The following is a 44,480-nucleotide window of genomic DNA, read 5'->3' on the forward strand; positions in this document are numbered from 1 at the left end:
TTCGCGTACACCCCCGCCGGCACCGCCGCCGGCTCCGCCAGCACCACCCGCTTGAGCCCCTTCAGGTCCGCGGGCCCCGCGACCTTCACCTTCGAATCCGCCGGCACCACCACCACCAGCCGGTTCGACAGCAGGTCCACCCGCGAGCCTGGCTGCACGAGCCCCACCCGGTCCACCAGGTCCAGCTTCGCCTCGTCAGCGGAGAGGAAGGCATCCGCTGGGGCACCCGCGACCACCTGACGTGCCAGGTCACTCGACGCCCCGAAGGCGAACCGCACCCGGTGCCCCGACGCCTGCTGGAACGCGGGCGCGAGCGCCTGGAGCGCATCCGTGGTGCTCGCCGCCGCGAACACCAGCACCTCCTCCGCCCGCGCCGACGACACCGTCACCCACGCCAGCAGCAGCCCCCACCATGCACTTCGCATCGCGCGCTCCTCCCGCCCCCGGCCCCGCCGGAGGTCCTCGCGAGCCTACAAGTTGACCCGCACGCACCCCGCCGCTAATGAATACTCTGTGTCACGGAATATCCATAAAGAGGATGAAGCGCTCGCGAAGGACGTCGACCGCATGCAGGAGCTGATGTTCTCGCTCGGCCGGCGGCGTTCGCTCCGTGACCCCATCGCCAGCACGTGCGAGCAGCTCCAGTTCACGCCGCCCCAGGTGCATGCCCTGCTGTGGCTGGGCCTGGACGGCTCGCTCACCATGGGCGAGCTGGCCAAGCGGCTGGGCGTCACGGAGAAGACCGTCACCGGCGTCGTGGACCGACTGGAGCGCGAGGGCCACATCCAGCGCGAACGCGGAGAGACCGACCGGCGCGTCGTGCGCTGCCGCCTCACCGACAAGGGCAAGCAGACCTTCGCCAAGCTCGACCGCTCCATGCACCGCGCGATGGGCGTGGTGATGGGCATGCTCGACCCCGAGGACCGCCAGGCCCTCTTCCGCGTCCTGGAGAAGGTGCTCAGCAAGCTGGACACTCCCGCCGCGCCGGACGCCCCCGCGTCAGGAACCTGAAGCCTTCAGCGCCCGTCCGGTGCCCGCGCCCACAACAGGCGCGGGTGCAGGAGCAGCGCGAACGCCTCGCGCACCGTCCAGTACGCCCGGTCCCGCGCGCGCATCCGCCCCGCGATGGGCGCCGGACTCGTGGCCACCTCCAGCCCCTCGCGCCGGAAGCACTGCCGCGCGCGCAGCAGGTGATACGGGTCGGAGACCACCACCACCCGGCGCGCCCCGCGCTCCCGCAGCACGCGCGCGCTGAACCGCGCGTTGCCTTCCGTGGAGTGGCTGTCCTCCTCCAGCACGCACGCGGACGCGGGCACGCCCGCCGCCACCGCCAGCTCGCGCATCACGCGCGCCTCGGATGGCGGATGGGTGCCCACGCCGCCGGACAACAGCAGCCAGGGCGCCACGCCCCGGTGGTACAGCGCCGCCGCCTGCTCCACGCGCGCCATCAACGCACCGGACGGCACACCGCCCGGCAGCACCCGCGCGCCCAGCACCACCAGCGCGTCCGCTTCACCCACGTGCTCGCGGCGGCCGAAGCGGTCCACCCACCAGGCCAGCCCGAACACACCGCCCGTGAGCACGCCCGCGCAGAGGAGCACCGCCCGGCGCGCACGTCCGGGTCGGGGAAGGAGGGCAAGGGGCCGCACCGGCGAGAACCTAGTCCTGCACCGGACATCGCGCTGCCCCGGATACATCTTCACCCAGGCACTGTGTCGGCGATAACAGGTTTCGCAGTGTTCGGGCCGGCGGACGACCCGGTGAATTGTCGCGATGCGTATCGCCCGGAGTGGGGTCTCACGACACAATGCGAAATATGACCCGGCCGGGGTCCGCGTCGAACCCGGAGCGGCCGGTGGGAGGCATACGGATGGATGTCAAAGGCGTCGCATTCCTGGCACGGCAGACCATGGCGGTGCAGGCCTTCGGCGAACCGGCATGGAAGACCTTCCTCGCGGAGCAGGCGAAGCGGGACCCCATCTTCGGACAGCTCATCATGCCCGTGTCGCGCATCCCGGCGGAGGCCTTCCTCCGCCTCAACGAGGCGTTCACCCAGCGCTTCTACGGCGGCGACACCAAGGCCTACTGGCAATACGGCATCAAGTCCGCCGAGTACGCGCTGGGCCAGGGCCAGCTCAAGACGATGTTCGGCAAGGACGACTTCCGCCGCTTCGCCCTGTTCACGCCCGGCATCTGGAAGGGCTACTTCACCGAAGGCGAGCTGACCGCGCAGCTGCAGGGCAACACCGTGGAGCTGCGCATCACCGGCGTGCCCCGGCCGCACGTCTACTTCGAGCTCGCCGTGATGGGCTTCGCCGCCGGCGGCCTCGCGTACCTGAGCGGCCGCAAGGAAATCCACCACGAGGTCATCAAGGGCTTCAGCAAGGGGGACCTGGAGGTCCTCTACCGCTTCACCCTGCCCACCGCCGCCCCGTAGGGACTCAGGGCGCCGCGGCGGCCGTCACGGCCGGAGCCGCGCCGGCGGGAGCCACGACAGGCGTGGGCGCGGGCTCAAGCCGCAGGTCCGCCACCACCGGGTAGTGGTCGGACACGCCCACGCGCAGCACGCGCGTGGACACCGGGGTGAAGGCACCGCACGCCATCACGTAGTCGATGCGCAGCGACGGCAGGAACAGCGGCATCGGGTAGGTGCCCGTCCCGTCGGCGCGGGTGACGCGCGCCACGTCCTGGAGCTGGCGGCGCAACAGGCGCACCGGGCGCGAGTCCGGGTCGTCGTTCAGGTCCCCCATCAAGAGCCGGGGCCTGGGGTCCTTCGCCAGCAGCTGGGAGATGAAGGCGCTCTGGCGCACGCGCGCCGCGCCGTTGAAGGGCCGGCGGATGAGGTGCGTGGCGTAGACGCTCACCTCGCGCCCGTCCACGTCCAGCACGGCGTGCGCCAGCGTGCGCGGCTCCGCGCCCTTCGGCGTGGGCAGCGGGTACTGCGCCAGGGACTCCAGCGGGTAGCGCGACAGCAGCGCGATGCCGTACGCGCCGCCGTACAGCCGCGTGGTGCCGAAGTGCGCGCGGTACTTCAGGCCGGTGAGCGCCGACAGCCGCTCCACCTGGTCCTCGCCGTGCGCGCGCGTGGAGCCCACGTCCACCTCCTGCAGCGCGACGACGTCCGGCCCTTCCTTGCGGATGACCTCCGCCACCTGCTCCAGCCCCTTCAGGCCGGACTGGATGTTGAAGGTCATCACCCGCAGGGCGCCCGGGTCGCGCTTGGGGGCCGCGGCGACGGGCGTGGTGCCCGAGGACAGGGTGGGACGCACCGCGGAACCGGAGGCACAGGCCAGCGATCCCGCGACGAACAATGCGGTCAGGAGGGGGCTTGGTCGCATCAAGGGGGGCGATGGTAGGCCGCCCGCCCTCGCGCTGTCGTCCCGCCTCCCGGGGCACGGCTGGAGAGCAGCCGGGCGCCCAGTCCGGTTCAGCCCTGGCGGGACTGACGGCGGCGGCGCGCGGCCAGCGCCACGAACACGGCGATGAGCGCCGCGGGAGCGCCGGTGGTGGCCACGGAGCAGCCGCCGCCGTCGTCATTGCCCTCATTGGGGCTGGGGTCCTTGCCGCCGGTGATGACGACATCCAGCGTGGCGTTGCCGTGCGCGTCCCCCGTGGCGGCGGTGTCGCCGTTCACGGAGTTGCCCGCGGCGTACACCTTGAGCGTGCCGTTGGTGGCCGGGGCCACCAGCGAGAAGTCGAAGCGCGCCGAACCGCTGGCGAAGGCCTTGGGCAAGGAGTGCGTGAGCTCGCCGTTCAACAGCTTCGTGCCCGAGCCCGCGGTCAGCGACGCGCCGTCCACGCCGCCCGTGGCCACGTTCATGCCCGCCTTCACGCCCGGGCCGCCGGTGATGACCAGCGAGTACTGGCCCGTCTGGCCCGCGGTCAGCGCCGTGGGACCTTCCAGCGTCACGGTGGGGGTGCTCGCCCCGCCGCCGTGGCAGCCGGACGCGGTGCAGGACACGCTCTGCTTGCCGCTGCGCCCGCTCATGCCGGTGGAGTTGGCGAACGCGGAGCCCGCGACAAGGCACACCGCGACCGCGCCGATGGACGGAAGAAAGGACCGCATGGGACGAACCTCCTGGGGGGAAATCAGGAAAGACGAGAAGAGGTCCCCTTGTAGCGCAGCGCGGCGAGGAGTGCAGCAGGCGACACTCCCCTGTGACGCGGGGGCCAGGCGTACCGCGCCCTACAGCCAGGCGAAGGCGTCGTGGAGCGCCTTCTGGCCGCCGTGCTCCAGCACCTGGCCGTGGCAGACGACGACGCGCTCCACGTCCCACTTCAGCGCACGCTGAATGGAGGCGCGCGTGGCCTCCTTGTCCTTCATGAGCAGGCGCTCGAGGACCGTGGGCGCCAGCCGTTTCCAGGCGCGGTTGGCCTTGAGGTACAGGCGCAGGGCCCAGGAGTCCGCGTGGTGGAAGTGGAAGGCCAGGTCGGTGACGAGCAGCGTGCGGCTGGGCCGGTGGAAGAAGAGGAACTCGTTCACCCGGGGCATGCCGCGGATGTGCATCTGGTCCAGCACGGGAGCCCAGGCGGGGTCGGGCGTGTCGTCCAGCTCCTGGTCGATCCTGAGCGCCGGCCGCTTCGCGCGCAGCCCCGCGGGCGCCACCACCCGGGCGTCAGGGAAGGCCGCGGACCAGTCCGGCAGGTTCAGGTGGTGGAAGAGGTTGGGGGCCACGAGGAAGCGCACCGGCCCCAGCGCCTCCACGGCGGCCCGCCGCTCCGGGGTGAAGGCGACGGGCGAGTGCACCCACAGCCCGCCGTCCGGCAGGCGGAGGACCGTCATGCGCCCTCCCAGGTCCAGCCCTCCCACGGAGAAGGCGGCGTCGAACACGTGGACATCGTCGGCGAGCTGGCGGGGCGCGGCGTCAGGGGGCGTGGGCATGGCGGGTCCTCTTCCAAGCATGGCCGACGTCCTGGGGACGCGTCAGGCCTCGGTCCGGCGTTGATTTCCTGAACATCCCATCGTAGGCAACCCCCCTCTTTCCATCCCCAAGCAAGGTGCCCAGCACATGGCCGAGAAGCTCACGCCCCGCGAGAAGGGCTTTTCCGAGTGGTACGTCGACCTGGTCCAGAAGGCGAAGCTCGCCGACTACTCGGACGTGAAGGGCTGCATGGTCATCCGTCCCAACGGCTACGCGCTGTGGGAGAACATCCAGCGGGTGATGGACAAGATGTTCAAGGACACGGGCGTGAAGAACGCCTACTTCCCGCTGCTCATCCCGGAGAGCTACCTCAAGAAGGAAGCCGAGCACGTGGAGGGCTTCAACCCGCAGCTGGCGGTCGTCACGCACGCGGGCGGCCAGAAGCTGGAGGAGCCGCTGGTCATCCGGCCCACGTCGGAGACCATCATCAACCGCAGCTTCTCCAAGTGGATCCAGAGCTACCGCGACCTGCCCCTGCTGGTGAACCAGTGGGCCAACGTGATGCGCTGGGAGATGCGCACGCGCCTGTTCCTGCGCACCACGGAGTTCCTCTGGCAGGAGGGCCACACCTGCCATGAGACGGAGGCGGACGCGGAGGAGCGCACGCTGCAGATGCTGGAGGTCTACCGCACGTTCGCGGAGGACTACATGGCCATGCCCGTGCTGCCGGGGCGCAAGTCGGAGTCGGAGAAGTTCGCCGGCGCGCTGCGCACGTACAGCATCGAGGCCATGATGCAGGACAAGAAGGCGCTCCAGGCGGGCACCAGCCACAACCTGGGCCAGAACTTCGCCAAGGCCTTCGACACCACGTTCCAGGGCCGCGACGGCCGCGTGCACCACGTGTGGCAGACGTCGTGGGGTTCGTCCACGCGCCTCATCGGCGGGCTCATCCTCACGCACTCGGATGACTCGGGCCTCATCGTGCCGCCGAAGATCGCCGCCACGCACGTGGTCATCATCCCCATCGTGGGCAAGGCGACGGACGTGGAGAAGACGCAGGTGCTGGAGAAGTCGCACGCGCTGGCCGCGGACCTGCGCAAGGCGGGCCTGGGCGTGGTGGTGGACGACGACGAGAGCAAGGGCCCGGGCTTCAAGTACAACGAGCACGAGCTCATCGGCACGTGTCTGCGCATCGAGCTGGGGCCCAAGGACCTGGCCAAGGGTTCGTGCGTGATGGTGCGCCGCGACCTGCGCCAGAAGGAGTTCGTGCCGCTGGACGAGGCCGCCGCCAAGGCCCAGACGATGCTGGACCAGATGCAGAAGGACCTGTTCCAGAAGGCGAAGGACTTCCGCGACTCGCACACCTTCGAGGTCAACTCCTACGAGGAGATGAAGGCGCGCGCGGAGGACGGCTTCCTGCTGGCGCACTGGGACGGCGACCCGAAGACGGAGGCGCGCATCAAGGAGGAGACGGGCCTCACCACCCGCTGCCGCCCGTTCAGCCTCAAGCAGGAGCCGGGCAAGTGCGTGATGACCGGCAACCCGTCGCAGGGCCGCATCGTGTTCTCCAAGGCGTACTGAGGAAGTCCCGGCGCGCGTTCATCGCGCCGCGCCCGCGGGGCTGGGAGGCGACTCCCGGCCCCGCTGTCTTTTCAGCCTGTCAGCTCGCCGCGAGCAGGCCGCGCTTCCTGGGCAGGAAGGTGGCCACCGGCTCCGGCTTGCCCGCGACGGGCAGCGGGGCGGCGGCCTCGAAGTCGAAGCTGTCCAGACAGCGCTCACGCGTGGCTTGGGAGACGAGCACCGCGGCGCCGACCTTCTTCGTCAGGCCCTCGATGCGGCTGGCCAGGTTCACCGCGTCGCCGATGACGGTGTATTCGCGGCGCTGTTCGCTGCCCACGGCGCCCACCACCACGCGGCCGGTGTGCACGCCCACGCCGATGTTGAGGGGAAATTCGCCCCGGGCGGCGCGCTCCTGGTTGAGCGTGTCCAGCGCCTCCAGCATGGCCAGCGCGCACGACACGGCGGCGGCCGGGTGGCCGGGCTGATCCAGGGGCGCGCCGAAGTACGCGAGGATGCCGTCGCCCATGAACTTGTCGAGCGTGCCGCCGTGGCGGAACACCACCTCCACCATGCGCGACAGGTACTCGTTGAGCAGCGCCACCACCTGGGGGCTGTCCATCCGGTCCGACAGCGAGGTGAAGCCGCGGATGTCGGAGACGAGCAGCGTCACCTCGCGGTGCTCGCCGGCCTCGCCATCCGTGCCCTTCTCCGAGATGCGCCGCGCGACCTCCGGGGAGAAGAAGCGGCCCAGCCGCTCGCGCTGCATCTCCTCGCGCACCACGTCCGTCACCAGCCCCAGCACCGTGCGGCTGATGAAGAAGGCCACCGACGACGCGAGCACCATCACCAGCACCAGGCCGGGCAGGAACTCGGAGGCGGGCAGCCCCGCGCCCAGCGTCAGCATGGCCACCGCGGCGATGCCCAGCGCCGTGGCCGCCGCGACGATGAGCCGCGACAGCGTCACCATGGACACGATGACCACCAGCACCAGGTACACACCCATGGTGAGCAGCGCGATGGCCACGCCGTTGGCGGAGCCCCGGATGGACCACTCCTGCAGGAAGTAGATGAGCGGCATGTCCAGCAGCGCCACGCCCAGCGCCGGCCGCCGCAGCAGGTCCGGCACCCGGCGCGCGCCCGCCCACAGCAGCAACGCCAGCACGATGTAGCCGCCCAGCACGCCGCGCGACACGTTCCAGTCATCCAGCACGGCCAGCGCCAGCCACGCCGCGGTCGCGCCCATGCGCGTCACATTGAGCCAGGAGCCGACGTCCGCGCGCCATTCGTCCAGGCGCCTTTGCAGGGTGGACTCGACACGAAAGCGAGAAAGCAGGGACCGCATGTATCAGGGAGGCTACCCCACGCGCGGAGCCCTCTCCAGGCAGGGTCCCCCTGCGTTAGGGTCCTGGCGCATGGCGAGCATCGGGCACGTGGCGGTGGGCATGGCGCTGGGGCGTTTCGAGGCGGGGGCGGGTGCACCCTGGCGGCGGCGGGTGGCGGAGATGGCGTTCCTGTCGCTGCTCGCCCTGCTGCCGGACGCGGACGTGGTGGCGTTCGCGCTGCGCATCCCCTACGCGGCGACGTGGGGACACCGCGGTGCGTCGCACTCGTTCGTCTTCGCGGCGGGGGTCGCGCTCGCGGTGGCGGCGCTGGCCCGGTGGAAGGGGGAGCCCGCCACGCGCTGGGGCCTGCTGGCGCTCGTGGCGGTGGGCAGCCACGGCATCCTGGACACGCTCACGGACGGCGGGCTGGGCGCGGCCCTCTTCTGGCCCTTCTCCAACGCGCGCATCTTCGCCCCGGTGCGGCCGCTGCCGGTGGCGCCCATTGGCGCGGGCATGCTGTCCGCGCGCGGGCTGTACGTGAGCGGCGTGGAGTTCCTCGTGTTCCTGCCCGCGTGGCTCTACGCCCTGTGGCCCCGGAAGGCGCGCGCGGCACGGAGCGTCCAGGTTCCCTGAAGCGGGTCTTCCAGGAGGTCTTCTCACGATGCGCCTGTTCACCGCCGTCACGCTGGGAGACGCCCTCACCGCCGAAGCCGAGCGGGGCATCGAGCGCCTGCGCGCCCTCGCCCCGGACGCGAAGTGGGTGCGGGTGGAGGGCGTGCACCTGACGCTGCTGTTCCTGGGGGACGTGGACGAAGGCCGCCTGCCGGAGCTGCGCGACGCACTGGAGCCGGTGGGGCTGTACCACGCGCCGTTCGTGCTGTCGGTGGCGGGAGGCGGGACGTTCGGTCCGCCGTCCCACCCGCGCGTGCTCTGGGCGGACGTGCGCGGGGACATCGCGGCGCTGAAGGCGCTCCAGGCGGACGTGGCCCGCGCACTGGAGCCCCTGGGCTTCACGTCCGAACATCCCGAGTACACCGCGCACCTGACGCTGGCCCGCGCGAGGCCTCCACGCGGGGACGCGGCGCTGGCGGCGTGTGCTCGCGAGCTGCAGGGCGCGTCGTGGGGCGAGGGGCGCGTGGACCGGTTGGTGCTGTTCGAGAGCACGCGCGGCCACTACGTGCCGCGGCTGGAGGTGCTGTTGGAGCGCGACGCGTGAAACGCCTCAGCAGGCGCGCAGCGACTCCGCGACGGGCACGGCCGCCGGCAGCGTGACGGTGAGCAGCGTGCCCCGGCCCTCGCGGCTCTCCGCGCGCAGCGTGCCGCCCAGGCCGGTGACGATGGTGTGGCTGACGGACAGGCCCAGGCCGGTGCTGTTGGGGCGCGCGGTGGCGAAGGGCTCGAAGATGTGCGCGAGCACGTCCTGGGACAGGCCCTTGCCGGAGTCCTGCACCTCCACCACCACCTCGCCGTCCTCGCTGGTGTAGGCCGCCACGCGCAGCACGTTGTGCGCGGCGTCCTGGGTGTCCATCTGCTGCAGGCCATTGAGCAGCAGGTTGAGGAAGAGCTGGGTGAGGCGCGCCTCGTCCGCGTCCACCGTGGGCATGTCGTGGAAGTCCCGCTCCAGCCGCGCGCGGTGCTGCAGTTCGCCGCGCAGCAGCTTGAGCGCGTTCTCCAGCACCGGCTGCACGGCCACGCGGGCGCGGTGCTCCGGCGGCTTGCGCGACAGCGTGCGCAGGTCCTGCACGATGTGCTTGAGCCGGGTGGCGCCTTCCACCGTCTCGCTGAGCGCCTCCAGCATGTCCTCCAGGTCCGCGCGCTTCACCGGCGTGCCCTGGAGCAGCGGCTGCTTCAGGCGGTCCATCTCCTCGCGGATGTACGAGAGGTTCGCCAGCACGAAGGCCAGCGGGTTGTTCATCTCATGGCCCACCGCCGCCGCGAGCGAGCCCAGCGCGGACAGCCGGTCCGCCTGGAACAGCCGCGCCTCCATCTGCTTGCGCAGCGTCACGTCGCGCACGAACACGCGCAGGCCCGGCGGGTCCCACAGCTGCGCGACGGTGAGCTCCCAGTAGCGGCCGTCCAGGTGCACCGTGGGCGCGGGCTCTCCCGGGGGCGAGCCCCGCCACGCCCAGGTGAGCGCCGCGTGCACCAGCGGGTGTCCGGCGCCCTTCTCCACCAGGTCCTGGAACGCCACGTGGGTGGCGGGGTTCGCGTACCGCAGCTCCCCGTCCATGCCCAGCTCCAGCAGCGGCTCCGGGTGCAGCAGCGGGAACGACGCCAGCCGGTACAGGGGGTCTTCCAGCGCGCGCAGGCCGCTGACGTCGCGCACCAGCAGGCCCATCCGCACGCCCGTGTCCCCGGGCGAGGGCGCGCAGGGCGTGATTTCGGCCGCGTAGACGCGCTCGTCGCCGTTCACGGTGAGCCGGTACTCCAGCCGTCCGTCGGAGCCGCCACGGAGCACGGCCTGGAGCAGGGACATGAGCGGCTTGCTCTCCGCGGTGCCCAATATCTCCTCGAGCTTGCGCCCCTCCGCGCCGCGCATGTCGCGGCCGAAGGCGCGGCCGGACGGGGACCACAGCCGCAGGCAGCGCCCTTCCGCGTCCAGCTCACCGGCCAGGTACTCCGCGGCCGCCGACGGGCGCGGGGTGGTCACGGGCGCGTTGGGGCCGGGCGAGCGCACGAAGCCCTCCACCCGGAAGGGCCCCATGAGCATCTCCAGGCCCGCGCCGTCGGTGTTCATCCGGGTGAGGACGGAGATGAGCGCCTGCGCGTCCGCCTCCGGCATCTGCTTCGTGAGGATGAGGCCGTCGGCGAGCGTGGGGATGGTGAAGAGGAACGGCATGAGCTGCGGCGCGTCCGTGCCCACGTACGTCGTCAGCGTGGCGCGCATGGCGTGCGCATCCATGTGGTTGCAGAACAGCGCGCACAGGTCCGACTCGCCACGCAGCACCGCGTCCAGCGCCTTGCGGTAGGTGCCCAGGAAGCGCTGCTCGGAGAAGAGCGTGTCGGGGCGCAGGCCCAGCGACTCCAGGTGGCGCACCGGCAGCAGGTGCCCGCCGGTGGAGCGCGGCGCCACCCACGCCACGCGCTTGCCCTGCAGCGTCTCCAGCGTCAGCGGCGCGTCCGAGCGGCAGATGAAGGCGGCGTGGTAGTGGTAGCTCCCCGAACGCACCGCGCGAAGCACCGCGCGCGCCTGCGGCTCGAAGGCGTCGCACTGCTCGGCGGTGCCCCACGCCATCTCCACGCGGCCCGACGCCAGCTCCGCCTCGAGCATCTCGTAGGTGGGCGCCATGGACATCACCACCGTGCGGCCCATCCGCTCCGACAGCGCCCGCGCGAACAGCTCCACGCGCACGTGCTCCCGTACCTCGCCCAGGGTCGGGTAGAGCAGGCAACGGATGGGAGCGTTCGATGCGGTCACGACGAATTCCTCCGATGGGCCCCCTCTCCCGCACGCACGGACTGCCGGCTCGCGGGTGCTCCATCCCTACCTGAAAATTTCCTACATTGCCACATTATTCTGGAATCGCTGTAATAAGTAGATTCCCCAGGTTTACCACGCTCTGACCCAGGGTCGAGAGAGACCGGGCGCACGGTGTGTGAAATCCAGCTCTGTCGGGCCTGGCACCGGGGCTGCACTGGGGGTGGGTGGACGGCTGCAACCCCTGGAAGGAGCGAGCGAATGACCCGGATCGTGAGGGGGCTGTGGCTGCTGGCCCTCGTGCTGGTGGGGGCGGCGTGGCTGGTGGGCCGCGAGACACAGGCGGCGCCGCGCGTGACGGAGGGCGTGGCGGCGAAGGTGCGGACGGGGGACGTGGTGTTCCAGACGTCGGGATCACGCCAGTCGAAGGCCATCCAGGTGGCGACGCACAGCCCGCTGTCGCACGTGGGGCTGGTGGAGGTGACACCGGAGGGGGCGTTCGTGGTGGAGGCCGTGCAGCCGGTGAAGCGCACACCGTTCGCGCAGTGGAAGGCGCGCGGGGTGAAGGGGCGGCTGTTGGTGATGCGGCCGCAAGGGGTGGATGACGCGGCGAAGGCGCGGGCGGTGGTGGAGGCGAAGCGGCACCTGGGCAAGCCGTACGACGCGCTCTTCGGGTGGGGGGACGAGGCGATGTATTGCTCGGAGCTGGTGCGCAAGGCGTACGCGGCGGGAGCCGGCGTGGAGTACGGCAGGATGGAGCGGCTGGGCGACCTGGACGTGGCGGGCCTGAAGCGGGAGATCGCGGAGCGCTACCGGGGTCCGGTGCCGGTGGACCTGGAGCTGGTGACGCCAGCGAGCCTGGCGGCGGATGCCCGGCTGGCGGTGGTGTATTCGGATTTCTCCGAGGCGCGCTGAGGCCGGGTCATCCCTTGAGGAATCAAGAGGGCGGCCGAGGACTCACACGCGGGGAGAAGGGCCGGTAGGATGGGGGCATGAAACGCCTTCTTCTGCTGCTGCCGTTGGTCGCCCTCGCGGGCTGCAAGGATCCCCAGGACGGGGTGAAGGTCACGGTCACCTACGCGAACTTCGTTCCGGCGTGCGTCCGCGTGACGGCTCAAAATGGGGACAGTGGGGACACGCTCTCCACCGAAGTGGCGGTCAAGGAATACGGGACGGACAAGCCGGCCAAGACCCCGGTGGTGGTGGGCATCCGGGTACCTGATGGCTGGGGGACCCAGCTCAAGGTGACGGCGGAGGGCCTGGAGCGGGCATCCGACAACAGCGCGTGCGGCGGGAAGACGGTCGACACCCGCACGCAGGGCCTGGTCATTGAAAAGGGGAGCGCGGACAAGGGGACTCCCCAGGAACTGGCCCTGGCCCTGACGGCGACGGACGCGGACGGCGACGGCTATGTCGCCACGACGAATGGCTCGGACTGCATCGACACGGCAGGCGTTGGAGCGGGGATCAACCCCAGCGCCGCGGAGCTGTGCAACGACGTGGACGACAACTGCGACGGCAACAAGGATGAGGACTTCGCCATTGGCTCCGCGTGCACCAGCCCGGAGGGTTGCGCAAGCGTTCGCAGCTGCAACGTCAATGACCGCACGACGTTCGCATGCATCGCACCGGCAGTGACCAACGCATGGGTGGATGCGGATCGGGACCAGCACGGAGACGCGAAGCAGGGTCAGGTGGTGGTTTGCAGCGCGACCCTTCCGCCGGACCGTCTGGCGCTCTCCTCTCCCCATGACGACTGCGACGACAACGACACCAACGTGCATCCCGGCGCTAACGAGCGCTGCAACACGGTCGACGACAACTGCAATAACATCACGGATGAAGGCTTTGCCGTGGGCGTGACCTGCTTCGAGTCAGGCGTCCAGTGTGATGGCACCCAGCAATGCAATGACGCGCAAAACGGCGTCGTCTGCAAGCCGACGGGGCAGGTACCGACCTGGTACCCCGACCAGGACGAGGACATGCATGGACAAGCGGATGCAGGCATCGTCCGCTGCCCGTCGCCTGGCGCGGGCTACATCATCGATGCGGGCAGGGACTGCGACGATGGCAACCCCTTCATCCATGGGGATGCCCCGGAGCTGTGTGACAGCCAGGACAACAACTGCAATGGGGTCACGGACGAGAATAGTGTCTGCCCCTCGGGCGGTCCCAGCTGGGCCATGCAAGTCGTGGGAGATGACACCGACCGCACCTGGTTCGGTGTCTCCACCTATGGAGACGGGGGCGTCTGGATTGTCGGCAGCGACGGAGGCCGTGCGGTCAAGGAGCCCTCGCTGGCCGGGTTCAACCAGCTCCAGGGGACGTGTACTGACGGAAGCACGCCCCAGGTGCTCCCCAGTGTCTGGGCGGATCCCACGAGCGGAACCGCCTATATTGGCAGGGACGAGGGACAGCTCATCGTCCAGCGGCCCGACAGTGCCGACTGTATTCCGAGGACGCCTGTCAACGTCGCCAATGCTGTCACCCGGGGGGTGATGGGCTTCGCCACAGCGGATGGAGGGGTCAACGTTCTTGGCGTAGGCCGGAAGGGCACCTCGAATGATGGCTTCACGCTGCAATGGGATGGTGGCACCGACACCGTGAGCGCCCAGAACCGCAAAGACACCATTCTGTCAGGCGTGCATGGCCGTTCAGAGGGGCTCCTCTTCTCCGTGGGTGTCGACAACTCCGGAAAGGGCGTCATTTATCGATACGCCCCTGGCGTCAATCCGCCCAATGACTGGGGCAAGGAAACGGGCATTCCCAACGTCGGTGAATTGACCGCTGTCCATGTCGTCAACAGCAAGCTGGCCTACGCGGTGAGCGCCAGTGGCGAGTTGTTGCGATGGAACGGGAGCACGTGGACGGTCGTCTCCGGTACGCCCGGAGGTAGCTACACGGGCGTGCTGGCCTTCGGAACAAACTCCATCTACATCACCACCGCCGCAGGCACCGTCCTTCGCTACAACGGATCTTCCTGGTCCACCGAGTCAGGTGGGGGCAGCAAGTACGGCATCACGGGCCCGAGCCCTGACAACATCTGGATCGTCGGCCGGTTCGGACAGGTGACCCACTATCCATCCTGGCCCGCCGCGCCCCCGCCTCCGTGACGAACCGGCTCACGGTGGGGCTTCGCGCCCCACCGTGACGCCGTGCCTCAGCGCTTCACCCGCAGGACCTGGAACCCCTTCCCTCCGGTTCCGAAGCCCTTCAGGTTCTCCGCCCGCACCACCAGGTCTCCGTTGGGCAACACGCCCCAGACCTCCGCTCGGGCCAGGGACGTGCTCGTGGCCCGCTCGAATCTCCGGGCCTCCAGCCACGCCACGCCGTCCGTGCTCGTGAACAGCCGCGCGTACACGTCCGACGCGGGCTGCACGTCCCCCACGTCCGCCCTCGCCGTTCCCAGCACGAAGCCGCCTCCCGTCAGCGCGTTCAGCGAGTACGCCGGACCCGGCAATGTCATCAGCGCGTCCACCCTGCTGCTCGCGTACACGCGCAAGAGCTTCGGGTGCTCCGGCTCGTAGAGCGTGGACTGGCCCAGCAGTAGCTCCCCTCCCGCCAGCACCTCGCCCGTCACCGCGTTGGCCGCGTAGCCGTCCATCACCTTCGTCCAGGTGCGGCCTCCGTCCGTGGAGCGCTTCACCGCCGCCTGCGCGCTGCTGCTCCCGAACGTGGCCCACAACACGCTCCGCGTCGCATCCGCGTACAGCGCCGTGCCGTGCCGGTGGTCCTGGAACGTGGCCCGCACCGCCCATGTCGCCCCGCCGTCCGTGCTCGCCCACAGGCGCAGCGGCGTGTTCGCGGAGGTGAACGTCTGGTACTCCAGGAAGAACACCGTGTTGCCCAGCTCCGCGAAGCTCGCTGCCGACATCGCGCGGTAGCTCCCCAGCGCGGCCACGTCCGCCCACGTCGCCCCTCCGTCCGTCGAGCGCTCCAGGTGGTAGCTGCCGCTGCGGCTCATCTGCGCCAGCAGCGTCCCGTCCTTCAGCATCGCCATCACCCAGAACGACGCCCCGCCCAGCCCCTGCCCTCTCGCGCTGAAGGTGCGCCCACCATCCGTGCTCGCCCACAGCTTCGAACGGCTCCCGTCCAGCGCCAGCGCGTACACCGTGCCCGCGCCGTCCACCGCCAGCACCTCGTGCGTCGTGTTCGTGAACACCGGCTCCAGCGTCACCGGGCCCTGCACCCCGCCATCGACCGGCGGTGTCCCCGCGTCCACGCCGCCATCCGAGCCCGCATCCGGCATCCCCGCGTCCACGCCGCCATCCGTGCCCGCATCCGGCGTCCCCGCATCCGGCGCGCTCCCGCCATCCGGAGTCCCGGCGCCACCGTCAATCCCGCCACCGCCGCCATCCGAAGTCCCGCCGTCCTGACCGGAGCCACCGCCTCCTTCCGGCTGGCGCGGCAGGGCCACGCGCATCACCCGGCCGCTGGAGTTCGCGTCCACCGCGTCGCCGTAGAAACACGGCACCTCCGTGACGCTGTCCGGCAGCACGTCCAGCGTGCTCAGGTAGCCCTTGAAGCTCGTGCGCGAATCCAGCGTCACCGGGTCGCTGAACGCTCCGTTGCGCAGCACCCGCACCTGGATTTCGTAATCCGTCGCCGTCTGGAAGTGATTGTAGAAGACATACAGCGCATCCCCGATGCGCGTGACCGCGGGCTGCAACGCCCAGTCCGGCGTCCCCTCCACCAGGATGCGCGAGCCGAAGGACGTCCCGTCGAAGCGCCGGTAATACAGCCGCTCCGTCTCATCCTTGTAGACCAGGTGGATGCCGCCCTTCCCGTCCTCCACCGCGCTCAGCGCCGCGCCATGGTAGATGCCGTCGGAGAACGCGTCACGCTGCGGCCCCCACGTGTCCAGCGGATCCGCGGCGTCACGCACCCGCAACCGCGTGGGCTCGAAGCCGTCATGCATGGCCCAGAAGAAGACGAGCTTCGACCCCACGCTGAGCAGCCGCCCTCCCCCCCGCTTCCGCGTGCGCCCCAGGTCCGGCTGCCGCTGGAAGCTGGCGCCACCGTCCGTGGACACCGCCACCACCGCCGTGGCGCCGCCGTCCGACTCCAGCCGGAACGCCTGCACCCACAGCCGCCCTTTCGAGTCCCTCGCCAACAGCGCCCGCGAGTACGCCGTGGTGCTGTCCGCGTTGAACACCCGCACCGCCGGCTCCGGCGTCCAGGTGTCTTGCGCCTCGTCGTAGCGCCACCACTGGAAGTACACGTCGTGCCGCGACGACGCCGCCAGCGATGGCGCCTCGTACGCGTAGACGACCGCCACGTCCCGCCCCACCGCGACCAGCTCCGCGCGGTCATGGTGCGACGCATCCGGTTGGATCTCCGCCAGCTTCGTGAAGCCCTGGAACCCGTCCTCGGAGCGGAAGAGGTTCAGCCCCTCTCCTTCCGCCCCCTGCTGCTGGATGGCCAGGAGCCACGTGGGCGCATGCCCATTGCCCGTCTCGATCCGCACCGCATGCCGATGCGCCGGCAGCGTCAGGGCATTGCCCCCGCCCGCCGGCACCATGGGCACCCCACCCGCCGCCACGACCGTGGTCAGCAGGGCTCCCACCCAGGACATCATGTGATTTGCGCCCCCTGTCGTATCCCCGCCCGAAAGGTAGGGACGGGTGACATGGGAGCAATCGGGTGGGCGGAATCCGGCGGAGGCGGACCCGGAGGGCCCGACACTCTCCACGCGAAAGGTGAACACACCCACACCGCGCGACGCCCCCCAAGGCTCTTGAGAGTCGTGGGAGCGTCGCGTCAGTGCATTGCGACTACTTCGCCTTGCGACGGCGCGGGGCGGGGGTGCCCGCGTCGGTGCCCGTGCCCGTGCCCGCGTCCGCGCTCTCGAGCGTGCCCGCGTCCGCGGCCGTGCCGGCGTCCGGCGTGGCCGTGGTGACGGCCGGGGGCGGGTTCACCAGCTTCAGCGAGGTGAGGAACGCGTCCGCCGTGGTGTTGGGGTGGTTGGGGTTGTAGATGACGAGCAGCGTGTACAGGCGCGGGCCCACCAGGAAGTTGCGCGCCTTGATCTCACCGACGACCGGCGAGCTGACCGTGTAGGACTTGCCGGGGTAGCCATCCAGGGTGACGTCGGCCTCTTCCTTGATGGTGCCCTGGACCTGCTTCACCAAGCCGTCCTTGCCCTCGTTCAGCAGGGCTTCCGGAGGACGGCTCGCCACCAGCTTCTCCGGGTAGTCCGCGGTGCTGATGGAGTAGATGGTGCCGTCCTCGGTGCGCGAGGAGAAGGCCGCGGTGTTCACCGTGTTGGCGCCCAGCGGGACCGCCTTGCGCTCCACCTGGGGCTCCGTCGGCATGCCGATGGTGAAGCCTTCCGTCGCCTCGTAGGGCTTGAAGGCCGGACCGGCGGCCGCGGCGGTGCCGTCCGCACCCGGGACGGGCTCGTTGGGCACGTCCTCGATGGTGGAGGTCGCCTGGCCGCCACCGGAGCTGCCCGAGGAGGAGCCGTCGGTCTTCTGCTGGTTGGCGCACGCGCCGGCGATGAGCGCGAGGGTGGTGAGCGAGGCAAGAAGGAGGCGGGACAACGGGCGCATGGGCACGCTTCCTGAAAGGGAAGTGGAAGAAAACGGGGTGTCCTGTCGGACGCTAGACGAAGTGCTCCGCCGCTGACTACCCGAGTTTCGACGCAGCGCGAGCAACTTGCCCGCGCCCCGCCCCCGGAAGCGTCCGGGGGCGGACAACGCACCGGGGGCCGGAAAGTCGGCGCGGGAGGGCTATTCGCCCAGGTACGCGCGCCGAATCTCGGCGCTCTCCAGCAGCGCCTTGCCCGGGCCGGCCATCACCACCTCGCCCGTCTCCAGCACGTAGCCGTAGTGGGCGGCGTTGAGGGCCAGGTGCGCGTTCTGCTCCACCAGGAGCACGCTGACGCCGGTGGCGTTCACCTCGCGCAGCGTGCGGAAGATGGTCTCCGTCACCTGCGGCGCCAGGCCCAGGGACGGCTCGTCCAGGAGCAGCAGCTGCGGCTTGCTCAGGAGCGCCCGGGCAATGGCCAGCATCTGCTGCTCGCCGCCGGACAGCGTGCCCGCCAGTTGCCGCTGGCGCTCCCGCAGCACCGGAAAGAGGCTGAACCCCTTGTCCATGTCCAGGCGCACCTGGGCGGTGTCCTTGCGCAGATACGCACCCAGCTCCAGGTTCTCGTACACGGTGAGGTTGGGGAAGATGCCCCGCCCCTCCGGCGCGTGCGCCATGCCGCGCGGCACCAGCTGGTGCGCCTTCAGGCCCGTGATGTCCTGCCCCGCGAGCGTGATGCGGCCCGCGGACGGCTTGAGCATGCCGCTCACCGCGCGCAGGGTGCTCGTCTTGCCCGCGCCGTTCGCGCCGATGAGGGCCACCATCTCGCCCTTGCCCACCGTCAGCGACACGCCCCGGAGCGCCTGGATGGCGCCGTAGCGGACCTGGATGCCCTCCACCGACAACAGCGGCTCGAACGCGCGCCGCTCGCCCAGCACCTTCACCGGCTCGCTCACGCCGCGCCTCCGTGGGACTCCAGGTAGCTGTCGCCCAGGTACGCCTCGATGACCTTGCGGTCGCTGCGCACCTCCGCCGGAGCGCCGCGGGCAATCGTCTCGCCGTGGTCCAGCACGGTGATGCGCTCGCAGATGCCCATCACCAGCTTCATGTCGTGCTCGATGACCAGCACCCCCAGCGAGAACTCGTCGCGCAGCCGGCGGATGAGCACCATCAGGTCCGCCTTCTCACGCGTGTTCATGCCCGCCGCGGGCTCGTCCAGCAGCAGCACCTTGGGGCGCGTGCCCAGCGCGCGGGCGATCTCCAGCCGGCGCTGCTCGCCGTAGGGGAGGTTCCTGGCCTCCTCGTCGCGGCGGTGCGACAGGCCCATCACCTCCAGCAGGTGCTCCGCCTGGCGCGTCAGCTCGCGCTCCTCGGCCTGGAAGCCGGGGGTGAGCAGCAGCGCGCGCCACCAGTCGCGGTAGTTGCGCATCGCCGTGCCCGCCTTCGCGGCGAGGCCCAGGCGCACCGGGTGCAGCCCCCCCTGCGCGCGGCAGGCCACCTTCACGTTGTCCAGCGCGGTCAGGGCGCGGAACAGGCGGATGTTCTGGAACGTGCGCGCGAGGCCCAGGTGGTTGATCTGATGCGGCACCCAGCCGTTCACCCGCTGCCCGGCCACGCGCACCTCGCCCTCGGTGGGCTGGTACACGCCGGTGAGCACGTTGAACGCGGTGGACTTGCCCGCGCCGTTGGGACCAATCAGGCCCAGCAGGTCGCCCTGGCGCACGGTGAGGTTGAAGTCCGTGAGGGCCTTGAGGCCCCCGAAGCGGATGCTCACGCCGGACGCCTGGAGCAGCGCGTCGCCAGAACCCGGGGCCGAAGCAATGGCGGCGCTCATGACAGCCCCTTCTTCTTCCGGGGAAACCACCGGGGCAGCACGTCCCAGAGCTCCTTCGTGCCGAACAGGCCCTGCGGCCGGGCCAGCATCAGCACCACCAGCAACAGGCCGTACACGGGCATGCGGATCTGATCCACCTTCTGCGCCAGGCTGCCCTCCGCGCCCAGCACGCCGAACAGCGAGCGCAGGCCTTCCGGCAGCAGCGTGAGGAAGATGGCCGCGACGATGGCGCCCGTGCTGGAGCCCAGGCCGCCCAGCACCACCATGACGACGACCTCCATGGACTTCACGAAGGTGAACGAGCCCGGGTTGATGATGGGCACGAAGTGGGCGAACAGGCCGCCCGCGATGCCCGCGAAGAACGACGAGATGACGAACGCGCGGACCTTGTAGCCGGTGGTGTCCACGCCCATGGCCTCCGCGGCCACTTCGTCCTCGCGGATGGCCCACAGGCTGCGGCCGTGGCTGGAACCCGCGATGCGCCGGGCCACCAGCACCACCAGGAAGACCCAGAAGTACACCATGGCCACGCTGGAGTACTGCGGGATGCCGGACAGGCCCAGCGCGCGGCCGAAGGCCTCCGTGTTCTGCACCACCACGCGGATGATTTCACCGAAGCCCAGCGTCACGATGGCCAGGTAGTCCCCGCGCAGCCGCAGCGACGGCAGGCCCACCAGGAACCCGCACAGCGCCGCGCAGGTGCCGCCCGCGAGCAGCGCCACGGTGAAGAGCACCTGGTCGCTGGCGGCGACGGGCAGGAAGGACAGCGCCACCTCCTTGAGCTCCAGCGACGTGACGCCCGCGATGTACGCGCCCACGGCCATGAAGCCCGCGTGGCCAATGGAGAACTGGCCCGTCATGCCGTTCACGATGTTGAGGCTCACCGCGAGGATGATGTTCACCCCCACCACGGACAGCAGGTACGTGGCGAAGGGGGACGTGCCCAGCAGCGCCTCCGCCAGCGCCAGCACCGGCAGCGCGATGAGCACCGGCAGGATGCCGCGCAGGGCCGGGGGCACGCGGCCCACGTCATCGTCGGACAGCGTCGTCACTCCACCCGGGGCCGCCATCAGACCTTCTCCGCCGTGACGCGGCCGAACAGGCCACCCGGCTTCACCAGCAGCACCAGGATGAGGAAGCCGAAGGCCACCGCGTCACGCCAGGTGCTGGCCGCGTAGCCCACCACGAACTCCTCCACCAGGCCCAGGAGCAGCGCGCCCACCACGGCGCCCGGCACGTTGCCGATGCCGCCGATGACCGCCGCCACGAAGGCCTTGAGGCCCACGTACAGGCCCATGAGCGGACTCACGGACGTGTCCTTGATGGCGTAGAGCAGGCCCGCGCCCGCCGCCAGCGCGCTGGAGAGCATGAACGTCAGCGCGATGATGCGGTCGGTGGGGATGCCCATCAGCGCCGCGGTGCGGTGGTCGTAGGACACCGCGCGCATCGCCTTGCCGAAGCGCGTGCGGTACACGAGGAACTGGAGCGCGGCCATCAGCCCCACTGCGATGAGGAAGCTGATGACCTGCCAGTTCCACACCACCACGTCGCGGTCCCCGATGATGAACCACTCGCTGGGGACGATGACCTCCGGGAAGGCCCGGGGGGACGCGCCCGGCAGGAAGCCGATGTCCAGCTGGAAGCCGTACGACAGCGCGAACGAGATGCCGATGGCGGTGATGAGCGCCGTGAGGCGCGGCTTCTCACGCAGCGGCCGGTAGGCGAAGCGCTCGATGAGGAAGCCGAGGATCGCGCACCCCACCATGGCCACCGCGAAGATGACGACCACGCCCCACAGGGAACGCTGCGCCTGACGCCCGAGGGCGAAGGCGGTCGCGTAGCCCATGTAGACGCCGACCATCATCACGTCGCCGTGGGCGAAGTTGATGAGCTTGAGGACGCCGTACACCATCGTGTAGCCCAGCGCGACCAGGGCGTAGATGGTGCCGGCGGCCAGACCGTTGATGAGGTGCTGGAGGAGCTGCGACATGTGCCGGGGGTGGCCCTGGACTACGGAGAGATGGTGGTGACGTAGGTGGACTTGCCGTCCGCGACCTTCAGCACCACGGCGGACTTCACCGCGTTGCGCTTGTCGTCCAGCGTGATGTTGCCCGCCACGCCGGGGAAGTCCTTCGTCTTCGCGATGGCCGCGCGCAGGGCCGGGCCGCTGGTGTCCGGGGCGTTCTTGAGCGCCTCGATGGCGACGCGCGCGGCGTCATACGCCAGCGCCGCGAGCGCGTCCGGCACCGCGCCGTTGTAGTCCGCCTTGTAGTCCGCGATGAACTTCTTCACGCGCTCGTCCGGGTTGTCCGGCGAGTAGTGGTTGGAGAAGTAGCTGCCGTCGATGGCGCTGCCGCCCAGTTCGAAGAGCTTCTCGGAGTCCCAGCCGTCGCCGCCCATCAGCGGCACCTTCAGGCCCAGCTCACGCGCCTGGCGGGCGATGACGCCCACCTCGCTGTAGTAGCCCGGCACGTAGATGCCTTCCGGCTGCGTCTTCTTGATGGCGGTCAGCTGCGCGCGGTAGTCCGTGTCGCCCTGGCTGTAGCTCTCCGTGACGGTGATCTTCCCGCCCATCTCCGCGAACTTCTGGCGGAAGACCTCCGTGAGGCCAATGGAGTAGGCGCTCTTGTTGTCCTGGAGCACCGCGACCTTGTTGAGCTTGAGGTTCTCCCGCGCGAACTTCGCCATCACGAAGCCCTGGAACGGGTCGATGAAGCAGACGCGGAAGATGTTGTCGCCCTTCTCCGTCACGGAGGGGTTGGTGGACGACGGGGTGATCATGGGCACGCCGGCCGCCTGCGCCTTCTCCGCCATGGCCAGGGAGCTGGACGAGGCCACCTCGCCCAGGATGAGCACCACCTTGTCCTGGGTGATGAGGCGGGTGACGGCCTGCGCCGCCTCCTCGGGCTTGCTCTGGTCGTCGTACACGCGCACGACCAGCTTCTTGCCCTTCACGCCGCCAGCCGCGTTGGCTTCCTTCAGCGCCAGCGCGATGCCGTTGCGGCTGGAGATGCCGAACGTCGCCTGGCCGCCCGTCAGCGCGCCCACTTCGCCCAGCACGATGACGTCGCTCCCCGCCGGAGGCGTGCCGCCACCCTGCGCGGTGGCCGGGGCCTGCGCCGCGGGCGCGCCTCCCGCCTCTCCCGTGGGCTGCGTCTTCTTCTCGCAGGCGGCCGCCAGGACGGCGAGCGCGGCGAGGAGCATCGGGGCAAGTCGTCGCATGCGGGGGGTTCCTCCGGGGGAGATGACGGGCAAAGCCCCGGTTTTCTAGGGGAGCCCTCCCCATGGGTCAAGCGCACAGCTTGGCTCCGGAGTCCCGCCAACACCTCGGAACAGCGCTGTCGCGAGCCCCCTCCCCCACCGCCGGTGCGCACCCGCCCGCTCAGGGCTCCAGCCAGAAGTGCTCCCGGCCCGACGGCCCCCGGCGGATCCTCGGCAGGCTTCCGGGCCCGGGCCCTTCCCCCTCGCCGTCCTCCCAGGGCGCCGTGTCCTCGTGCGTCAGGCTCCACCCGGCGGAGGAAGGAGGGGCTTCCGCGTCCGGTGGCGCGGTGGGCGCCCGGGAGACAGGCCCCAGGCCCCAGGCCTCTTCCGGCGTGGACTCCGGGAGGGACGCGGCGGCGCGGCGGCGCAGGAACCGGCCCGCCACCAGCAGCCCCACCGCGCCGGCCATCCACCCGAGTCCCCGGCCTGGCCTCGTGGCTCGCATCGCAGGCTCCTTCGTCGCGCGGGCCGGGACATCCGGGCTCGCGTCCACACAGTGGGGTGTGGGGACGCGCGCCGCCAACATGGGGACCGGTGGTTACGCCCCTGCACGCCTGCTGTCCGGACAGGAGACGGGAGGCGTGCCGCGTGCCGTTGTCAGCGGCGTGCGGCGTACCGAGCCCCTGGATCATCCAGCAGCAGGGGTTTTCTTGGGCGTCACTGCACCCACTTTGCGGGTGATGGCCGTGGCGGGCACCTCGCGTCCACTTCCCCCCAGGAACCCCCTTCAGCGCGACGGACGGCCCTGGCGCACCGCTTCCGGCCACACCCGACCCGATGTGAAGGCACAAGGAGCCAAGGCAATGATGATCAAGCGCAACGACATCAAGGAAGGGATGACGGTCCGCAGCAGCGACGGCGAGAAGCTGGGCAAGGTGTTCGCCGTGAGCGAGGGCGAGTTCCACATCGAGAAGGGCATGTTCTTCCCGAAGGACTACCTGGTCCGCTACGTGGAGGTGAGCGACATCCGCAACGGGGAGATCTACCTCAACCACGGCCGCGAGGCGCTCAGCGGCCTGGCGGACGCCGGCGGCATCGTGGAGGGCCGGACTGGCGGCGTGGGCGCCGGGGCGGTGGGCGCGACGGCGGCGGCGGCCACCGGCAGCGCGGGAGGAATTGGCGCGGGGCTGAAGGCAGGCGCCCAGAAGGTGGGGGACGCCGCGAGGGCCGGCGCGGAGAAGGTCGGCCTCAAGGAGCGCGAACTGCGCGCGGACCTGCGCGCGGACCTGCGCGGCAAGGAGCGCATCGCGAACGAGGACGTCACGCTGCGCACGCACCATGAGGAGCTGGGCGTCACCAAGCACCAGCGCTCCGCGGGCGAGGCGCAGGTGCGGAAGATCGTCGTGGAGGAGATGAAGACGGTGGAGGTCCCGCTGCGCCACGAGGAGGTGGAGGTGGTGCGCCGGGCGGTGAAGGGGGACAACATCCCCGGCGACGTGGCGGACTTCCGCGAGGAGACCATCCGCATCCCCCTGAGCGCGGAGGAGGCGGAGCTGACCAAGCGCGCGTACACGGACGAGGAGATCACCATCCACAAGCGCCCCATCGAGGAGCGCCGCAGCATGGAGGGCCGCGTCCGCCACGAGGAGCTGGGAGACGTGACGGTGGTGCGCACCGAGGCCGACGTGGACGAGGAGACGCGCCGCGCCGGCTACACCGCGGGCCCGGACATCGATCCGCTCAAGCGCAGGTAGCGCCCCCGGAGGGAAAGAGTCACAGGCCTTGTGCTCCGCCCCGCATGCCGCGCCTTCACGCGCGCGGTGTGCGGGGGGTGGCGCATCCCTCCGGTTCAGCGCGGCGCGCGGGTGGGCGGCGTCGCTCGGGTAGGGACCTCCCGCGCGTGGTCCACGGCGGTCTCCAGCCGCTGCGAGTCGCGCAGCCGCTCCGGGAACAGCCGCCCCGCCAGCGCCGCCAGCGCCGTGTCGCGCGCGGGGGGACACGCGGCCAGCAGCCGGTCCGCCATGGCGTGGGCGTTGTCGAAGCGGGCCTCCGGAGCCTTGGACAGCGCCACCGACAGCACGTTCCACAAGGGCGCGGGCACCTCCGGGGGCTTGGTCAGCTTCTCCTGGCAGATGGCCTTCATGGAGGCCAGCTCGTCCTCGCGCTCGAAGGCGCGCCGGCCCGTGAGGGACTGGTAGAGGATGAGCCCCATGGCGAACAGGTCGCTGCGTGCGTCCAGCTTCTGGCCCAGCGCCTGCTCCGGGGACATGTAGAGCGGCTTGCCCTTCACGATGCCCGGCAGCGTCACCGTGCGCTGCGCGCGCACCTTGGCCACGCCGAAGTCCAGCACCTTCACCTGGCCGTCGAAGCCCACCATCAGGTTGTGCGGCGACAGGTCGCGGTGCACCAGCTCCAGGGACGCGCCGTCCTCGCCCTTGAGCGCATGCGCGGCGTGCAGCCCCATGAGCGCCTGCGACACGATGGCGGACACCACCGCCGGCTCCAGCGGCCCCTTGTTGGCGCGCAAGAGCCGGTCCAGGTCGATGCCGTTCACCAGCTCCATGGCGATGTAGTACGCGCCCTGCGCCTCGCCGAAGTCGTAGACGTGCACCAGGTTGGGGTGCGACAGCCGCAGGCCGATGCGCGCCTCGTCCAGGAACTGCTGCACCATCTCCGGCTGCGCCGTCAGGTGGGGGAGGATGCGCTTGAGCGCCACCAGCCGCCCCAGCCCCTCCGGCCCGCGCGTGCGCGCGATGAGCACCTGCGCCATGCCGCCCGTGCCCAGGGGACGCACGACTTCATAGCGGCCAATGCGCCCGCGGTTGACCGGCGTGCCGTCCACGTCCAGTTCGTCCAGCCGCTCCAGCGGGCCCCGCCCGTCCGTCAGCGCCAGGAAGGACAGCACCGCGGAGTCCAGCTGTTCGCCAATCGCCTCCACCAGCCCCATCACCCGCGCGCCGCCGTCCTCGAAGTTCCCCTCCACCAGCAGGCCCAGCCCGCCCAGGTTCAGCCGTCCCAGGGTGAGCTGCTGGCAGAAGAGCATCCGGCCTTCTTCCCGCAGCTTCCGGGGGCCGCTCCAGTGGGCCGCCTCGAAGACGTCCACGCCCAGTTCGCCCAGCACACGCGTCAGCACCGGGCCGCGCGTGCCCCGGAGCGACACGAAGCCCGCCTTCGCGTGCACCATCCGGGCGCACTGCGTGAGGAACACATCCAGGCCGGTGTCGAGGTCCAGCCCCCGCTCCAGGCAGTCCTCGAGGATGTCGTCGGCCATCCGGTTCACGGCCATCAGGCCGCGCAGGAAGGCCAGCTCTTCTTCCGGGGATTGGAACGCCACGCGTCCATCAATACCCGAAAACCCGGGCACAATGGAGCGCCCCCCGGGTGGGGCGTCAGACGCGCTCGCGGTCCACGCGCACCACCGGCGTCAGGCGCTCCGGCAGTTCCGGAAGCTCGGGCGACGCACGGGTGACGGGGTGCTCCAGCATGCCGTGCCGGTCCAGCATGTGCTCCAGGTGCGCCACCCGCGCGCGCAGCCCCTCCAGCTCCCCGGCGGCCACCTGCCCGCGGGCCTGGACCTCGCGCACGCGCAGCCACGTCTCCACCACGGGCTTGAGGGCGAAGCGCACCGTGAGGCCGAACAGCGGCACGCCGACGGTCATGCCCGTGACCAGGATGATCACGACGGCTTCAGTCAATTCCATGGGGGAGGCTCCGGGGAAGAAAGAGGCGGACCCCCGGGCCTACGAACGGGGGGACCGGGCGATTGCACCGCCCGGCCCGCGCACCCGGGGTGAGGCATCAGCCGGACTTGGCCTGGTCCGTGTAGATGGCGTCCGCGATGCGGTACGCGCTGCCCTCCAGGCGCTGGAAGGCTTCCTTCAGGGCGCCGGCGTCGGAGGTGTTGAGGATGGAGCGCAGGCGCTCCAGGTCCGCCTGGATTTCGCCCTTGTCCTTCTCCGACAGGAGGTTGGCGTACTCCTCCAGGCTCTTCTCCGTGGTGTAGATGAGCCCGTCCGCGTTGTTGCGCAGCTCCGCCAGCTCCTTCTTCTTCTTGTCGTCCACGGAGTGCGACTGGGCGTCGGTGATCATCGTCTGGATCTCCGCCTCGGTGAGGCCGGAGTTGCCCACCACGCGCACCTGCTGCTGCTTGCCGGTGCCCAGGTCGCGCGCGCTCACGTGGACGATGCCGTTCGCGTCGATGTCGAAGGACACTTCAATCTGCGGCACGCCGCGCGGCGCGGGCGGGATGCCCACCAGTTCGAAGCGCGCCAGCGTCTTGTTGTCCGCGGCCATCTCGCGCTCGCCCTGCAGGACGTGCACGGACACGAGCGGCTGGTTGTCCACCGCGGTGGAGAACACCTGGCCCTTCTTGCAGGGGATGGTGGTGTTCTTGTCGATGATCTTCGTGAAGACGCCGCCCGCGGTCTCCACGCCCAGGGACAGCGGCGTGACGTCCAAGAGGAGGACGTCCTTCACCTCGCCCTTGAGCACGCCGCCCTGGATGGCCGCGCCCACGGCCACGACTTCATCCGGGTTGATGCCCTTGTGAGGCTCCTTGCCGAAGAACTCCTTCACCTTCTGCTGCACGCGCGGCATGCGCGTCATGCCGCCCACCAGGAGGACCTGGTTGATGGCCTGCGCGGTGACGCCCGCGTCCTTGAGCGCGATGCGGCACGGCTCGATGGAGCGGTCGATGAGGTCCGCGACCAGGGCCTCGAAGGTGGACCGGTCCACGGTCTCCGTGAGGTGCTTGGGGCCGGACGCGTCCGCGGTGATGAACGGGAGGTTGACCTCCGTCTCCGGGGCGCTGGACAGCTCGTGCTTGGCGCGCTCCGCCGCTTCCTTCAGGCGCTGGAGCGCCATGCGGTCCTTGCGCAGGTCCAGGCCGTTGTTCTGCTCCGCGAAGCGCTTGGCCAGGTAGTCGATGAGGCGCTGGTCGAAGTCCTCGCCGCCCAGGAACGTATCGCCGTTGGTGCTCTTCACCTCGAACACGCCGGCGGTGAGCTCCAGGATGGAGATATCGAACGTGCCGCCGCCCAGGTCGTAGACGGCGACGCGCTCCGTGGTGGCGTCCTTCACCTTGTCCAGGCCGTACGCGAGCGCGGCGGCGGTGGGCTCGTTGATGATGCGCAGCACGTTGAGGCCCGCGATGCGGCCCGCGTCCTTGGTGGCCTGGCGCTGGCTGTCGTTGAAGTACGCGGGGACGGTGATGACGGCCTCGGTGACGGGCTCACCCAGGTAGTCCTCCGCCGTCTGCTTCATCTTCATCAGCACGATGGCGCTGACTTCCGGCGGGCTGTAGCCCTTGCCCCGGATTTCGACCCACGCGTCGCCGTTGGGGCTGGGCGCCACCTTGAAGGAGGAGACGCCAATGGCCTTCTTCGCCTCCGGCGAGTCGAACTTCCGGCCAATGAGACGCTTGGCCGCGAAGACCGTGTTCTCCGGGTTGGTGATGGCCTGCCGCTTGGCAATCTGGCCCACCAGGCGCTCACCGGAGTCGGTGAAGCCCACCATGGAGGGCGTGGTGCGGCTGCCTTCGCTGTTGGGGATGACCACCGGCTCGCCGCCTTCCATGACGGCGACGCAGGAGTTGGTGGTGCCCAGGTCGATTCCAATCACCTTCGCCATGACTACTGCCCCCCCCCGGAGGAACTGTCGGACGGCGCGGAAGTCTGGGGCTCCGCGCTGCTGCCTTCTTCAGAGGCCTTCGGTGCTTCCGTGCTGGCCGCGGGCGCGGCTGCTTGCGGAGGCGCGGCAACGGCCTCCGGCGCGCGGGCGACGACGACCATGGCGGGACGCACCAGCCGGTCGTTGAGATAGAAGCCGCGCGTCACCTCATAGACGACGTGGCCCGCCGGGACGTCGGCGGTCTCCACCTGCTGGATGGCTTCGTGCAGGCGCGGGTCGAAGGGCTGGCCCTTGGCGGAGAAGCCCTTCACGCCGTGGCGGCCGAGCGAGTCCTCGAAGGACTTGCGCGTCATGGCCACGCCCTTCTGGAAGCTGTCGAAGTCCGGGGACTTGCCGGCGGCGTCGAGCGCGCGGTCCAGGTTGTCCATCACGGGGAGCAGGTCCTTGAGGAGCTTCTCCGCGCCGAACTTCTGGACGTCCTCCTTCTCCTTCTGCGCGCGCTTGCGGTAGTTCTCCAGGTCCGCGGCGGAGCGGATGGCCCGGTCCTGGAAGTCCTTGGCCCGCTCGTGCGCTTCCTTCAAGCGCTCCAGCGTCTCGCGGGCCTTGGCCTGGCTGAAGTCCAGCTGCGCGCGCAGCGACTCCACCTCCTGGCGGAGCGCGGCCGCGTCCTCGGTGGGGGGAGCGACTTCGGGGGTGGAGGCGTCCGCTTCGGCGGCAGGGGCGGAGACGTCCAGCTCCACCTCCGTGCCCGCGCTGTCCGCGTCCTCGTCCATCCGACGCTCGACGCTGCGAACCGCCTCGTCGATCACGTCCTGCCCGATGTCCGTCTGGATGCTGCCCTTGTCATTGGTACCCGACACGGCGCGCACTATCTCACGCGACGCGGAGCGATCCAACAGGACCCGGGGAGGTGGCGCGTGCCCGGCGTGCGGGCAGGCGCGACTTCATACGCAGCGGAACTTCACGCTCCGGGCGCGGGTTTCTTGCGGCCCAACGTTTTCTTGGAAGCTGATTTCTTCGCGGCCCGGGCGCCCTTGGCGGCGGCGGGAGCGCCCGCGGTCTTCTTGCGCCCGATGGACTTGTCGGCGGCCTTCGCCTTGTCGGCGCTCTTGGCGCGGGCCGGGCGGCTGGGGGCGGCCTCCGCCTCCGGGGCGGGTTCGGCGGGCTTGGACCGGGACTTGGTGGAGGGCGCGGATTCCGGGGTGGAGGCGCTGGCGCCGCCGGCGGTGGAGCCGGGCTTGAAGGCCTCCTCGACGGAGGTCTCCACGCGGCGCACGGCGGTTTCAATCTTCTCCGCGGCCGTCTTGGTGGTCGCGGCGGCCCAGGTACGCAGCTGTTCCAGACCTTCCTTCACCTTGGCCTGCTTCTCCGGGTCCTTCACTTCCTTGAGGAGGCGCTCGGCCTCGCCGCGGAGGTCGTCCGTGGTGCGCTTGAGGTCCTCGCCGGTGCGCTTGAGGAACTCCATCAACTGCCTGTCCCACTTCTCGGCCATGACGCGTCTCCTCCGTCTGCTCGAACCACCCATCCAACTGCACGTACGGACCGCGCGCAAAGCCTTCCGCGCTGTCCCTGGAGGACGGCGGAGCGCGCCATCGATTGCCGTGTGGCAGTGCGTCAGGCGCTCCGCCGGGGTGCAAGCAGGGGGGCGCGCGACAGTCGGATGGCAGACACGTTAAGGTGCGTGCCCTCTTCCGGGAAGGCCGCGTTGGGGCGGGCCCGGTGCTGGAGCGTTCCTTTATGCCGTCCCGGTCCATCCGAGCGTTCGCGTCGCTCATCCTCGTCACCTCCCTCGTCACGTTGGCGGCCTGTAGTTCGGAGGAGCCGGAGTCGGCGGGGCCGGTGCTGCCCCAGGTGACGCTGCCGGCGGCCACGGTGGGCGCGGCCTTCGAGAAGGTGTTCACGGCGACGGGCGGCACGGCGCCGCTGACGTACTCGGTGGACCAGGTGCCGCCGGGCTTCTCCTTCTACGGAGACACCGGGCGGCTGGTGGGCCCCGCGACGACGGCCGGCGAGTGGATGATGACGGTGGTCGTGCGCGACGCGAAGGGCGCCCAGCACACGCGAGGCTATGCGTTGCGCGTGTGGCCGGCGCCGGCCATCACCACGGCGGCGACGCTGCCGGCCGCGACCGAGGGCAGCGCCTACACCTTCACCTTCAGTGCCACGGGCGGGACGCCGCCCCTGACCTGGTCGCAGGTGGGCGGGGCGATTCCGGACGGCCTGACGCTGACGGAGGACGGGGTGCTGAACGGCACGCCCTGGGTTCCGGCGCTGTTCGAGTTCACGCTGCGGGTGACGGACGCCAACGGCGCCCACGCGGAGGCGGTGCTCCAGCTGCCCGTGCGCACGTCGTCCGGGGAGCTGCCGGATGGCGGCCCGGTGACGGACGGCGGGACGAAGACGGACGGTGGCACCACGACGGACGGTGGGACGAAGACGGATGGCGGGACGCAGCCGACGGCGGTGGGCTTGAAGGTGGGCAACTGGAACATCGAGTGGTTCGGCTCCACCGCCGAGGGACCGACGGACGAGGCGCTGCAGCTGACCAACGCGACGGCGGTCATCGCGGACGCGGGGCCGGACGTGCTGGGCGTGGCGGAGATCGTCAGCCTGGACGCGTTCAACTCGCTGAAGGCCGGGCTCTCCGGCTACAGCGGCCTGCTCGCGAGCGGGGGCTACTACGGCTCGTCGGACCAGAAGGTGGGCCTGCTCTACAAGACGGACGCGGTGGAGCTGGTGAGCTCCGACGTCGTGCTGACGGAGTGCGCGTCGGACTTCGCCTACCGGCTGCCCCTGCGCGTGGACCTGAAGGTGATCCGCGGCGGCGCGAAGGTGGACCTGACGGTGATGGTGCTGCACATGAAGGCGTACGCGGACTCGGATTCGTACCTGCGGCGCAAGAGCGCGGCGGTGTGCCTCAAGGACTACCTGGACACGTCCCTGCCGACGCAGAACGTGATGGTGCTGGGCGACTGGAACGACGACGTGGACGCGTCCATCTACACGCCCTACGAGTCGCCTTACCAGAACCTGGTGAACGATGCCGCGCGCTACAAGTTCCTCACCCAGCCGCTGTCGGAGTCCGGGGCGCGCTCGACGGTGAGCAACAGCCAGTTCATCGACCATCAGCTGGTGACGAACGAGCTGGCGGCGTACTACGTGGCGAACTCCGCGGAGGTGCTCAACCCGAACATCGTCAGCTACAAGAGCACCACGTCGGACCACTACCCCATCTTCAGCCGGTTCAACTTCGGCTCGGCCTCGCAGGCGGGCAGCGTGAAGGTCACGGCGCCCAACGGCGGTGAGACGCTGCAGGCGGGCACGACGTTCAACATCACCTGGACGTCGAGCAACGTGGCGCAGGTGAACCTCACGTACACGCTGGACGGGACGGTGTGGCGCGCGTTGGCGTCGAACGTGGTGGCGTCCACCGGGCGCTACACGTGGACGGTGCCGAGCGAGTCCTCCACGGCCGCGCGGGTGCGCGTGGCGGACACGGCGCGTGCGGACGTGGCGGACGTGAGTGACGGGGCGTTCACGATGACGCGGCCGACGCAGACGGTGTTCATCAACGAGTACCTGGCGCAGCCGTTCAACGGCGCCGCGGGGACGCCGGACTACGATCAGCAGTTCGTGGAGATCTACAACGCGGGTCCGGGGTCGGTGGACCTGACTGGCTGGAAGATCCACGACGCGAAGTCGTACTCGGGCGCGGAGGCGGCGCGGCACACGTTCGTGTCCGGAACGGTGTTGCCGGCGGGCAAGGCGTACGTGGTGTACTCGGGAGCGTCCGCGGTGCCGGTGGGGGCGACGTATGCGACGTACGCCAACAACGGCGGCTACGGGCTGCGGTTCGACCGGGGCGTGAACCAGGGTGGCGCGGGTGACATCGTGTACCTGGTGCGCGCGGACGGGACGCTGCAGGACAGCCACTCGTACCAGAGCGCCAGCGTGCCGGTGACGTCTGGCTATTCGTTCAACCGGATCCCGGACCTGAGCCCCACGGGGACCTGGGACCTGGGCTACAACCATTACTATCGCGCCGCGACCCCGGGCACCAAGGCGAACGGCAACGCGTTCTGAGCGGTTCGCGGTGACATGACTTCCACCTGGGGTTCTGCTTGGGTGGAAGGATGCATGCCTGGAGTCAGGTGGGACGGGGCGTCACGGCCGTGGCGTTGTGTGTGTGGCTCGCGGCCTGTGGAGCGACCCGTGCGGCGGTGGCCCCGCCCTCGCCGGAGGAGCTTCCCCGCGGGGTGCTGCTCCTGCGGGAGGCCCCGGATGGGAGCTTCACCCAGGAGTGGCGGCCGGCGGGGGACTTCGACCTCGCCCCCTACGTGAAGGCGCCCGAAGGCCGGCGCATCGTGCGGACCGCGCGCTCCGTGCGGGACTGCGATGCGGAGAACCGCGAGTGCATCCAGGAATGCATGAGCAGGCCCTTGTCGAGCGACTTCAGTCACATCACGAAGCGGCCCGGGCTTGGAGGCAAGGAGGCATACTGCAGGCGCCGATGCAGCCAGCCCTACCTGGACTGCATCGCACTCGAAAAGCTCCAGCCCCAGGAGCTCTCATCCCTGGATGCGGTCTCCGAATGGGCCCGGCGCAACCCGCGCGCCCTTCTGGTGGGGAGCGTGGTGGTCATCGCGGGGGTCGCGTTCGTCGTCGTCTCAGCGGGCGCGGGGCTCATCGTGCTCGCGCCTGCGTTGATTCTCGCGACGTCATCCGAGGCCCCAGCGCAACACCTGGTGGAGAGCGCACCATGATGCACTTCTTTGACAAGCTGGAGGTGCTGGGACGGCGCTATTCGGAAAGCACCTCCGAGAAGGAAAAGCAGGCCCTCCACTTCGCGATGGATGCCATCTACTTCATCCTGGGCACCGGGCAGGGCACCGAACTGGAAGCGTACGTCCAAAGCCAGGATGCCTCCGCGCCTCCGTTGGTCATCGGCCGGTTCAAGACCCGGGAGGAAGCGGAAGCAACCATGAACGCGTGGAAGCCTCCAGTCGACCAGGCGCGCGTGCTGATTGGAGACGACTACTACTCCGCCATGTTCGTTCCAGCCACGGGGCGAATCCATCTGGTCTTCATGCCCCCCATCTTGGAGCACTACCTCCAGGAAATGGCGGACGAGCAGCGCCCACCTTCGGGCTTGTCCTTCTCCACGAAGGCGGAGGCGGAGGCGTGGATGAACCAGCAGCCCACGCCGCCGCAGCAGGTGGTCATCGACATCGCGGGGGCGCCGTATCTAGCGGCCTACCACCACCGCATCGACTACCGCGTCCTCTATCCCCTGCCCGCCCCCACGCCTCCTTCGCAGCAGACGTGAGGGCCCGGGGAGCGCGGACTACAGCCGGAACTGCACGCGCACGCCCGGCTGGATCCAGACGTGGAGAAGGAGGTGCAGTCCACCTGCGGCGCCAGCGGGGGCGACGTACGCATGACTTCCACCGGGGCTTCTGCTTGGGTGGAAGGATGCATGTCTGGAATGCAGGGCAGAACGTCACGGCCGTGGCGTTGTGCATGTGGATCGCGGCCTGTGGAGGGACGCGGGCGGCGGTGGCTCCGCCCTCGCCGGAGGAACTTCCCCGCAGGGTGCTGCTCCTGCGGGAGGCCCCGGATGGGAGCTTCACCCAGGAGTGGCGGCCGGCGGGGGACTTCGACCTCACCCCCTACGTGAAGGCGCCCGAGGGACGGCGCATCGTGCGGACCTCGCGCTCCGTGCGGGACTGCGATGCGGAGAACGTCGATTGCATCCAGCAGTGTATGAGCACTCCTCTGCCACGTGGATATGGCCATGTCCGCATCCCGCGAGGCGCGGGCGGAAAGAATGACCACTGCGTCAGGCAGTGCGACCCGGCCTACAGGGACTGTCTCGAACTGGAGAAGCTTCGTCCCCAGGAGTTGTCCTCCACGGAGGCACTGTCGGACTGGGCGAGCCGCCATCGCGAATCCCTGATTGTGGGCAGCGTGATCATCATCGCAGGGGTCGCCTTTGTCGTTGTCTCCGCGGGCGCGGGGCTGATCGTCCTGGCTCCAGCGCTGCTCATGACGGCCCACGACAGTGCCTCTGTCCTCCCTCTCGCGGAGACCCACCCATGACCAGGCTCTTCGACCAGATGGAAGTACTCGGACGGATCCTGCTCGACGATGCCCCGAAGACTCCTGGAAGCGAGGAGGCCATCCGCACCGCCGCGGCTGCCATCCAATTCGTTGACGCGACAGGGCAGGTCGCCGATTTCGAGGACTACGTCCGGAGCCTCGAAGCCTACGCGCCGCCTCTTGCCATTGCCCGGTTCGATACCCGGCAGGATGCCGATGCCTGGCTGATGGCGCAGAAACGTCCACCGTCGTTTGCCTCCATCCTGGTGGCGGATGAGTACTTCTCCGTCTTCTTCAATCCCACGAGCGGGTGGAGAGGCCTGGGTCGTCAGCCTCGACTCGAGTTCTATCTCCAGGAGATGGCGGATGAGCGGCGCCAGCCTTCGGGCCTGTCCTTCTCCACGAAGGCGGAGGCGGAGGCGTGGATGAACCAGCAGCCCACGCCCCCCCAACAGGTGGTCATCGACATCGCGGGGGCGCCGTATCTGGCGGCCTACCACCACCGCATCGACTACCGCGTCCTCTATCCCCTGCCCGCCCCCACGCCTCCTTCGCGGGAGGCGTGAGGACAGAGAGAGACACGGACTACAGCCGGAACTGCACGCGCACGCCCGGCTGGATCCAGACGTGGAGCTGCTTCTCATCGTCGGTGAGGTCGCGGTCAACGCGAACGCTGCCCACGCTCGCGGAGATCTCCGAGTACTGCCCCACGGACGCGGAGATGTAGGGCCCCACCGCGATGGAGCGGGTGAGCTGGAGGTCCACGCCGAAGTGGGCGTGCCCCAGGTCGTAACCCTGCAACTTCCCCCAGATGCGCGTCGCCCCTTCGCCCGTCTCCGCCGTCCCGATTTCGTAACCCACGCCCACGCCCACCCAGGGTGAGACGAAACCGTCCGGCCGGAAGTGGTAGTCCAGGTCGATGCCGAACCGCATCACCTTGCTCTTGCAATCCACGCCGTCCGCGCAGTCGTCGTCAGGTCCGGACGCGAAGCCATACTGGAAGTAGGCGCCGAGCGAGAGCTGCCGGGTGAAGAAGTAGGAGAGGTCCACCTGCGGCGCCACGGTGCGGCCGAAGGTGTTGACCATGGAGGTGTCGTCGAGGGAGTTGCCTGCCGGAATGCCAAAGGCACCGCGCACGCCCAGCGCGAGCCCGGCGTTCGAGGGCTCCTGGGCCGCCGCCGGCAATGCGCTCAGGCAGGAGGTCAGAACCAGCGATGCGATGAAGTGTCGAGCAGTCATGTCGTCCAGGGAGAAGGGCCGTCGTCCGACGGCGTTGGATGTTGGCGGCGCCACGCATTGCAAGCCCGTGGCCAGGGAGCCCTGATGCGGGCGCCCTGGGGCTCCTGCGTGGCGGAGCGTTGGAACAGCCCTGAAGCGCGACAGGAATGTCAGTCTTTCGGTTCAGGCACCGGCGCACGCCGTGCGACAGTCCGGGCCCGAGCCATGACCTCCGCCCTCCTGACCGAAGACTCCGACATCGTCCGCTGGCTGCGCGCCGAACGCGAGGCCCGTGGGCTGACCCGCATCGAGCTGTCCGCGTCGTTGAAGCACGCGGGAACGCTTCACGACGACACGTTGATCTTCACGGCGCCGGACGGAGCGTTGACGTTCGGTTCGCTGCCGGAGACCCCGCGCGCGCAGGTCCAGGAGCTGATGCGGCGGCATCACGCGTCGGCGCCCGGGTTGGGGAACATCGAGCTGTCCATCGTCTGCGACGCGCACGCGCCGCCGCGCATCCGGCTGACGGACGAGGCCCAGCGACAGCAGGACGCGAAGGAGCAGGCCCGCGCGGAGGCCCACTTCGACTCACGGCACTATGGACGCGCGCTGGCGCAGCGGGTGGCGGAGCTGCTGGACGCGGGAGCGGACCTGTCCGTCACCGTCGACCCGCGCGAGGGCGTGTCCCACGCGCTGTGGAGGCCCGGGGATGGCACGTACGCGGAGGGCCTCCGGTACATCCAGGGAGACTCCCAGGCGAAGCGGACCTTCGCGTCGCGGGACGCGTTCATCCGCTGGCTCGCGGAACAGAGCGACGACTCCCTGGCGAAGACGGAGCATCCGGACGACCCACGGATGTGGGGACTCGGGACGTTCAACCGCGCGTTCTTCGCACGGAAGACGGGGCGGCGGTCGTAGCGGAGGCTTCAATGAAGATGTCGTGGCTTTTTCCTCTGCTGTCGATGGCCTGCGCGAGTTCACCGCCGCCGAACACCACGGCACCCGATGCCCCAATTGCTCAAGGTCCCTGGGCCGAAGTTCCTGCCATGGAGTTGCCCGCGGGCGATCCCGCGATTCCCATCGGGTTTCTTCGCGATGTGGCGGACGCGCTGCTCAAGAGACCTGGAGCGAGCGTATGCGACCCGGTAAGGAAGGTTCCCATCAAGGGACTTTCCACGGAGTACTGCGCCACGGTGTATGTCGCCGGTCCGCCGGACTCCATGTCATGGAGGGTCACGGAGCCCATCCAGGGCGACCATGAGACATGCAACCCGTTCTTCGCCGTGAAGGACGCGGACCATTCCCCGGCCCGCGTCTGGGTGGTGGGGTACATCCACAATCATCCTTGCGCGGCGGCACCCTCCTCGCAGGACCTGTCTCTGTGGCCCACGGATGCGTTCGACCCGACCGTCTCCATGGCCGAACTCCGCATGATTCCAGGCAACCCCGCGCCCGCTGTGTTCAGGGGTGGAGAGATCCAGATGTCGTCGGCGCTGGTGGCTCAGCGGCTGGATGGGACGCGCTTCTTCCTTCGCTACTTTCCAACGGGAGAAGTCCAACAGTGGAGCCAGCCCAGGTCGAAGTGGGTCACACTCGGGACGTGTACTCCGCGCAGGCTCAGCCCTCCTTTCAGCAGTGCGCCCCAGTGCCGCCCCGGAACCTTGCGGCTCCTGAACGAGTGAACATCTCCATGCGCAAGGCACTCATGCTCTCTGGGCTTATCGCCTTGGCTGGCGGATGCGTCCGGTACAAGCCGTCATGGCAGGGGGAGGTGCAGTGGCCGGATGAACGCTCCTCGTCCACCGTCCTCTCCTTCACCGAAGCCGGTGCCGCGGTGGCTGCCGCAGGAGCGCTGCGGGAGGTGGTCCGGACCAATCCCCATCCGCAGCTCTTTCAGGGGTGCGCGAGCCCGGAACAGGGGCTCGATGTCGCCGTCTTCAAGGGACCGACAGTCGGCCTGTACTACGTCGCCGTGGAACAGCGATTCAGCCGGTGTGGTGGTCCCAATGGCCGGGTCCTCGACTGGTGGCAGGTCTATGCGGTCACGCCCCAGGGCGAGGTGGTGGCGAAAGCCCCGCGCACGCCAGACGCCCCCATGGAAGTGCAGCCCAGCACGGAGGAGGACTCCATCAGCAGTCCTGCTCCGCCCACCGAGGAGCCGATTTCATCGCCCCCTCGCGAAGCACCTCCGGCGGAGAAGGCCCCTTCAGAGTAGGTCTTTCTCCCAAGGACGCTTGAGGTAGGCTGGGTTTTCCTTTCCCCATCCATTGCATCCAGGTCGCCCAGGCCCGTGGACTCCCATGCGTGTCAGCCCTATCTGTTAGGTTTGAAGGATGGAGGTGACCCGTGATGTCGCTGTCCGCTTCGGTCATGCCCCTGGTGCTGACGGTCCTGCTGGGCACCACGGCGGTGGCGCAGTCCCGGACTCCCACGGTGCGGGAGCGCAAGGCCCGGCAGCTCACGCTGCGCGCGGAGGAGCCTCCGGTGCTGTTCGCGCTGCATGTCGCCGCCCATGAGGTGACCACCATCACCTTCGATGCGCCCATCGTTCCGGAGTCCGTGGACCGGAGCGCGCTCGCGCCCTTCTTCTCCCGCGTGGCGGTGCATGAAGACGTGCTCGTCCTCAAGGCGTCCATGGATGTCCCCGTGGGCAAGGAACCGGTGCTCACCGTGCGCTTCGCGGGGTCCGGGGCTCCGGCACAGGTGGGGTTCGTGCTCACGACCGTGGAGGCGGAGGTGGATTCGCAGGTGGAGGTGTTCCGGCAGGGACGCACCGCGCAGGACCTGGGGAAGGAGCTCGCGGACCTGCGGGCCCGGTGCGCTGTCACCGAGGCGGGGCTCGCGACGCTGCGTGCGCAGTGCGCGCTGCGTGGACTGGGTGGCGCGGTGTTGATGGGGGATGTCACCCAGCGAGGTGTCGATGTGACTTACCTCCCCGATCCCTCCTTGAGCCCTGGCATGACCGCCAAGCGCCCTCATGTGCTCTACCGCACGACGAGCACCCGTGCCCTGTCGACATCACTGATCAACGCCGTGGGGAGCGCCCCCTGGATACCGGGCTTCGCTCGGATGACACCGCGCGGGCCCAACGCACTGCCTGCCCGTGAGTTCCCTCTGCTCATGCAGGTGAAGCAGCTGGCGCCTGGGGAGCAAGCCACCGTGGTGGTGGAATGGCACGCGCTTCCGGACCTGCCCGCTGGCACGCACTTCACCCTGGAGTTGCTGGACGCGAAGGGCGAACGCGGCGTCCGCTGGGAAGAGGTGGCGCCATGAGCACGCACGAGGCAACGCCCGGCGAACAGGCGGGTCCTGAGCATCACGCCTCCACCCAGCCCGCGCAGAAAGCCCATGGCCCTGTCCGGCCCTCGTTGCTGCTGATGATGGATGCGCTTCCTCCGGACACACCCATCGGCCCCTGGCGCGTCCTCCAGCGAGTGGCGTCAGGCGGGTACGGCACGGTCTACGTCGTTCATGCGAGGCACCGCCCTCGCGGCAGGCGGTACGCACTGAAGTTGGCTCGCCAACCCGACAGTCCCTGGTTCGCACGCGAAGCGGAGGTGCTGTCCCGCCTGCGGCATCCGGGAGTGCCTCGCTTCGTGGAGGCCGGGGCATGGCAACCGGGCTCCGGGAACTACCCATTCCTGGTGATGGAGCACGTGGATGGCGAGTCGCTCTACGAGTGGGCCCGCGCGCGCAACCCCACGGCCCGCGAGGTGGGCGCATTGCTCATCCAGGCCGTGGAGATCCTGGCCTTCGCGCACCAGCACGGTGTCCTGCATCGCGACGTCAAAGGCGACAACCTCCGCGTCCGGCCCGGTGGACGGCTCACCTTGCTGGATTGGGGTGCGGGCTGGCATCCCGAAGCGAAGCCCCTGACCGGAACAGGCCAGCTTCCTCCAGGCACGGCTCACTACTTGAGTCCCCAACTCCACCGCTGGCGGATGGCGGTGCCGTCTCAGGAGTGTCCTCGCTACGGCGTGACGGATGAGTTGTACGCCTTGGGCGTCACCTTCCATCGATTGCTGACCGACAGCTATCCGGCACTCCCGCTGGAGGGGGAAGGACCCGAACTCGCATGGCCCAACCCACTGGTGCCGGAGGGGTTGGCGTCACTCGTCACCCGCCTGCTCGCGTTCGCGCCCGAAGCACGGCCTCCCAGCGCCTCCGCCCTGGCCTCCGAACTGCATCACGTCCTGGCCCATGCGGATGCAACCTGGGACCTGCCCCTGTTCGATTGGGCCACACCTGCCTCTGACTCCTCACGCACGACGCAGGAGGCACCCGGGATGGTGGGGCCGGTGGCTCCGGGTCAGGAGGTGCCGCTCCAGCACGCACGACTACAGCGCATGGACCGTCTTCAACGCCTTCACGAGGCACGCGAGCTGCGGCGCCGGTTTCCGCGCCATGTCGCCCGGATGGAAGCCCAGGACATCCTCGCCGCGAACACGATGCGCCGCCGACACACGCTGCGGACTCTGTGGCATCAGGGGGCCGCCGCATTCGCATGTGTGGTGGCCATGGCCTGTCTGGGATGGGGCTTGGGGCTCTTTTCAAGGTCCGGCGGCGATGCGCCAGTTCGCCCGTCCCTGCCTTCCGTGGCGCGGGCGCCTGGGCCCGACCAAGCTGCCGCGTCCGGAGCGGCCCCTCCTTCCCCTGCGCCGCTCCCGCCGGAGAAGGACACCATGAGCATTCCCTTGAAGCAGGACCCCCCTGTCCGCGGACGTTCGCTGTCACGCGGCTGCACGTGGGCTGTCGGTGCGGCGACAACCCTCATTGCTTGCTCGGGTGCGCAGGTGGTGCCCAAGCCCCAGCGATGCCCCACGGAAGCGCTGGAGGCGATGAAGGCGCTGAAGCTGCGGCGGGATGCGAAGGTGACCATCACGGTCGACATCCGTTATCCCGACCGTCTGGATGCCGACATGCTTGCCGTGCACGACGGCGACATCGTCAGCGTCCAGGAGGAAGAATACGGCGGTCTTCCGAAGGGCACCCTGCTCTACGGACGGCTGTGGACAGGGGGAGAACGGGTCATGGGCCGCTACACACGAGCGGAGACGCCTGACGGCCGCACCTACCCGGTTTGCTTCGTCCTCGGGAACGACGATGGCTTCTGGCCGAAGGAGTCGGGCTCCAAGCCCGGTGCCGCGCTCCTTCCCCGGACCGCGGGCTACACCGTGATGGACGCGTTCCCATAGACGCGATGTGCGGCGGCCCTCACGGCGGCAGGTCGCGCAGCAGCCTCGTCGGGGCGATGGAGAGCTCCAGCCCCTTGAACCACCACAGCAGCAGGACCGCGCTCCCCAGCACGAGCCCCCCGAACGCCAGCAGAGCACGGCGGACAGGGGGCTCCGCCTTCCGGCTCACGACCCGAAACCCCCACGCGCCACAGAAGACGGCGAGCGGCGCGAACAGGGGCACGGCCAGCGCGGCCAGGCCATAACGCCAGGCATGGTGCGCCCACGGCCAGGGACATGGTCCCAGTGTCGCACGACCGGGCGCAGCGCCCCTGCGGTAAGACCCGGGGCATGCGCCCCCTCCTGGCGGATCAAGCACCCCGCTCCATCGTGCTCTACCACCCCAAGCCCACCGAGGGCTGGCGCTACGCCGTCTACATGAAGGCGGGTGACATCCTGGATGGAAGGCTGCTCGACAGCACTCCGTCCACTTCGTTCGAGGAAGCCCGGACCCAGATGGAACGGAAGCTGATGGAGTTCTTCGGCCGCTCCACCACGCTCGTCTGGAAGGAAACCTCTTCCGGGTGGTGGACGGGCGAAGCGGTCGATGCGCCATCAGTCCCAGCGTGAGCACTGCCTCGCTACTCCAGCAGGTCGAGCACAGCCAGGGGCTCCTTGGGCTCCAGCAGGTCCAGCCGATGACGAGCCTTCACCGCCAACTCGAGCGGCTGAACGCCATGACGGAACCAGGCATGCGCGATGCGGTCGATGCCCGCGCCAATCAAGGGTGCCGCCGTCCGCAGGCTGGCGCGAAGCGCGACCGCGTTCGTCTGCCCACCGTGCAGCACCAGGTTGCGCTGACGGTAGAGCCGACGAAACGCTCGCACCGCATAGCCCTCCACGTCCTTCAGCTTCTTGCGAGGCTCCTTGAGCAGCCCCTCCATGCGCGCGACCGCCGCCCGGTGACCCCAGACAGGTTCCGCCCAGGAGAGCGGCTGGGCTTGATGGATGGCGGCCCCCATCAGGGATGCGCGTTCGTGATTGCTCTCGCACCGGAGGAGCTGTTCCTGAAGCGGACTGGCACGGGTCCTGCCTTGCAGGGATGCCAGCAAGGTCAGCTCCGCCCTGGGGAACGAGCACGCCACCAGGGACGCCAACCGGTCACCGGCGGGTGACTTCTGGCCATCCTCGGGCGCGACCAGCAACGCTTCAATGGCAGCCCAGCCAGCGGCCACCGCGACCACGGCGGGTGCATCCAGCTGACCCAGCAACTCGAACGCCGCATCGACACGGCTGGGAGGCCCGGACGCGAAGAGCTGGTCCTGACGCTCCAGGCTGCGGACCTCCACCCGCCGATGCCTACGGAGCGGCAGCGGCTGCCGGCTGCCTTCGACGTACGCGTGCTCCCCGTGCCGCATCTGATGGCCTGTCCCGATGAGAAGCCGCGCGGCCAGCTTCTCCACCGTCTCCGAAGCCCGCTCCGCGGCGGAGAACGCATCGCGTGCTTGAACCGTCAGCAACCAGCCTCCGCCCTGCCGGACGTGGGTGGCATCGAACCCGTTCGCGATGAGCCATTTCGAAACCGTGGGCGCGTCACACCACTCACGCGGTGGAGGCCCCTGGAGTCCCAGCGCGCTGCGCACGGTCAAGAGGACCTGGAAGCGCGAGGGCGGCGTGCGAGCCAGGACATGCGCATCCTCCAGCAACTCCGATAGACGATAGGTCTGCGTGGAATGGACGAGCCGGTACGTCAGCCAGCGATGGAGGAAGTCCGGGCTGAACCCCGCATCCAACAAATGTGAGGCGACGGCGCGGGCCACCCGCTCTGGCTTCACCGGGATGCCCAGCGCGAGCTGCTCCGCCCAGCGGGACAGGTATGACGCATCAATCTCCTCGGTGAGACGGTGCACCGCGGGCAGTTCCCCCGAGCGGGGCCTCAACGGCGAGCCGAGCAGACGCTGCAGCAGGCTTCGGGACTGGGGTGCGATGCCTTCATCCGGCCCCAGGGCCCGGGACAATTCATTCGCCAGCCACTCGACCGCCTTGTCGGACAGGACCCCCGCCGGGACGGCCTCCACCGCCTCCAACAGCTCGCGGAGGCTGAGCACCGTGCCCACCTCCCACAGCCCTCGAAACCAGGAGGTCCAAGCCGCGAAGAATTCCAAGAGACGTGCCGCCACCCGCTGTGAGCTGTCCTTGCTTTCAAGCACCGAGCGCCTTACTTTTCGAGCAGGTCACTTGACCACCCTCTCTACGGAGGCCGTCCCCACCCGGGAGTCGTTCATCCCTGTGGGTCTCGGCCTCCAATTTTTTTGCGGACAGGGCGAGGCTTCAGCCCCCCTGGTTCCGCGAACCTCCCCGACGCTCGATGCAGGATTCGAACCCGCGGCCGTTGGCTCCGGAGGCCAACGCCCCGGTTCGCAACAATCCCAGCGCTCCGCCTCAATAAAACGCGCGCCGTGCGTGTGGCGACGACCGGATTTTCCAGGTCATTTCGTATCTCATTTTCAGAAGGGGCCCGGCCGGGGCCCCTTGGATGGAGCCTTCCGCGTGCTGCCAGGAACCGAGCGGTCAGTCTTGGAGGCCTTCCGCCGGGGTGACACCGCCGTGCTCACCCAGGTCTACCGGACCTATTCGCCAGAAGTGCTGCGCTACCTGTCCCGGCGCTTCTCCATCCATTCAGAGACCGGCACGCGCTCCCTTTCACTCACGCCCCTGGACCTGGACGCCGCGCACCAGGAGACCTTCGTGCGGGCCTTCCGCCCCCACATGCGCCAGGCCTACGACGGCGTGCGCCCCTACCTGGGCTTCCTGCTCACCGTCGCCCGCTCCACTGCCATTGATTTGATGCGCGCCTCCGGCCGCGTGGCCCGGGAAGCCATCCCCCTGGATGACGCGCCGGAGCTCGTGCACGCCCCCACCGAGAACAAGAGCCCCGAGGAAGAGGCCCTGGGCGCCGAGGTCCGTACGCTCGTGCGCCGCTTCCTGGAGGCCCTGCCCGCCGAAGGGCGCGCCCTGGCGCAGCTGCGGTTCATGGACGGCCTGTCCCAGGAGTCCGCCGCCGACCAGCTGAAGCTCACCCGCGGCGAGGTGCGGGTGCGCGAGCGCCACCTGCGGTTGCAGTTCACCGAACACCTGAAGGACTCGGGCTGGTTGGACAGTGACGTCGCACCGGGACGCCTGCAATGGGGCGCCCTGCTGGCCACCCTGGCCCTGCTGTGCGCCATCCCATTCGGGAGCCTCCCATGAAGTGGTACGAACGACATGTGGACGCGGGACTGACGCGCTGGTCCCTGGGGGAGCTGTCCGCCCCCGAATCCTCGCGGCTCCTGCGCCACGCCCACGCCTGCACCCGCTGCGGCACCCGCTACGACAAGTGGGCCCGCGCCCACCGCGTCTTCGAGTCCGGCCAGACGGACACCCCCACCTCCACGGAGCTGGAGACGCTCACCGCCGCGGGGCTGACGGCCGCCCTCAGCGCCGCCGCGCCCCCGGACGCCGCGCCCTCCCGGTGGCCCACCCTGGCGGTGCTCGGCGCCACGCTCGCGGCCCTCTTCCTGGTCGTGGTGGTGACACCCACCTCCGTCGGCCCCACCGCTGTCCCTTATACACATCTCCGAGCCCACGAGACGCTCA

42 protein-coding genes and 1 pseudogene are annotated in these 44,480 nt (G+C 69.6%); 20 read left to right on the top strand and 23 right to left on the bottom strand.

Annotated features, from left to right (window positions below):
* Window positions 1-425, bottom strand: a 425-nt coding sequence (gene modA / locus D7X32_RS19220; protein WP_120604021.1) for a molybdate ABC transporter substrate-binding protein, incomplete at its 3' end; no start/stop codon positions are given.
* 142 nt (window positions 426-567) lie between these two features.
* Here modA and D7X32_RS19225 point away from each other — a divergent pair.
* Entirely contained in the window at window positions 568-1,011 is a 444-nt protein-coding gene (locus D7X32_RS19225; protein WP_216618837.1) for a MarR family winged helix-turn-helix transcriptional regulator, read from the top strand.
* 5 nt (window positions 1,012-1,016) lie between these two features.
* Here D7X32_RS19225 and D7X32_RS19230 read toward each other — a convergent pair whose 3' ends face one another.
* Entirely contained in the window at window positions 1,017-1,649 is a 633-nt protein-coding gene (locus tag D7X32_RS19230; protein WP_120604023.1) for a YdcF family protein, read from the bottom strand.
* A gap of 221 nt (window positions 1,650-1,870) precedes the next feature.
* Between D7X32_RS19230 and D7X32_RS19235 the strand changes: the two genes are divergently transcribed.
* Entirely contained in the window at window positions 1,871-2,437 is a 567-nt protein-coding gene (locus D7X32_RS19235) for a hypothetical protein (protein ID WP_120604024.1), read from the top strand.
* A gap of 4 nt (window positions 2,438-2,441) precedes the next feature.
* On the opposite strand, the gene D7X32_RS19240 is transcribed toward D7X32_RS19235, so the two are convergent.
* From D7X32_RS19240 to D7X32_RS19250, 3 genes are all read right to left on the bottom strand, one after another.
* A complete protein-coding gene (locus D7X32_RS19240; protein ID WP_244239083.1) occupies window positions 2,442-3,269 on the bottom strand; it encodes an endonuclease/exonuclease/phosphatase family protein in 828 nt (275 codons plus the stop codon).
* Window positions 3,270-3,427: 158 nt separating this feature from the next.
* Window positions 3,428-4,066 (bottom strand): MXAN_6652 family MXYO-CTERM-anchored protein, encoded by a 639-nt coding sequence (locus D7X32_RS19245; RefSeq protein ID WP_120604026.1) that lies wholly within the window; start codon window positions 4,064-4,066, stop codon window positions 3,428-3,430.
* A gap of 120 nt (window positions 4,067-4,186) precedes the next feature.
* Complete coding sequence (locus D7X32_RS19250) at window positions 4,187-4,882, bottom strand: DUF4336 domain-containing protein (RefSeq protein ID WP_120604027.1); 696 nt, start codon at window positions 4,880-4,882, stop codon at window positions 4,187-4,189.
* Window positions 4,883-5,009: 127 nt separating this feature from the next.
* Between D7X32_RS19250 and proS the strand changes: the two genes are divergently transcribed.
* Complete coding sequence (gene proS / locus D7X32_RS19255) at window positions 5,010-6,443, top strand: proline--tRNA ligase (protein ID WP_120604028.1); 1,434 nt, start codon at window positions 5,010-5,012, stop codon at window positions 6,441-6,443.
* Between the two features lie 79 nt (window positions 6,444-6,522).
* On the opposite strand, the gene D7X32_RS19260 is transcribed toward proS, so the two are convergent.
* A complete protein-coding gene (locus D7X32_RS19260) occupies window positions 6,523-7,764 on the bottom strand; it encodes an adenylate/guanylate cyclase domain-containing protein (RefSeq protein ID WP_120604029.1) in 1,242 nt (413 codons plus the stop codon).
* Between the two features lie 70 nt (window positions 7,765-7,834).
* Between D7X32_RS19260 and D7X32_RS19265 the strand changes: the two genes are divergently transcribed.
* Complete coding sequence (locus D7X32_RS19265; RefSeq protein ID WP_120604030.1) at window positions 7,835-8,377, top strand: metal-dependent hydrolase; 543 nt, start codon at window positions 7,835-7,837, stop codon at window positions 8,375-8,377.
* A gap of 28 nt (window positions 8,378-8,405) precedes the next feature.
* Window positions 8,406-8,960: an RNA 2',3'-cyclic phosphodiesterase gene (thpR, locus tag D7X32_RS19270; RefSeq protein WP_120604031.1), complete on the top strand. Its 555-nt coding sequence runs from the start codon at window positions 8,406-8,408 to the stop codon at window positions 8,958-8,960.
* Window positions 8,961-8,966: 6 nt separating this feature from the next.
* Here thpR and D7X32_RS19275 read toward each other — a convergent pair whose 3' ends face one another.
* The gene (locus tag D7X32_RS19275) at window positions 8,967-11,162 is read right to left on the bottom strand and encodes a PhnD/SsuA/transferrin family substrate-binding protein (protein ID WP_120604032.1); all 2,196 of its coding nucleotides are present in this window, start codon (window positions 11,160-11,162) and stop codon (window positions 8,967-8,969) included.
* A gap of 261 nt (window positions 11,163-11,423) precedes the next feature.
* Here D7X32_RS19275 and D7X32_RS19280 point away from each other — a divergent pair, with 261 nt between their 5' ends.
* Together D7X32_RS19280 and D7X32_RS19285 are read left to right on the top strand one after the other, a co-directional pair.
* Entirely contained in the window at window positions 11,424-12,077 is a 654-nt protein-coding gene (locus D7X32_RS19280; protein WP_244239084.1) for a YiiX/YebB-like N1pC/P60 family cysteine hydrolase, read from the top strand.
* Window positions 12,078-12,154: 77 nt separating this feature from the next.
* Entirely contained in the window at window positions 12,155-14,275 is a 2,121-nt protein-coding gene (locus D7X32_RS19285; RefSeq protein WP_120604033.1) for a putative metal-binding motif-containing protein, read from the top strand.
* A 47-nt stretch (window positions 14,276-14,322) separates the two neighbouring features.
* Here the strand turns inward: D7X32_RS19285 and D7X32_RS19290 are convergent, their stop codons facing one another.
* The 8 genes from D7X32_RS19290 to D7X32_RS45485 form a co-directional block, all read right to left on the bottom strand.
* The gene (locus D7X32_RS19290; RefSeq protein ID WP_244239085.1) at window positions 14,323-16,740 is read right to left on the bottom strand and encodes a WD40/YVTN/BNR-like repeat-containing protein; all 2,418 of its coding nucleotides are present in this window, start codon (window positions 16,738-16,740) and stop codon (window positions 14,323-14,325) included.
* A gap of 196 nt (window positions 16,741-16,936) precedes the next feature.
* A complete protein-coding gene (locus tag D7X32_RS19295; RefSeq protein WP_171449234.1) occupies window positions 16,937-17,713 on the bottom strand; it encodes a hypothetical protein in 777 nt (258 codons plus the stop codon).
* A 180-nt stretch (window positions 17,714-17,893) separates the two neighbouring features.
* Window positions 17,894-18,646, bottom strand: a complete 753-nt coding sequence (locus D7X32_RS19300) for an ABC transporter ATP-binding protein (RefSeq protein ID WP_120604035.1) — start codon at window positions 18,644-18,646, stop codon at window positions 17,894-17,896.
* Window positions 18,643-19,524: an ABC transporter ATP-binding protein gene (locus D7X32_RS19305; RefSeq protein WP_120604036.1), complete on the bottom strand. Its 882-nt coding sequence runs from the start codon at window positions 19,522-19,524 to the stop codon at window positions 18,643-18,645. Before D7X32_RS19305 ends, D7X32_RS19300 begins: the two co-directional genes overlap by 4 nt.
* Complete coding sequence (locus D7X32_RS19310) at window positions 19,521-20,594, bottom strand: branched-chain amino acid ABC transporter permease (protein ID WP_120604037.1); 1,074 nt, start codon at window positions 20,592-20,594, stop codon at window positions 19,521-19,523. Before D7X32_RS19310 ends, D7X32_RS19305 begins: the two co-directional genes overlap by 4 nt.
* Complete coding sequence (locus D7X32_RS19315; protein WP_120604038.1) at window positions 20,594-21,514, bottom strand: branched-chain amino acid ABC transporter permease; 921 nt, start codon at window positions 21,512-21,514, stop codon at window positions 20,594-20,596. The genes D7X32_RS19310 and D7X32_RS19315 overlap by 1 nt, the downstream gene beginning before the upstream one ends.
* Window positions 21,515-21,534: 20 nt before the next feature.
* A complete protein-coding gene (locus D7X32_RS19320; RefSeq protein ID WP_120604039.1) occupies window positions 21,535-22,746 on the bottom strand; it encodes an ABC transporter substrate-binding protein in 1,212 nt (403 codons plus the stop codon).
* A 160-nt stretch (window positions 22,747-22,906) separates the two neighbouring features.
* Window positions 22,907-23,230 carry a hypothetical protein gene (locus D7X32_RS45485; protein ID WP_158625713.1) on the bottom strand — a complete coding sequence of 108 codons (324 nt, stop codon included), beginning with the start codon at window positions 23,228-23,230 and terminating at the stop codon, window positions 22,907-22,909.
* 358 nt (window positions 23,231-23,588) lie between these two features.
* Between D7X32_RS45485 and D7X32_RS45490 the strand changes: the two genes are divergently transcribed.
* Window positions 23,589-24,479 (top strand): YsnF/AvaK domain-containing protein, encoded by an 891-nt coding sequence (locus tag D7X32_RS45490; protein ID WP_158625714.1) that lies wholly within the window; start codon window positions 23,589-23,591, stop codon window positions 24,477-24,479.
* 95 nt (window positions 24,480-24,574) lie between these two features.
* Here D7X32_RS45490 and D7X32_RS19330 read toward each other — a convergent pair whose 3' ends face one another.
* From D7X32_RS19330 to D7X32_RS19350, 5 genes are all read right to left on the bottom strand, one after another.
* Entirely contained in the window at window positions 24,575-26,059 is a 1,485-nt protein-coding gene (locus tag D7X32_RS19330; RefSeq protein ID WP_120604041.1) for a serine/threonine-protein kinase, read from the bottom strand.
* A 55-nt stretch (window positions 26,060-26,114) separates the two neighbouring features.
* Window positions 26,115-26,426 carry a hypothetical protein gene (locus tag D7X32_RS19335; protein ID WP_147450192.1) on the bottom strand — a complete coding sequence of 104 codons (312 nt, stop codon included), beginning with the start codon at window positions 26,424-26,426 and terminating at the stop codon, window positions 26,115-26,117.
* Between the two features lie 97 nt (window positions 26,427-26,523).
* Entirely contained in the window at window positions 26,524-28,353 is a 1,830-nt protein-coding gene (gene dnaK, locus D7X32_RS19340; RefSeq protein WP_120604043.1) for a molecular chaperone DnaK, read from the bottom strand.
* 2 nt (window positions 28,354-28,355) lie between these two features.
* Window positions 28,356-29,222 carry a nucleotide exchange factor GrpE gene (grpE, locus tag D7X32_RS19345; RefSeq protein ID WP_120604044.1) on the bottom strand — a complete coding sequence of 289 codons (867 nt, stop codon included), beginning with the start codon at window positions 29,220-29,222 and terminating at the stop codon, window positions 28,356-28,358.
* 92 nt (window positions 29,223-29,314) lie between these two features.
* A complete protein-coding gene (locus D7X32_RS19350) occupies window positions 29,315-29,845 on the bottom strand; it encodes a transcriptional regulator (RefSeq protein WP_120604045.1) in 531 nt (176 codons plus the stop codon).
* Window positions 29,846-30,090: 245 nt separating this feature from the next.
* Here D7X32_RS19350 and D7X32_RS46815 point away from each other — a divergent pair, with 245 nt between their 5' ends.
* The 5 genes from D7X32_RS46815 (at window position 30,091) to D7X32_RS19380 (ending at window position 35,018) form a co-directional block, all read left to right on the top strand.
* Entirely contained in the window at window positions 30,091-32,436 is a 2,346-nt protein-coding gene (locus tag D7X32_RS46815; protein WP_244239087.1) for a lamin tail domain-containing protein, read from the top strand.
* 50 nt (window positions 32,437-32,486) lie between these two features.
* Window positions 32,487-33,116: a hypothetical protein gene (locus D7X32_RS46820; protein ID WP_120604046.1), complete on the top strand. Its 630-nt coding sequence runs from the start codon at window positions 32,487-32,489 to the stop codon at window positions 33,114-33,116.
* On the top strand, window positions 33,113-33,679 hold the full coding sequence (locus D7X32_RS19370; RefSeq protein WP_120604047.1) for a head protein: 567 nt from the start codon (window positions 33,113-33,115) through the stop codon (window positions 33,677-33,679). Before D7X32_RS46820 ends, D7X32_RS19370 begins: the two co-directional genes overlap by 4 nt.
* A 146-nt stretch (window positions 33,680-33,825) precedes the next feature.
* Complete coding sequence (locus D7X32_RS19375) at window positions 33,826-34,452, top strand: hypothetical protein (RefSeq protein WP_147450193.1); 627 nt, start codon at window positions 33,826-33,828, stop codon at window positions 34,450-34,452.
* Window positions 34,449-35,018, top strand: coding sequence for a head protein (locus tag D7X32_RS19380; protein ID WP_120604049.1), 570 nt, complete (start codon window positions 34,449-34,451; stop codon window positions 35,016-35,018). The genes D7X32_RS19375 and D7X32_RS19380 overlap by 4 nt, the downstream gene beginning before the upstream one ends.
* Before the next feature lie 19 nt (window positions 35,019-35,037).
* Here D7X32_RS19380 and D7X32_RS19385 read toward each other — a convergent pair whose 3' ends face one another.
* A complete protein-coding gene (locus D7X32_RS19385) occupies window positions 35,038-35,691 on the bottom strand; it encodes an outer membrane beta-barrel protein (RefSeq protein ID WP_120604050.1) in 654 nt (217 codons plus the stop codon).
* A 204-nt stretch (window positions 35,692-35,895) separates the two neighbouring features.
* On the opposite strand from D7X32_RS19385, the gene D7X32_RS19390 reads away from it, so the two are divergent.
* The 4 genes from D7X32_RS19390 (at window position 35,896) to D7X32_RS19410 (ending at window position 40,865) form a co-directional block, all read left to right on the top strand.
* The gene (locus tag D7X32_RS19390) at window positions 35,896-36,588 is read left to right on the top strand and encodes a hypothetical protein (protein WP_120604051.1); all 693 of its coding nucleotides are present in this window, start codon (window positions 35,896-35,898) and stop codon (window positions 36,586-36,588) included.
* Window positions 36,589-37,360: 772 nt separating this feature from the next.
* Window positions 37,361-37,885, top strand: coding sequence for a hypothetical protein (locus tag D7X32_RS19400; RefSeq protein WP_120604062.1), 525 nt, complete (start codon window positions 37,361-37,363; stop codon window positions 37,883-37,885).
* Window positions 37,886-38,019: 134 nt separating this feature from the next.
* Complete coding sequence (locus D7X32_RS19405; RefSeq protein WP_120604052.1) at window positions 38,020-38,943, top strand: DUF2381 family protein; 924 nt, start codon at window positions 38,020-38,022, stop codon at window positions 38,941-38,943.
* Window positions 38,940-40,865: a serine/threonine protein kinase gene (locus D7X32_RS19410; protein WP_158625715.1), complete on the top strand. Its 1,926-nt coding sequence runs from the start codon at window positions 38,940-38,942 to the stop codon at window positions 40,863-40,865. The genes D7X32_RS19405 and D7X32_RS19410 overlap by 4 nt, the downstream gene beginning before the upstream one ends.
* Before the next feature lie 19 nt (window positions 40,866-40,884).
* On the opposite strand, the gene D7X32_RS45495 is transcribed toward D7X32_RS19410, so the two are convergent.
* A complete protein-coding gene (locus D7X32_RS45495) occupies window positions 40,885-41,034 on the bottom strand; it encodes a hypothetical protein (protein WP_158625716.1) in 150 nt (49 codons plus the stop codon).
* A 161-nt stretch (window positions 41,035-41,195) separates the two neighbouring features.
* Between D7X32_RS45495 and D7X32_RS19420 the strand changes: the two genes are divergently transcribed.
* Complete coding sequence (locus D7X32_RS19420; protein ID WP_120604055.1) at window positions 41,196-41,474, top strand: hypothetical protein; 279 nt, start codon at window positions 41,196-41,198, stop codon at window positions 41,472-41,474.
* A gap of 11 nt (window positions 41,475-41,485) precedes the next feature.
* Here D7X32_RS19420 and D7X32_RS19425 read toward each other — a convergent pair whose 3' ends face one another.
* On the bottom strand, window positions 41,486-42,952 hold the full coding sequence (locus D7X32_RS19425; protein WP_147450194.1) for a hypothetical protein: 1,467 nt from the start codon (window positions 42,950-42,952) through the stop codon (window positions 41,486-41,488).
* Window positions 42,953-43,394: 442 nt separating this feature from the next.
* Between D7X32_RS19425 and D7X32_RS19430 the strand changes: the two genes are divergently transcribed.
* Window positions 43,395-44,093, top strand: coding sequence for an RNA polymerase sigma factor (locus tag D7X32_RS19430; RefSeq protein WP_120604057.1), 699 nt, complete (start codon window positions 43,395-43,397; stop codon window positions 44,091-44,093).
* Window positions 44,090-44,480, top strand: a pseudogene (locus D7X32_RS19435) (hypothetical protein); the annotation flags it as partial. The gene D7X32_RS19430 and the pseudogene D7X32_RS19435, both read left to right, overlap by 4 nt.

Source organism: Corallococcus carmarthensis (assembly GCF_003611695.1).
In the GTDB taxonomy this organism is placed as follows: domain Bacteria; phylum Myxococcota; class Myxococcia; order Myxococcales; family Myxococcaceae; genus Corallococcus; species Corallococcus carmarthensis.

Coding starts and splice junctions, on each gene's coding strand:
- D7X32_RS19225 (WP_216618837.1), top strand. CDS start 568: ATGCAGGAGCTGATGTTCTCGCTCGGCCGGCGGCGTTCGCTCCGTGAC.
- D7X32_RS19235 (WP_120604024.1), top strand. CDS start 1,871: ATGGATGTCAAAGGCGTCGCATTCCTGGCACGGCAGACCATGGCGGTG.
- D7X32_RS19245 (WP_120604026.1), bottom strand. CDS start 4,066: ATGCGGTCCTTTCTTCCGTCCATCGGCGCGGTCGCGGTGTGCCTTGTC.
- D7X32_RS19250 (WP_120604027.1), bottom strand. CDS start 4,882: ATGCCCACGCCCCCTGACGCCGCGCCCCGCCAGCTCGCCGACGATGTC.
- proS (WP_120604028.1), top strand. CDS start 5,010: ATGGCCGAGAAGCTCACGCCCCGCGAGAAGGGCTTTTCCGAGTGGTAC.
- D7X32_RS19260 (WP_120604029.1), bottom strand. CDS start 7,764: ATGCGGTCCCTGCTTTCTCGCTTTCGTGTCGAGTCCACCCTGCAAAGG.
- D7X32_RS19265 (WP_120604030.1), top strand. CDS start 7,835: ATGGCGAGCATCGGGCACGTGGCGGTGGGCATGGCGCTGGGGCGTTTC.
- thpR (WP_120604031.1), top strand. CDS start 8,406: ATGCGCCTGTTCACCGCCGTCACGCTGGGAGACGCCCTCACCGCCGAA.
- D7X32_RS19280 (WP_244239084.1), top strand. CDS start 11,424: ATGACCCGGATCGTGAGGGGGCTGTGGCTGCTGGCCCTCGTGCTGGTG.
- D7X32_RS19285 (WP_120604033.1), top strand. CDS start 12,155: ATGAAACGCCTTCTTCTGCTGCTGCCGTTGGTCGCCCTCGCGGGCTGC.
- D7X32_RS19290 (WP_244239085.1), bottom strand. CDS start 16,740: ATGATGTCCTGGGTGGGAGCCCTGCTGACCACGGTCGTGGCGGCGGGT.
- D7X32_RS19295 (WP_171449234.1), bottom strand. CDS start 17,713: ATGCGCCCGTTGTCCCGCCTCCTTCTTGCCTCGCTCACCACCCTCGCG.
- D7X32_RS19305 (WP_120604036.1), bottom strand. CDS start 19,524: ATGAGCGCCGCCATTGCTTCGGCCCCGGGTTCTGGCGACGCGCTGCTC.
- D7X32_RS19310 (WP_120604037.1), bottom strand. CDS start 20,594: ATGGCGGCCCCGGGTGGAGTGACGACGCTGTCCGACGATGACGTGGGC.
- D7X32_RS19315 (WP_120604038.1), bottom strand. CDS start 21,514: ATGTCGCAGCTCCTCCAGCACCTCATCAACGGTCTGGCCGCCGGCACC.
- D7X32_RS19320 (WP_120604039.1), bottom strand. CDS start 22,746: ATGCGACGACTTGCCCCGATGCTCCTCGCCGCGCTCGCCGTCCTGGCG.
- D7X32_RS45485 (WP_158625713.1), bottom strand. CDS start 23,230: ATGCGAGCCACGAGGCCAGGCCGGGGACTCGGGTGGATGGCCGGCGCG.
- D7X32_RS45490 (WP_158625714.1), top strand. CDS start 23,589: ATGATGATCAAGCGCAACGACATCAAGGAAGGGATGACGGTCCGCAGC.
- D7X32_RS19335 (WP_147450192.1), bottom strand. CDS start 26,426: ATGGAATTGACTGAAGCCGTCGTGATCATCCTGGTCACGGGCATGACC.
- dnaK (WP_120604043.1), bottom strand. CDS start 28,353: ATGGCGAAGGTGATTGGAATCGACCTGGGCACCACCAACTCCTGCGTC.
- D7X32_RS19350 (WP_120604045.1), bottom strand. CDS start 29,845: ATGGCCGAGAAGTGGGACAGGCAGTTGATGGAGTTCCTCAAGCGCACC.
- D7X32_RS46815 (WP_244239087.1), top strand. CDS start 30,091: ATGCCGTCCCGGTCCATCCGAGCGTTCGCGTCGCTCATCCTCGTCACC.
- D7X32_RS46820 (WP_120604046.1), top strand. CDS start 32,487: ATGCATGCCTGGAGTCAGGTGGGACGGGGCGTCACGGCCGTGGCGTTG.
- D7X32_RS19370 (WP_120604047.1), top strand. CDS start 33,113: ATGATGCACTTCTTTGACAAGCTGGAGGTGCTGGGACGGCGCTATTCG.
- D7X32_RS19375 (WP_147450193.1), top strand. CDS start 33,826: ATGCATGTCTGGAATGCAGGGCAGAACGTCACGGCCGTGGCGTTGTGC.
- D7X32_RS19380 (WP_120604049.1), top strand. CDS start 34,449: ATGACCAGGCTCTTCGACCAGATGGAAGTACTCGGACGGATCCTGCTC.
- D7X32_RS19385 (WP_120604050.1), bottom strand. CDS start 35,691: ATGACTGCTCGACACTTCATCGCATCGCTGGTTCTGACCTCCTGCCTG.
- D7X32_RS19390 (WP_120604051.1), top strand. CDS start 35,896: ATGACCTCCGCCCTCCTGACCGAAGACTCCGACATCGTCCGCTGGCTG.
- D7X32_RS19400 (WP_120604062.1), top strand. CDS start 37,361: ATGCGCAAGGCACTCATGCTCTCTGGGCTTATCGCCTTGGCTGGCGGA.
- D7X32_RS19405 (WP_120604052.1), top strand. CDS start 38,020: ATGTCGCTGTCCGCTTCGGTCATGCCCCTGGTGCTGACGGTCCTGCTG.
- D7X32_RS19410 (WP_158625715.1), top strand. CDS start 38,940: ATGAGCACGCACGAGGCAACGCCCGGCGAACAGGCGGGTCCTGAGCAT.
- D7X32_RS19420 (WP_120604055.1), top strand. CDS start 41,196: ATGCGCCCCCTCCTGGCGGATCAAGCACCCCGCTCCATCGTGCTCTAC.